The organism is Pseudomonas sp. NFIX10, from assembly GCF_900111955.1.
In the GTDB taxonomy this organism is placed as follows: domain Bacteria; phylum Pseudomonadota; class Gammaproteobacteria; order Pseudomonadales; family Pseudomonadaceae; genus Aquipseudomonas; species Aquipseudomonas fluorescens_AA.
This window is the reverse complement of record NZ_FOKH01000002.1, coordinates 115,343-171,479: the sequence shown is the minus strand read 5'-3', so window position 1 is coordinate 171,479 and position 56,137 is coordinate 115,343. Positions and strand designations below refer to the sequence as shown.

The following is a 56,137-nucleotide window of genomic DNA, read 5'->3' as shown; positions in this document are numbered from 1 at the left end:
GCTGCGCTGGTTCGATGAACGTCGTGGGAAAGGCAAACGTGGCGGGTTGCGAGTCATTTACTATTGGCTCATGAATGATCGTCAGTTCTGGATGTTCGCGATCTATAACAAGGACGAGTTGGAAAACCTGACCTCCGAGCAAGAGAAGATGCTCAAGCGCGCCATAGAAGCAGAGTTGAAAGTGCGAGGGACCTTATGAAAAAACGTGATCTGTTTGCCGAGATGATGCAAGGCGTCGGGGAGATGGCTGCTCAACGGGAGGGTAAGATTACCCTTCGTCAGATATCGATCGAAGACAAACCGGTTCCCGAGGTGTCGGCGCAAGAAATCGTAGCGTTGCGCGACAAGCTCCATATGTCTCAGGCCGTTTTTGCCAAGAGCATCAGGACCAGTCCTGGCACCCTTAGGAATTGGGAGCAGGAGAAGTCCAAACCCAATGCCCAGGCGGCTTTGTTGATCAAACTGGTCGAGAAGTTTCCAGACATGGTCGAGCGGCTCGGCACTGTTTGAGGCATTCATACCCCCCATGAAAAAGCCCCGCCTTCGAGAGAAGCGCGGGGTTTTTTCATGGGGCTTGCGGGCCGTCGATGTTCCTGTGGGAGCGAGCTTGCTCACGATAGCGGTGGCTCGGCCACCGCCAAGCGCGTATCCGACTCGCTCGGCACCGCATGAAGAACTATGTCGGCCATCTGATGGTGTCGCGCTCTGTTGACCCCCTAGCAAGGTGATGCGACTTCCGCCCGCCGACGAGATCGTCATTGTCGCCGGTACATCACCGATCCGCGTGAAGAACGCGCTGGTTCGAGGAAAGACGGTTTCAGGAACGGCTTCTCCTCCATCAGCGATCTCAAACGCCAATTCCGGACGATTGAAAAGAATTAATGGATTTCCAAGCATAGATCGTTTCCACAGGCTTGGTTACCGTATCACTCAATTATGGAGGCGATACAGTGATTAGCATCTCGGTCCATGCCACAGCCGCGCCTGTAGCCGTTCGCTTCGAAGGACGATTGGGCGCTCTGCTTACAATATTTTTGTCTATTTCTGGGCTGTTCTTTCCAATTCCAGCGTCCGCCCAAGACGCTGATGGCGCACGCCTGTTTCAACAACGCTGCGCGACCTGCCACAGCATGGAAGCTGGCCAGAACAAGGCCGGTCCGCATCTGTCAGGCGTCATCGGCCGGACTGCTGGTAACGTCGAAGGCGCCACCTATTCAGATGCGATGCGGGCTTGCGGTATCACCTGGGACAGCCGAACCCTCGATACCTTCCTCACGGCGCCGGCCCGCATGGTTCGCGGCACACGGATGACCGTCGCCATTCCCAACGCAACCCAGCGGGCGGCGATTATCCAGTATCTCGAAGGCCAATCGGCCAATTAAAGATCTAGGAGCAGCACGCATGACAGCCTTCACGATCAACGGGCGCGCGATTGATGTCACCACCGAACCGAATACACCACTTCTTTGGGTGATCCGGGAACATCTGAAGCTCACGGGCACCAAATTCGGTTGCGGGATTGCACAATGCGGAGCCTGCACCGTCCATGTCGACGGTGAGCCGACGCGCTCTTGCCAGACCTTCCTGGAGGATGTCGCCGGCCGGGAGGTGACAACGATCGAAGGCCTGTCGCCGGACGCCAGCCATCCGCTGCAGAGGGCCTGGATCGCTGAGCAGGTGCCGCAATGCGGCTACTGCCAATCCGGCCAGATCATGCAGGCGGCCGCCCTTCTCGCGGCCACGCCTCGTCCGACCCGCGAACAGATCGTCGACCACATGGATGGGAATATCTGCCGTTGCGGGACCTATGTCCGCATCATCAGCGCGATCCAGCGCGCAGCAAGGGAGGGCTGAACCATGATTCCGATCCCACGGCCTGAAAGCCGCGTGCTGTCGCGGCGTAGTTTTCTCGTCACGGCCGGTAGCCTCGGCATCGCTGTCGCGTTCGGGAGCGTGTCCGACCTTGTTTGCGGCGCAGCCATGGCGCCCACCGCCGAGGGCGACTTCCGTCCCAACGCCTGGATCACGATTGGCGCGGATGGCACGGTCAGCATCATTTCGCCGGCCGTCGAAATGGGACAGGGCATCACGACAACGCTGCCTCTGCTCGTTGCTGAGGAACTGGATGCCGATTGGAACCGCGTGCAGGTGGTCCAGGCGCCCTCCGACGCGCAAACCTACGGCAATCCAGGCTTCTACGGGATTCAGCTTACCGGCGGCAGCGAGTCGACGCGCGGGTACAACGCGCTGCTTCGCCTGACCGGTGCCCAGACACGATTAATCCTGCTGGCGGCCGCCGCTGGCCTCCTGAACGTGCCGGTGAGTGAGCTCGAGACCGGGCTCCACAGGGTTCTGCATCCCTCCTCGGGGCGCTCACTCGACTACGGTGAGATCGCTGCCAGGGCGGTGCTTCCCGATCCACTGCCGCAGGCGACAGAGGCCAACCTGAAGCAAAGCCACAGGTGGCGCTATATCGGAAGCAGAGCGATCCAGCGCATCGACGTACCCTCGAAGGTCAATGGAACCGCGGTCTACGGTATCGACGTTCAGCTTCCCGACATGCTCTACGGGGCGGTCCTGCGGGCGCCGGTTCAGGACGAACGGCCAGAAGCCATCGATGACGCCGAAGCGCGGGACGTGCCGGGTGTCACCCATATTGTCCCACTGCCTTATGGGGTCGGCATCGTCGGCGAGACGGTTGAAGCGACCATGCGTGCGAAAGACCTGCTCACCGTCACTTGGAGCGGGACGTCAAGGGTTCGCAACTATTCAAGCCAGCGGCTGCTCGACGAGTATCGAGCCGTCGGTCGTGACCTCGGCAAGCAAGGCGTTCCGGCGCACGTAGCGGGTGACGCCGAGACGGCTATCGCCGGGGCCGCGACGGTCATAGAAGTCGATTACATGAGTGACCATGTCGCCCACGCGACCATGGAGCCGATGAACGCCACCGCGCTGGTGTCCGGCGACAGGGTCGAAATCTGGGCGCCAACCCAGGGACCAACGGGCACCCAAGGCTTCGCAGCGCAAGTGGCGGGCACGACGCCCGACAAGGTGAAGGTCAACACTACCCTGCTTGGCGGAGGCTTTGGACGCAAGGCCGAGGCCGACTTCATCATCGATGCGGTGTCTTTGGCCAAGGCTGTGGAGGGGCGGCCGGTCAAGGTCATCTGGAGCCGCGAGGATGACGTTCGCCACGACACGTTCCGGCCGCTCGAGGCGCAGCACGTCAGGGTTGGGCTGGATGCACAGGGGAACATCGTCGGCTGGCGGCACAGGATCGTGGCGGACTCCATTTTTGCGCGAACTTTGCCGCCGGTGTTCGCGAAGGCAGGTGGTCACGACGACGTCGTGACCGAGGGCGCCAAGTTCAACTACGCTGTGCCAGCCCATCAGATCGAATACCTGCGGCAGGACAATGGCCTCGCCATCGGATTCTGGTTCGCGGTGGGGGTCGGCTATACGAGATTCGCGATCGAATGCGTCGTCGATGAAATTGCTGCGCTCAGAGGTGTCGATCCGGTCGCGTTGCGGCTGGAGCTGCTCAAGGACCAGCCGCGCGCGCGCAAGGTGATCGAGACCGTTGCCCGGATGGCTGAGTGGGGGCAGACGCGGGACGGTCGGGGGCTCGGTTTGGCCTACGCCGACGCTTTCGGTTCGCATTGCGCGCAGGTCGCCGAGGTTTCGCTCAACCGAGACACCGGTGCGATCCGGGTGCACAAGGTCTGGTGCGCGATCGATCCCGGCGTGGCGATCCAGCCCCTCCATATCGAGGCCATGATGATGACCGGCATCACCAACGGTACCGGCCATGCGCTGTTCGAGCAAATCAATGTCATCGACGGTGAGGTGCAGGAGTCGAATTTCGATACGTACCGGGTGATCCGAATGTCCGAGGCGCCTGAGATAGAAGTGGCGGTGGTGCCGACGCCCGGGAGTCCTTTCGGCGGCATTGGTCAGGCAGGCCTTCCCCCCACGGGGCCGGCAATCGCCAACGCTGTCGCGCGGCTCACCGGGGGAGTGCGGCTTCGCCACTACCCGTTCACGCCAGAACGCATGAAGGCAGCTCTGGATAGCTGAACCTTCTGTGGCAACGCAGCCCTCTACAACTGGCTAGGCGAACGACTTTCGATCGGTAGGCAAGTCTCCAGCGACAGAGCTGGTCTCTGGATCCACCTTCAGACGACGCCCGTATTGGCGAGGCGAGCAGCCCATGACGCGTTTGAAGGCCGTGCTGAACGCACTTTCCGATTCATAGCCGAGCGAACCGGCAATCGTCGCCACGGGATCGCCTGAGTTCTCCAGCCTGTCGCAGGCAAGCAGCATCCGCCAGCGCGCCACGTACTGCATCGGCGGCTCGCCGACGCGTTCCTTGAACCTGAGCGCGAATGTCGAGCGCGACATGCCGGCGATCTCACCAAGCTCTTGCAGGGTCCATTGGTACGCTGGTTCGGCATGGATTGCCTTGATCGCGGCACCAAGCTGCTTGTCCGCCAAGGAAAAGAACCAGCCGATACGGGCGCCGCCACTCGTGTCCAGATGCACACGTAGTGCCTGCACCAACATCATATGGGCCAAATGCTGCACTACAAGGGCATTGCCGGGCTGTCCTCCACGCAGCTCCTTCATCATTTGCTCGACAGACCAGCGCAGGGCCACCTGTTCGGGCTGCTCGTGGATGTGCACGATCGGCGGAAGCAGGCCCAGCAGCATATCAGCGTGATTGCCCTTCACGCCGAAGCGGCTTCCAACGAGAAACAAGCCGCCGCCACCGTTGAGCGTGACGACACCACCCCTTCGTGCGATCGGGAATATTTCCCCGGCCCCGATGGCCGGCCCATCAATGTTACTGCCAAGCCGGAAAGGTCGACCAGTCGGCAGCACGAAGCAATCGCCGGCCTCCAAGCGCACTGCGTCGCTGACACCCTCGACGGTGAGCCAGCAGGCACCTGAAACGACCACATAGCATTTGATGAGCTTGTGTTGGTCGCCGAATTGAACAGCCCAGTCGCCACCTGCATCGAAGCCAGACGAGACGTAGGCATGCGGCTTAAGCAGAGAAAGGACGTCTGAAAGTGGATCCATGGTTTATATCGGATGATCGCGAAGATAATACGGATTGTTCAGCATAGACAGTCCTAAAGCAACCGCCTACCTTCAAGCCAGAACATAAATGCTGGCACGGCATGTCTACCTGGCCAGCCGACGGGTGCGGTCGCGCCGCACCGCTTTAGCCGTCAATACCGGAGTAAAACATGATCGTTGTAACCGCCCCCACTGGCGATATTGGCCATCAAGTCGTTCAAAACCTTCTCCAGTCGAGCGCGCAAATCCGGGTGATCGCGCGCGATCCATCACACTTGGTCGAAGAGGTGCGAAACAACGTCGAGATCGTCAAAGGCTCCCATGGGGACGCTGGCGTCGTGAACGAAGCGTTCAGTGGCGCCGACGCGGTATTCTGGCTCACGCCTGCCGATCCGAAGGCCACCTCCGTCACAGAGGCGTATGTCGATTTCACACGGCCAGCAGCGGCTGCACTGAAAGAGCAAGGCGTCAAGCGCGTTGTTTCGATCACGGCACTCGGGCGCGGTTCACCCGTCGCCGACAAGGCGGGCTTTGTCACCGGCTCGTTGGCGATGGACGACTTGATCGCCAGTACGGGGGTCGCATTCCGTGGCCTGGCTATGCCGTCCTTCATGGACAACATCGCCCGCCAGGCAATCGCTATCAGAAATCAGGGCAAGTTCTTCCTGCCTATCGCCAGCGATCTCAAACTTCCGAGCGTTGCGACACGCGATATCGCAGCGGTCGCTGCACGCTGGCTACTTAACGACAGTTGGACAGGCCAGAGCGAGGTACCGGTCCTCGGCCCCGAGGACATTTCGTTCGACGACATGGCCGCAATCATATCTGACGTGCTCGGCAAGGCGGTGACCTACCAGCAGATCAGCCTCGACGCCTACAAAGCTCGCTTCGTGCAAATGGGCATGTCCGACGCCATGGCGCAGGGTATGACGGACATGGCCTGGGCCAAGGATCAGGGCCTCGACCTGGCGGTGTCGAGGACACCTGACAATTCAACGCCAACGAGCTTCCGCCAGTGGTGCGAGGACACGCTCAAGCCCGCCGTGCTCGGCTGAGCAGCATTCCGATCCTCAATAGCAGGAGCATCAAGCCATGCATTTGACTGGCCACACCATTCTCATCACTGGCGGCACGAGCGGCATCGGCCGGGGGCTCGCTGAGGCTTTTTACCAGCTCGGCAACCGGGTCATCATCGCTGGCAAATCTCAACCCGACCCAGGTGCCGGTATCGTCACAGAACAGCTCGGCGGCGATGCTGTGCCTCTGGCTCGGCATTACGATTGGCGCCGTGTCGCACACATGACTGGCACTCTCCCCACAGAGTCCTCGGGTGAGGCTTATTGCTGCGCGATGCTGTAGCCGTCGAAGGCTTTCTGCTGTTGCAACGCAGTGACGATGCCTTTGCGGGTGGCCGGTTGTTCGGTGCCGTCATTGTCCAGGAAGGTTTCGCTTTCCAACTCGGCTTCGTCGCCTTCGCCTATGAAGTTGAAGCCCAGGAACTCGAAGGCTTCGCGGTCGACGTTCGGCTTGGAGCGCGGCGTGCGCAAGGGCAGGGTGACGCTGATGCCGTCCTTGCTGATGACAAACACCTCGGCTTCCTTCTTGGCCCGCGAGGCCTTGCCCTTGCTGCCGCTCGGGTTGCTGATGGCCTGGTGGGTCTGGTTCAGCACTTTCAGGGCCAGGCCGTAGACCAGTTCCTGAAACGACGGGTCGTCCTTGTAGCTGGAGAGGATGCGGCTGATCGGGAAGCGGCTGCTCAGGTCTTCCAGGGCCGCGAAGTCGGCGGCTTCGGCGTCCTTGAGCTGTTTGAGCTGGCCCATCAGTTCGTAGGCCTTGTCGTCGTCGAAGGCATCGTGGGCCTGGCGGATGGCGTTGCGCAGTTCGCGGATCTGGTCGCTTTCGCGGTTCGACTGGAACGCATCGAGGACCATTTCGCTGATGGTTTTGGCCTGGGGCAGATGCTGTGAAAGATTGATGGAGTTTTCGTATTCCGCTTTGGACGACAGGGTGACTACGGATTCAGCGGTGTTGGAATCGGACATTGAAATTTCACTACTTCTGTTAGCGGGATGAGGCGAGAAAGGCATTGAGCTTTTTTCCGGTCGCCTAATCTATTGGACCCGAGCGGTGTTGTCACGGTCGGACCGGCAGCAACTGACCATTTGTTGCCGGTGACGGCTTTGCGTCCTGCATCAGGTCCATCAAGCGCAACGCGTCGGCGGTCGCGGCGCCACTGGCGGTGTTGTCGAAGATGCACCAGGTCGGCGTGTCGGGATCGGCTTGCAAGGTTCGGGCGAGGCCCTCCAGCCAGGCGTCTTCGTAAGCTGAGTAGTAGATCCGTGGCGAACCGTGCAGCCGGTAGTAGCGAATGCCAGGCCAGCCAGCGGGTTGATCGCCGCCGGGCAAGGGTGACGGATCGGCGGCGACGCGGCCGATGCACGCGTCTTGCAGGATCGTCGCGGCCTGGGGTACGAGCCAGCTCGGGTGTCGCGGCTCAAGCACCGCATGACCTTGATAACGGTCCCGCAAGGCCTTGAAGAATACTTCGGCCACGGCAGCCTCGAAGGCCAGCGACGGTGGCAACTGAATCAACAGGCAGCCAAGCTTCTCTCCCAGTTGCGAGCATTGCCCGAGGAATTCATCCACAAGCCCTTCGCAGTCGATCAGCCGCCGTTCATGAGTTATCTGCTTGGGCACCTTGACCGAGAAGCGGAAGTCCCCGGCAACGCTGCTGGCCCACTTCGCGTACGTGGCGGGGCGATGCGGGCGGTAGAACGAGCTGTTGATCTCCACGGCGGGGAACCGGCTGCTGTAGCGCTGCAAATGCGTCCCGTCGACAGTAAAGGCCGGCCAATGCTCCCGGGGCAGCGACCAGCCGGCGCAGCCCAGGTAAAGGCGTGAGGAAGAGGGAAGTCGAGTTGGCAAGGGTGCAGGCCTGATCGCAAGGTATACAGCCTATGACCGCTGCGAACGCCTCATGTCTGCATTCTTTTTTGTGTTTGGCCCGGTGTACCGTTCATTCGCAAATCACATTCTTGCCCGCCATCTTGGAGCGATACAGCGCCTGGTCTGCCCGGTGCAGCAACGCCGAGTGCTGTTCATCCTCCAAGCGCTGCACCACGCCAAAACTCATGGTGATCTGGAAGTCGCCCACCGGCAGCAGGTCGGACAGGCCATGGCGGATGCTTTCCGCCAGCAGGCGGGCATCGGCCAGGGTGGTGTTGGGCAAGATCATGATGAATTCGTCACCGCCCCAGCGCACCAGCAAGTCACTGCCGCGCTCGCAGCGCTTGACGCTCTGCACCACTTGCACCAGCGCTGCGTCACCGAAGGCGTGGCCGTAGCGATCGTTGATGTCCTTGAAGTCATCGACGTCCATGGCGATCAGCGACAACGGCTCGCGGAAACGCTGTGCGCGCTCACAGGCCAGCGGTAGCGCCTGGTCCAGGCGATAACGGTTGGCGACCCGCGTCAGGGCATCGGTTTCGGCAAGCCTGCGGTTCTCGTCGAGTTGGAGTTGCAACTGATGATTGACCCGGGACAGTTCGCGGGTGCGTTCTTCGATGATGGCTTCCAAGGATTTGTTATGCCGTTCCAATTGTTCGAACAGACGCTTCTTGTCGTCGATACTGCGATGGGCGCCGATCATGCGTGCCACCGTGCCGTCCGGGTTGCGGGCGATCACGTAGCCGCGATCCTCGATCCAGATGTAGGACCCGTCGCACGTGCGGCAACGGTACTCGGCCTGGTAGCGGTGGGATCGTTGTTCCAGGTAGTCGTCGAACGACGCCATGACCCGTGGGTAATCCTCCGGGTGGATCACGTTTTCCCAGGTCAGCACGGTGTTATCCAGTGAATGAGGCAGGTAGCCAAGCATCGTGTACCAGCCGGGGTTGCGGTAGACGAAGCCGGTGTTGGCATTCCAGTCCCAGATGCCGTCGCTGACCAGTTCCAGAATGGTGTGCAGTACGCCTTCGTCCAGATCGGACAGGTCGAACCGCAGCATGTCGATGTTCGAGGCGTCTCCCATCGTCGTTTCCTCGTCGGCCCTGATATCAAAATGCTCGTCCAAGAGGAAGAGTAGCTGATGGGTGTGTGGGGAACTAGCGGCGGATGTCCAGACGGGGTTCGCTTTTGTGGCGAGGGGATAAATCCCCTCGCCACAGCATCATTGGGTTGGGAGTTGGGGTTTGCCCCATTTCTCCAGCGCAAACTCGACAAAACTGCGTAGTTTCGGCAAACGGTAGCGATCCTGCGCGTACATCAGGCTCATCGGCCGATGGGGCAATTGGTAGTCCTGCAGCAACGCCACCAAGTGCCCATCCTTCAGATCCTGGGCCACCAGGGCGTCGGGCAGCATCACCACGCCCATCCCGGCCAGGGCGGCGCGATGCAGGCCCGAGGAACTGTTGATCAGCATCGGTCCGTTCACCGGAACCTTGATCTCGCCGTCCGGCCCGTTGATGGGCCAGTGATCCTGGGCGAAGCGCCATTCGTCTGCTGCCGAATAAGCAAACGACAGGCAGTCGTGCCGTTGCAGGTCCGCCGGGTGTTCCGGCGTGCCGCGCCGGGTCAGGTAAGCGGGGGAGGCGCAGATGGTCAGGGTGTAGTCCTGCAACGGACGGGCAATCAGTTTCGGGTCGGGATGGCCGAGGCGGATGGCGACGTCGAAGCCATGGTCGAGCAGGTCCAGGCGCTGGTTGGTCAGCACCACGTCGAGCTTGACCTGGGCGAAGCGCTGGCTGAATTCGGCCAGCGCCGGCGAAAGGCGTTCGGTACCAAAGGTCAGCGGTGCGGTGATGCGCAGGGTGCCGGTGGGCTCGCCTTGGGTCTGTTCGGCCAGGCGTTCGGAGTCGGCCACCAGCCCCAGTACTTCCAGGCAGCGCTGGTAGTAGGCCGAGCCGAATTCTGTCAGGCGCTGGCGCCGCGTCGTACGGTTGATCAGGCGTACGCCGAGGCGTTGCTCCAGGGCACGAAGATGGTTGCCCACCATGGTGGTGGACATTTCGCACGCTTGGGCCGCCGCCGTCAGGCTCCCGGTTTCTACCACCTTCACGTAAACGGTCATCGCCTGGAACAGGTCCATTATCAAGCTCAGCTTTTAAATGATTGAAGTAAAGCAGCGTTTATCCAGCCTTTGTGGCTAACCATACTGGAAAAAACCACCCGATGGAGCTTGATGCCATGACCGCTGCCTGCCTGATGACCACCTACCAACCCCTGGCGCTGAATTTCACCCATGGCTTGGGGACGCGCCTGTGGGACCAGGACGGTCGCGAATACCTCGATGCGGTGGCGGGCGTGGCGGTGACCAATGTCGGCCATTCCCACCCGCGGCTGGTGGCTGCCATCAGCGAGCAGGCCGGCCTGCTGTTGCACACCTCCAACCTGTACAGCATCGATTGGCAGCAACGCCTGGCGCAAAAGCTCACCCAACTGTCGGGGATGGAGCGGGCGTTTTTCAATAACTCAGGCGCCGAGGCCAACGAAACCGCGCTGAAGCTGGCGCGCCTCTACGGCTGGCACAAGGGCATTGAGCAGCCCTTGGTGGTGGTCATGGACAACGCGTTCCATGGGCGCACCCTGGGCACCATGTCCGCCAGTGATGGCCCGTCCGTACGGCTGGGCTACAACCGGTTGCCGGGGGATTTTCTCAAGGTACCGTTCGGCGATCTCGCGGCGCTGGAACAGATTCAACAGGCTCACGCCGAGCGCATCGTCGCGGTGCTGGTGGAGCCGATCCAGGGTGAGAGCGGTGTGCAACTCGCTCCACCGGGGTACCTCAAGGCCTTGCGGCAGTTGTGCAGTCGGCGCGCCTGGCTGTTGATGCTCGACGAGATCCAGACCGGCATCGGGCGCACCGGGCAATGGTTCGCGTTCCAGCACGAGGGCATCGTGCCGGATGTCATGACCCTGGCCAAAGGCCTGGGCAACGGCGTGCCCATCGGTGCCTGCCTGGCACAGGGCAAGGCTGCCGAGCTGTTCACCCCTGGCAGCCATGGCAGTACGTTTGGCGGCAATCCGCTGGCCTGTCGGGTCGGTTGCACAGTGTTGGACATCATCGAGGAACAAGCGCTGGTGGATAACGCCAGGCACCAGGGCGAACAATTGCTGAGCCGGCTGCGGACCGAGCTGGCGGACAACCCGAATGTCTTGGCGATTCGCGGCCAGGGCTTGATGATCGGCATCGAACTCAAGCAACCGGTCCGCGACCTGACCCTTCGCGCCGCCCGGGACCACGGTCTGCTGATCAATGTCACCCGGGGCCAGACCATCCGCCTGCTGCCGCCGCTGACGATCGATGGGCGGGAAGTGGAGATGATCGTCAGGGGCGTGAGTCGCTGTCTGGCGCAGGGCTGAGGCAACCGGCCCAGACGACGGTTTTTTATGACGCAGCCGGGCGAAGCGCAACGCAGCGGGACGGAATTTTTAACGATTGCCGCGTTCCAACGCCTGCCAGAGTCGATTGCCTACGCCCTGGCACCCAGACTGAAAACCAGGAGCATTCCATGTTCACCTCGCGTCGCTTGATCGTTGTCGCTACTGCTGTGGCCTTGTTGTCCGGCTGTGCGTCGCCTAACCCCTATGACAACCAGGGCCAGGCCTCTACCGAATCGTCGGGCATGAGCAAAACCGCCAAGTACGGCGGCCTCGGTGCACTGGCGGGGGCGTTGGCCGGTGCGGCCATCGGTCACGATAACCGGGGCAAGGGTGCGTTGATCGGTGCGGCGGTGGTGGGGGCTTCCGCGGCCGGCTACGGTTACTACGCCGACCAGCAGGAAAAGAAACTGCGCGCCAGCATGGCCAATACCGGCGTCGAAGTGCAGCGCCAGGGCGACCAGATCAAGCTGATCATGCCGGGTAACATCACCTTCTCCACCGATTCGGCGAACATCGCCTCCAGCTTCTACCAGCCGCTGAACAACCTGGCCAACTCCCTCAAGGAGTTCAACCAGAACCAGATCGAGATCGTCGGCTACACCGACAGCACCGGCAGCCGCCAGCACAACATGGACCTGTCCCAGCGCCGTGCCCAGAGCGTGGCAACCTACCTGACGTCCCAAGGCGTGAGCGGTGCCAACCTCTCGGCCCGTGGCGCCGGCCCGGACAACCCGGTGGCCAGCAACGCCGACGTCAATGGCCGCGCGCAAAACCGTCGTGTCGAGGTCAACCTCAAGGCCATTCCTGGCCAGCAATACCAGGAGGCGCCGCAGCAGCAGGGGCAGACTTACCAGCAGTACCCATAACGGCTGGGCGATCAATGAAACGGGGGGCCTGGAAACAGGACCCCCGTTTTTTTTGTGGCTGTCAGTTTCTATCCGCCTAATGCCGCCCCTTGTGGTGAGGAGATTTGTGGGAGCAAAGCTTGCTCGCGAAACAGGCGCCTCGATTTTCTGAAAGACCTCACCGCCTTCATCGCGGGCAAGCCTTGCTCCCACAAATCTCCTCGCCACAAAGGTGTTTACTTGAGTGATGGATGGGGATCAATTCGCCTCTTTCACCGCACTCAAGAACGCACACGTACGTTCCTGCCGCGGGTGCTCGAAGATCTGCGCCGGGGTGCCTTGCTCATGGATCTGTCCCTTGTAGAAAAAGCACACCCGGTCGGCGAATTCCCGGGCGAAGCCCATCTGGTGGGTCACCATCAACATCGTCAGGTTATGTTCAGCCCCCAGTTTGCGGATCACGTTCAGCACCTCGCCGCACAGCTCCGGGTCGAGCGCCGAGGTCACTTCGTCGAACAGCATCACCTTGGGGCGCATCGCCAGCGCCCGGGCAATCGCCACCCGTTGTTGCTGGCCGCCGGACAACTGCGACGGGTAATGGTCGAGCTTGTTGCCCAGCCCCACCAGTTCCAGCAGGTCGGCGGCGCGCTCCCGGGCTTCTTTCGGGTTCATGCCCAGCACCTGCACCGGCGCCTCGATCACGTTCTGCAACGCGGTCATGTGGGGGAACAGGTTGAAGCTCTGGAACACCATGCCGATCTTGCCGCGTACCCGGCGGATGTGCCGGTCGTTGGCCGGCACCAGCACGCCATTGCGGTTGAGCATGTGGGTCAGTGAGTCATCCTCGACGCGGATCTGGCCCTGGTCGATGCCTTCCAGGGTCATCAGCACCCGCAGCAGCGTGGACTTGCCCGAGCCGCTGGGGCCGATGATCGCGACCTTTTCTCCCGGCGCGACATCCAGGTTCAGGTGGTCGAGCACCGTGAAACTGCCATAGCTTTTGGTCACGTCCTGGAAACTCACAATTGGCCGGGACGGTGTGGGATCTTGCATGGCCGGGGCCTCCTGCTGTGACGCCAGCGTGCTGCGCCGGGACAAATCGGTGGGCGTGGACAGAGGTAAAGTCATTAGCGTAGCTCCATGCGCGTTTCAAGGCGCCGTACCAGATAAGCCAAGGCAAGGCTCAGGGCGAGGAAAAACAGGCCGACCATCGTGATTGGCTCCAGGTAACGGAAATTCTCGGAGCCGATGTTCTTGGCCTGCTGCATGATTTCCACCACGGTGATCGCCGACAGCACCGGCGTGTCCTTGAGCATCGCCACCAGGTAGTTGCCCAGGGGCGGCACGATGGGCCGCAGCGCCTGGGGCAGGATGATGTTGCGGTAGGCGTTGTAGGGCGCAATGTTCAACGCCGTCACCGCCTCCCACTGCGCCCGCGGCACCGCGTCGAGACCGCTGCGATAGACCTCGGCGATGTAGCAGGCGTAGTGCAGGCCGATGCCGAGGATGCCGACCTGCATGGCCGTCAGGCTCAAGCCGTAGTTGGGCAGCACGTAGTAGAGGAAATACACCTGGATCAGCAACGGCGTGCTGCGGATGAACTCGATTACCGCGGTGGCCGGCCACGACAGCCAGAATTTGCGGCTGCGCCGACCAATCGCCAGGAACAGTCCCAGGACGATCGCAATCAGGAAACCGATCAGGGTAATGCCCACGGTATTGAGGGAGGCGCGCAGCAGGTCCGGCAGGATGTGTGCGGCGTAGGACCAGTCGAACAGCGTCATGACAGACCTCCACGCATCCGGCCCCGGCTCAGCCGTCGCTCGAGGTGGCGCATGCCGAAGTTGATGGCTTGGGCGAGGATGAAATACAGCACCAGCGCCAGGCTGAAGACCTCCAGGGTCTGGAACGTCGCCTGATCCAACTGGCGCGCCCGGAAGCTCAAGTCGGACAAGGTGATCAGCGACACCAGCGAGGTGTTCTTCAGCAGCTCGATCAACAGGTTGGTGCCCGGTGGAATCGCCGCCAGCAACGCCTGGGGCAGGATGATCCGCTTGAAGCGGGTGAAGGCGCTGAAGTTCAACGCCGTGCAGGCTTCGTATTGGCCCTTGGCGACCGAGCTGATGGCGCCGCGCATCACTTCCGCACCGTAGGCGCCAATGTGCAGGCCCAGGCCGACGATGGCCACGGCGTAAGGGCTCAGCTCAACGTTGAAGGGCGGTAGCGGCAGTACGAAGAACAGCCAGAACAATTGCACCAGCAACGAGGTGCCACGAAACACTTCGATGTAGGTGATGGAAAACCAGCGCAACGCGCGCCACGGCGACAGCCGCCCGAGTGCTGCCAGTACCGCCGCGACAATCGCCAGCAGCGAGCCAAAGAAGGTCACCTGGAGCGTGACCCAGGTCCCTTGTATCAATAACGGAAGTAATTCGCCCATGGTTCGACCCGATATCCGATGAAGCAGGGAACAGGCATCACGCCCCAAGCGTCATGCCCGTTTCGGCACGCCAGTCTTGCCGGCTACTGAGCGCAGAGCTCGGCCGCGGTCTTGCTGGTCACGTTGGATTTGTCGAAACCGAATGGCGCAACCGTCTTGAGATGCTCTTCGGAGCCCAGCCACTTTTTCAGCTCGGCATTGACCGCATCGCGCAGGTCCTTGTCTTCGGGACGGAAGGCCAGGGCGCCGTAGCCGATGTGGGATGGGTCGTCCTTGAATTCGGTCATCGCCTCGACCTTGTCGCCGCCCTTGCTGGCCAGGCCTTTCATGGTCAGTTGCGTGCCAACGGCAGCGTCCGCGCGGCCGGCGCGCACGGCTTGCAGTTGTGCGGTGGTGTCGGGGACCTGGAGGATCTGTTCGTCCTTGACCCCGGAATCGCGGGCATAAGCCAGGTTCACCGTGCCGGCCATGATTGCCAGTTTTACCTCCGGTTGCTTGGCGATGTCTTCATAGCTGTGGAGTTTTTTCGGGTTGCCCTTGGCCACGAGCAACGCGTCGGGCAACTGATACTGCGGGTCGGTGAACAACACCTGTTTGCAGCGCGCCGGGGTAATGTACATGCCGGCGGCAATCACGTCGAAGCGACCTGCCCGCAGGCCCGGGATCAGCGAACCCCATTCGGTGAGCACGCCATTGACCTGCTTGATACCCATCCTGGCGAAAATGATCTTGGCGATCTCGGGCGACTCACCGGTGACGGTGCCGTCGGTTTCGGTGAAGGCGAACGGGGTTTCGTTGGCGTAGCCGATCCGGATGCTGCTGTTGCTTTTGACGGTATCCAGGGTCGCCGCTTGAACGCTGCCGGCCAGGCCCAGTACGGCACAGGTCAACAAGAGCCGACGCAAGGGCGCGCAGGTGCTGGGAAGAAAATTGCTCATCGATAAAATCTCCTGTTTCTTGTGGATCCGTCGTTTGACGGCTCTGTGGTAGGAGGCAGTGTTACAAGAGCAAAGCGTACAGCGGCGGATCCGGGCGTGGCCTGGAATCGGGAACGGCGCCGGTACAGGTCGATCCGGCTTTTTGTCGGGGCACTGAACCCGCCTGGATGACGACCTTGGACCGAGCATACAAAAGCCCCGGCATCGATTGCATTGCACTAGGACAATTGCTTTGCCGCGATGGCCGCGCAATGCTGTGCGCACCCCTACACACGCCGGTTGCAGCTGTCATGGATAAATGGAAGTCAGCCTTGGACCTCGCCCGCAGCGGTGAATCCAAATACAAGATTCTGGTGCAGGCCATTGCCGACGATATCGAGCAGGGCAGCCTGGCCAATGACCAGCGCCTGCCGCCGCAACGGCAGGTGGCCGACGCCATGGGCATCAGCGTGCAGACCGTCACCAACGCTTATAAGGAGCTGGAGCGCCAGGGGCTGGTGCGCTGTGAGGTCGGGCGCGGCAGTTTCGTCTCGCGGCGCATGAGCGACCGGGTGGCCACTTACATTCTCGACAGCCCCGAGCGGGCGCTGGTGGATTTTTCCATCACCCGCATCCTGCACACCCGCGAGCATGACCAGGCCTGGCGGGATACCTGCGCGGCGTTGAGCACTGAAGAAGACCAGCCGTGGATTCACGCTTTTCGCCCCATCGCCGGTTTTGAATCCCATCGCGAAGCGGCGGCGCAGTGGATTGGCCGGCAAGGGCTGAAAGTCGACCGTAACGACGTGCTGATCACCAACGGCGCGGCCCACGGGATTTTCCTGGCCCTCGCGTCCTTGGCGGGGCCCGACGATGTGGTGCTCTGCGAAGGCTTGACCGACCACGGCGTGATCGGCAACTCCCAGGTGCTGGGCTTCACCCTCAAGGGCCTGGAGATGGACCGCTATGGCATCGACCCGGAACATTTCGAAGACATGTGCAGCAACGAGCGCATCACCGCGCTGGTGTGCACGCCGAACCTGAACAATCCCACCACCAGCCTGATGCCCGACGCCCGCCGCCGGGAAATCGCCGAGATCGCCCGGCGTTTTGGCGTGCACATTATCGAGGACGATGTGTACGGTCCGTTGCTGGACGAGCGCCGGGCACCGCCCATCAGTCATTACCTGCCGGAGCTGTCGTTCTATTGCACGAGCATGACCAAGTCGGTACTCACGGGGCTGCGCACCGGCTATCTGGTGGTGCCCAAGCGCCTGGCCTTGCGCACCGAGAGCATCCTGCGGGTCAACAGTTGGATGGCCACGCCCATGGTCTCGGAGATCGCCACCCGCTGGATTCGCGATGGCCGCGCCGAGTCGCTGCTGCAGTTGCAACGCCAACTGCTGGCCGGGCGCCAGGCGATGGTCACCGAGTACATGGGCGAGCATCTGCTGGGCCAGCATCCCCACGCCTTGAATGCCTGGATCGGCATCCCGGCCCATTGGGAGGTGGACAGCCTGGTGCGGGCGCTGCGGCACAAGCACATTGCCGTGACTTCCCCCGACCCGTTCACCGTGCGCGGCACCCCCAGGCCCCGCGCGGTGCGAGTGTGCGTGGGGGCTGAGTGCAGCGATGAAGAAATGCGCCATGCCCTGGCGGGGATGCGGGACATCTTCAACCAGTATCCGCAGATCCATGATTTCTGAAATGCCGGATCTGTAAACGACACATCCCCTTGTGGGAGCGAGCTTGCTCGCGATAGCGGTGTATCAGCCACCAGAGATGTTGAATGTGAGGACCCAATCGCGAGCAAGCTCGCTCCCACAGGGGATTGGCTACTGTTCAAGCAAAGTCATTAAATTGCCCTAGTACATTCATCACCGCAATCCAGCCCTCTTAGACTGCGCCCAACACATCCGCTCGGGACGCAGTCATGACAGGGTTGCAGCTTCAGGATATCTACCTCGCTCGCCAGCGCATCGAGTCGCTGGTGCGGCGTACGCCCATGGAGCATTCCCCGAGTTTGTCGCGGTTGATGGGCGTGGCGGTGTACCTCAAGCTCGAAGCCCTGCAAATCACCGGCAGCTTCAAGCTGCGCGGGGCGAGCAATGCCGTGGCGCAGCTCAGCCCCGAGCAGAAGGCCCGGGGCGTGGTCACGGCTTCGACCGGCAATCACGGTCGGGCGCTCGCTTATGCCGCCTCGCAGCAGGGCGTCAAGGCGATTGTCTGCCTGTCGAACCGGGTACCGGCCAACAAGGTGCAGGCGATTCGCGATTTGGGCGCCCAGGTGTGCATCGTCGGCCAGTCCCAGGACGATGCCCAGCGTGAAGCCGAACGCATCGCCCGGGAGCAGGACGCTACCTTCCTGCCGCCCTTCGATCACCCGGCGATCATCGCCGGCCAGGGCACCCTCGGTCTGGAGATCCTCGAGCAGCAGCCGGAGGTGTCCCAAGTGCTGGTGCCGCTGTCCGGTGGCGGTCTGTTCGCCGGCGTGGCCTTGGCGCTCAAGACTGCCAACCCAGCGATCCAGGTCCACGGCATCAGCATGGCCCGAGGTGCGGCGATGCACGCCAGCCTCGCCGCCGGGCAGCCCGTGGACGTCGAAGAACAGCCGACGCTGGCCGACTCCCTCGGTGGCGGCATCGGCCTGGACAACCGCTACACCTTCGCCATGACCCGGCAGCTGCGCAATGACCTGCACCTGCTTTCGGAAGCCTCCATCGCCAATGCCATCCGCCAAGCTTATCACCACGAACGCCTGGTGCTCGAAGGCGCTGCGGTGGTGGGCATCGCGGCGTTGCTCGATGGCTTGGTCGAGCCGCGCGGCCCCATCGTCCTGGTGGTCAGCGGGCGCAATGTCGACACCGAACAACATGCCCGCGTGATCGCCGGCGCCAACGCTTGATAACCCGTTAACGGAGCCTGTCATGAGTGAAGTCACCCTATTGAGCGAAGCCGACCTGCGCAGCTGCGTGGCCCTCGACCTGGCCAGCATCGACGCCATCGAGCAGGCCTTCGTGCTGTTGGCCACCGTCGCCGTGGCGATGCCGCCGATCCTGCGCTTGGACATTCCCGAGCACAACGGTGAAGTGGATGTGAAGACCGCGTACCTGCCGGGCCTGGAACGCTTCGCCATCAAGGTCAGCCCGGGCTTTTTCGATAACCCCAAGCTCGGCCTGCCCAGCCTCAACGGCATGATGATGCTGCTTTCGGCACGCACCGGCCTGCTGGAAGCCCTGCTGCTGGACAACGGCTACCTCACCGCCGTGCGCACCGCGGCGGCCGGGGCGGTGGCAGCGCGGTGCCTGTCCCGTGAGCAAAGCCGCAGCGTCGCGCTGATCGGTGCTGGCGAACAGGCGGCTCTGCAGCTTCAGGCGCTGCGCCTGGTGCGGCCCATCGACGAGGTGCGGGTCTGGGCGCGGGACATGCAAAAGGCCCGGGCGTTCAGTCAGGCGCTGGCGCGTGACAGCGGACTGGCCGTCACGCCATGCGCTTCCATTGACGATGCCGTGGAAGGCGTGGACATCGCCATCACCTGCACTCCCAGTCGCGAGCCGTTGATCCAGGCTCGTCATCTGCACCCCGGCCTGCACATCACGGCGATGGGCTCGGACGCGGAACACAAGAACGAAATTTCCCCGCAAGCCCTGGCGACCGTCGACTGCTATGTCGCCGACCGCCTGAGCCAGACCCGCGTGCTCGGCGAACTGCACCACGCCCTGGCGGCCGGCACCGTTGGCGATGAGGTCGCGTTGCGGGAGCTGGGCCAGGTGCTGGCAGGGCAGCGGGCCGGGCGTACCGACGAGGCGCAGGTCACCCTGTGCGATCTCACCGGCACCGGCGCCCAGGACACCGCCATCGCCAACCTGGCGTTCGAGCGGGCACGGGCGGCGGGCAAGGGCTTTGCGTTCGGCCGCTAGAGCATTTTTCTCATGAGTCATTCAACAGAGGGCAGGTGGATGTCAGAGATCGTCGTCAATCTTCCGTTCCAGCGGGAGGAATACAGTCAACGCCTGGCGAAGGTTCGTGCGGCCATGCAGGCCCAGGGCCTGGAGCTGCTGGTGGTGACCGACCCGTCGAACATGGCCTGGCTTACCGGCTATGACGGCTGGTCGTTCTATGTGCACCAGTGCGTGCTGGTGGCGCTGGAGGGCGAGCCCGTGTGGTTCGGGCGCGGCCAGGATGCCAACGGTGCCAAGCGCACGGTGTTCATGCAGGCCGACAACATCGTCGGCTACCCGGACATCTACGTGCAGTCCCGCGAGCGCCATCCCATGGACTACCTGTCCCGGGAAGTGATCATCGCCCGTGGCTGGGGCGCGCTGAGCATCGGCGTGGAAATGGACAACTATTACTTCAGCGCCGCGGCGTACCTGTCGCTGCAAAAGCATTTGCCCCAGGCGAAACTGGTGGATGCGGTGGGCCTGGTGAACTGGCAGCGAGCGGTCAAGTCGCCCCAGGAAATCGCCTACATGCGCATTGCCGCGCGCATCGTCGAAAACATGCACAGCCGGATCCTGGAACGGATCGAACCGGGCATGCGCAAGAACGAACTGGTGGCCGAGATCTACAGCAGCGGCATCCTCGGCGTCGATGGCCATGGCGGTGACTACCCGGCCATCGTGCCACTGCTGCCCACCGGCGCCGATGCCAGCGCGCCCCACCTGACCTGGGACGATTCGCCATTCGAGAAGGGCGCCGGCACCTTCTTTGAAATCGCCGGTTGCTACAAGCGTTACCACTGCCCGCTGTCGCGGACCATCTACCTGGGCAAGCCACCGCAGCATTTCCTCGACGGCGAAAAAGCCGTGGTCGAAGGCATCGCCGCCGGCCTCGATGCGGCCAAGCCGGGCAACACCACGGGCGACATCGCCGTGGCGTTTTTCAAAGTGCTGGAGAAGTTCGGCATTCACAAGGACAGCCGTTGCGGCTACCCCATCGGGATCAGTTATCCGCCGGATTGGGGCGAGCGCACCATGAGCCTGCGCCCCGGCGACAACAGCGTGTTGCAGCCGGGCATGACCTTCCACTTCATGCCGGGGCTGTGGATGGACGATTGGGGCCTGGAAATCACCGAAAGCATTCTGATCACCGAGACCGGCGTCGAGACGTTGTGCAACGTGCCTCGTCAACTGTTCGTGAAGGATTGACCCATGCCTGACGTGCCCAACAATCCCATCAGCGCCACGGTCGACTTCAGCCGCGAGGGCGTGCAGCACGGTTTTCTCAAACTGCCGTATTCGCGGGACGATTCGGCCTGGGGCGCGGTGATGATTCCCATCACGCTCATCCAGCGCGGCAGCGGTCCGACGGCGCTGCTCAGCGGTGGCAACCATGGCGATGAATACGAGGGCCCGGTGGCCCTGAGCAAATTGGCCCAGCAACTGACCGCCGACGAGGTCAGTGGGCGGGTGATTATCGTGCCGTTCATGAACACCCCGGCGTTCCATGCCGGGCGCCGCACGTCGCCCATCGACAAGGGCAACCTGAACCGCAGTTTTCCCGGCAGGCCGGACGGCACCGTCACCGAGAAAATCGCCGACTATTTCAATCGCACGTTGTTGCCCTTGGCCGACATTGTCCTCGACATTCATTCCGGTGGCCGGACCCTGGATTTCCTGCCGTTCGCCGCTTGCCACGTGTTGCCGGACAAACAGCAACAGGCGCGCTGCGAGGCCGGGATGCTGGCGTTCAACGCGCCGTATTGCATGCGCATGCTGGAGCTGGACGCCGGGGCGATGTACGACACGGCGGCCGAGTCCCAGGGCAAGGTGTTCGTCACCACCGAGCTGGGCGGCGGCGGTTCGTCGACCGCCCGCAGCGTGGCGATTGCCGAGCGTGGGGTACGCAACCTGCTGATCCACGCAGGCATCCTGCGGGGCACGATCGAGTTGCAGCCGTCGTTGGTGCTCGACATGCCGGACGCCAGTTGTTTCATTGCCAGCGAGCACGACGGTTTGCTGGAAATGTGCCGCGACCTGGGGGAGCACGTGACCCATGGCGAGGTGGTGGCACGGATCTACGACACCACCCGTAGCGGCGTCGCCCCGGTCGAATACCGCGCCGCCCGCAGCGGCCTGCTGGCGGCCCGACACTTTCCCGGATTGGTGCAGTGTGGCGATACGCTGGCGGTGATTGCGGATGTGTTGGCGTGACGACAGCCGGCCACAGATCCCCTGTGGGAGCGAGCTTGCTCGCGATAGCGGAGTGACAGACAACAGATATTTTGAATTTGATGGCCTCATCGCGAGCAAGCTCGCTCCCACACAGGTTTGCGTTGAGTCTGAGTTTTTAACTGTCCGGAGCCCGGCCCATGCACAAGCTCGATCGCTACGACCTCAAGATCCTGCAGATCCTCGCCGAGGATGGGCGCATCACCAAGTCGAGCCTGGCCGAGGCCATCAACCTGTCGGTGACGCCGGCCTGGGAGCGGGTGCGCAAGCTGGAAGCGGCGGGCCTGATCGTCGGCTATCGAGCGCAGATCGATTGGAGCGCGGTGTTCAAGCGTCAGCAGGTGCTGGTGGAAATCACCCTGGCCCGGCACACCGCCCAGGACATGCGCCGTTTCGAACAACGCATGATCGCCGCGTCCGAAGTGGCATTCTGTTACGCCACCGGCGGCGGGGTCGATTACCTGGCGATGATCCAGGCGCCGGACGTCGATGCCTATCAACGCTTCGTCGACCAACTGTTGCTGGAGGACCTCGGCATCGAACGCTATTTCACCTACATCGTCACCAAGACCATCAAGACCGCCGGCGCCTTGCCGGCGGAGCTGGCGCCATCCTCCTGAGCACCACAGAAAACACTTTTGCGCAGGTCGTTTCCAGAAAAAAGCCAAGGTCCGACCCCGCTCAAACAGCCGATAACCCAAGCACCGCTGCCCTAGCATGGATTCACGCACACGCTCTGGAGTGAACGTCATGCCTTACCAACACCCGCTGCTGTTCAAAGCGCTCTGCTACATCGATGGCCATTGGGTCCACAGCGACAGTGGCCACAGCGTGGCCGTCCACAACCCGGCCACCCGCACCGTCATCGGCCATGTGCCGATGCTCGATCAGCCACAGATCGTCGCGGCGGTGGACGCGGCGCATCGCGCATTCCCGGCGTGGCGCGACCAGAGCCTGGAAACTCGCGGCGCGATCCTGCGACGCTGGGCGGCGTTGATCGGCGAACACAGCGAAGACCTCGCGCGCATCCTCAGCCTGGAGCAGGGCAAGCCGCTGGCCGAGTCCCGTGGCGAAATCGCCTATGCCGCCAGCTTCATCCCATGGTTCGCCGAAGAGGCCCGGCGCCTGTACGGTCAGAACATCCCCAGCCATATCCCGAATGCGCACTTGGGTACGATCAAGGAGCCGGTGGGCGTGTGCGCGCTGCTCACACCGTGGAATTTCCCTTCGGCGATGATTACCCGCAAGGCTGCCGCCGCTCTGGCCGCCGGTTGCACGGTGGTGATCAAGCCGGCCCACGAAACACCTTACTCAGCGTTGGCCCTGGCGCAACTGGCCGAGGAAGCCGGCTTTCCCGCCGGGGCCTTCAACGTGGTCTTGGGTGAGCCGCACATGGCCATGGAAACCCTGGTCAAGGACCGTCGCGTACGCTCGGTGAGCTTCACGGGCTCGACCCGGGTCGGCAAGCTGGTGCTGCAGGCGGCGGCCCATGACGTGAAGAAAGTCGCGCTGGAACTGGGCGGCAACGCGCCGTTCATTGTCTGCGCCGATGCCGACCTGGCCTTGGCGGTGAAAGTCGCCGTGGAGGCGAAGTTCCAGACCTCGGGACAGGACTGCTGCGCGGCCAACCGGATCATGGTGCAGCGCCCGCTGTACCCGGCGTTTCTCAGTCGTTTCGCCGCCGCAGTGCGCGCCTTGCGCGTCGGGCCGGCCATGGTCGATCAACAGGAGCAGGACGTGGATGTCGGGCCGTTGATGCACCAGGCGGCGCTCGATGCAACCGCCGACCGTGTCGCCGATGCCCTGGCCTTGGGTGCTCAACGCCTGGTGGGGGGCGAGGCCCATGCCTTGGGCGGGTTGTTCTACCAACCGACCGTGCTGGCCGATGTCACGCCGCAGATGCGCATCTACCGTGAAGAAAACTTTGCGCCTATTGCCGGGGTGATGCCGTTCGACACCCTGGACGAAGCCATTGAAATGGCCAACGACACCGAGTATGGGCTGGCGGCCTATATTTGTTCCAACCGCCTGGACGTCATTTATCCGCTGATCCGCCGTCTCGACCACGCCATGGTCGCGGTCAACGGCGTCAAGTTCACCGGCCACCCGATTCCCTTCGGTGGCATGAAAGCCTCGGGCCTCGGCCGCGAGGGTGGCAGCGAGGGCTTCGAGCCCTTTGTCGAAACCAAATATTTTTGCCTGCACCATCAAGGCCAGTTCCCAGGAGAGTCCGCATGAGCCAAGAACTCAACACGCTGTTCGAACAAGACCGTGCGCATTTCATGCACCCCTCGACCCACGCTCACGACCACGCCAGCGGCGCGCTCAAGGGGCGGATCATCAAGAGTGCGTCAGGCGTTCGCATTCGCGACCATGAAGGCCGTGAGTTCATCGACGCCTTTGCCGGCCTCTATTGCGTGAACATCGGTTACGGGCGTACCGAAGTGGCCGACGCCATCTACAAGCAGGCCAAGGAGCTGGCCTACTACCACACCTACGTCGGCCATTCGAGCGAGGCGATCATCGAGTTGTCCAGCCGCATCATGGACTGGGCGCCGGAGGGCATGAAAAAGGTCTATTACGGCTTGTCCGGTTCCGATGCCAACGAGACCCAGGTCAAGCTGGTGCGCTACTACAACAACGTACTGGGCCGGCCGCTGAAGAAAAAGATCATCTCGCGGGACCGTGGTTACCATGGCTCGGGCATCATGACCGGCAGCCTGACCGGCCTGGCGACCTTCCACCAACATTTCGACCTGCCGGTGGAAGGGGTCAAGCACACGGTGTGTCCTCACTGGTATCGCAAGGCTCCGGCGGGCATGGACGAGGCAGCGTTCGTGGGTTACTGCGCCGACGAGCTGGAAAAAATGATCCTCGCCGAAGGTCCGGACACCGTGGCGGCGTTCATCGGCGAGCCGTTGATGGGCACCGGGGGCATCATCGTTCCTCCCGCCGGTTATTGGGATGCCATCCAGGCCGTGCTGAAAAAATACGACGTGCTGCTGATTGCCGATGAAGTGGTCTGCGCGTTCGGCCGCCTGGGTTCGAAGATGGGCAGCCAGCGCTACGGCATGAAGCCGGACCTGATCACCACCGCCAAAGGCCTGACCAGTGCCTATGCACCGTTGTCGGCGGTGATCATCGGGGAAAAGGTCTGGAGCGTGATTGAAAAAGCCTCCCAGGCCGAAGGTGCCATGGGCCATGGCTGGACCTACTCCGGACACCCGATCTGCGCAGCCGCGGCGTTGGCCAACCTCGACATCCTCGAACGGGAAAACCTTACGGCCAACGCCGAGGACGTTGGCGGTTACCTCAATCGTCGCCTGCGTGAAACGCTTGAGGGGCATCCGCTGGTGGGCGAGGTGCGCGGCGACGGCATGCTGGCGGCGGTGGAGTTCATGGCCGACCGTGAACAGCGTACGGCGTTCGACCCGGCACTCAAAGTCGGCCCGAAGGTCTCGGCCGCCTGCCTGGAACGCGGCATGATCGCCCGCGCCATGCCCCATGGCGACATCCTGGGCTTTGCCCCACCCCTGATCCTGACTCGCGGGGATGCGGACCTGATCGTCGACATCACCAAAAAGGCTATCGATCAGGTGGCGGGCGAGGTGTTGGCCTAAGCCCCTTTATTTAAATGTGGGAGCGAGCTTGCTCGCGATAGCGGTCTGTCTGAACCGGTGATGTGGGATGTGCTGCCGTCATCGCGGGCAGCTCGCTCCCACAGGGGGATTTTCCTGGGCTAAAAAAAGCCCGCCCGATCATGTGATCGGGCGGGCTTTTGGGTGTCGCTCGCAGATTACTTCTTCAAACCGTAATGCTCATCGAGCATGCCGGGCGAATTCGGGGCCTTGGGGGCGTAGTCCCGCGGCGGTTCCTGGATCCCTTTTGGTGGGGTCAGGCGTTCCCGTGGCGTCTGTGCCGCATCGGCTTGCAGGGCGGCCAGCAGGCGCTGGCGAGTCTGCTCGTCCAGGGCCAGGCGATTGGCACCCTCGGACAAATGATCCTGGACATCCTGGTAGCTCTGGGTGAGTTTTTTCACCAGAGAAGCGGTGCTGTTGAAGTGGGTGACCACTTCATTCTGATAACTGTCGAAACGTTCCTGAATGTCGTCCAGCTGACGTTGCGTGCTGTTGGGCACCGCATTGGGCAGCAGTCGGGCAAGCAGGAATCCAATGGCGACACCGGCAACCAGGGCAAGAGTCGGCAACAACCAAACTAAGAGCGAGTGTTCCACGAGTCCTTCCTCTATAAACGGCTTTGCTTTACGTTAACGGCTCGGACCTGCGCTGTATACCGCGAAGAACATCGCAATCATGCCAGGCACAGACTTTAGCTAGACGAGTCGACCCAATTCGGGGTCACGGAGTTCTTTCCCTTGCTTATGCGCGAAACCCCTGTCGTCATCGATGGCCCCGTGGGCCAACTGGAAGCCTTGTACCTGGACAGCGAGGCCCCCCGTGGCCTGGCGCTGATCTGCCACCCGAACCCGGTGCAAGGCGGGACCATGCTCAACAAAGTGGTCTCGACCCTGCAACGCACTGCCCGTGATGCTGGGCTTGTTACGTTGCGTTTCAATTATCGTGGCGTGGGTGCCAGCGCCGGCACCCATGACATGGGCACCGGCGAAGTGGATGACGCCCAGGCTGTTGCCCAATGGCTGCGTGGAAAATACCCGCAATTGCCCCTGACCCTGTTCGGTTTTTCCTTCGGCGGCTTTGTCGCCGCCAGCCTGGGCGGGCGCCTGGAAGCCCAGGGGCAACCGGTCAAGCACCTGTTCATGGTGGCCCCGGCGGTGATGCGCCTGGACGAGCGATCGCCCTTGCCGACCGCTGGCGAGTTGACCGTGATCCAGCCGGAAACCGACGAAGTGGTCGATCCGCAGCTGGTTTACGAATGGTCCGACACGCTCCAACGCCCCCATGAGCTGCTGAAAGTGGCAGAATGCGGACACTTTTTTCATGGCAAGCTGACCGATCTCAAGGATCTGATCCTGCCGCGCCTCTCGAATTGACAGCAGTCTGACAAGCGATAACCCATGACGACGCGTACCCGTATCCTGACCGGCATCACCACCACCGGCACCCCGCACCTGGGCAACTATGCCGGCGCCATCCGTCCGGCGATTCTCGCCAGCCGCGACAGCAACGCCGATTCGTTCTACTTCCTGGCCGACTACCACGCCCTGATCAAGTGCGATGACCCGCTGCGTATCCAGCGTTCGCGCCTGGAGATCGCCGCCACCTGGCTGGCCGGCGGCCTGGACGTGGACCGCGTGACGTTCTATCGCCAGTCCGATATTCCCGAGATCCCGGAACTGACCTGGCTGCTGACCTGCGTCGCGGCCAAGGGCCTGCTCAACCGTGCCCACGCCTACAAGGCCTCGGTGGACAAGAATGTTGAGGCCGGGGAAGACCCGGACGCCGGTGTCACCATGGGTCTCTACAGCTACCCGATCCTCATGGCCGCCGACATCCTGATGTTCAACGCCCACAAGGTCCCGGTCGGTCGCGACCAGATCCAGCACGTGGAAATGGCCCGTGACATCGGCCAGCGCTTCAATCACCTGTTCGGCCAGGGCAAGGAGTTCTTCACCATGCCCGAAGCGCTGATCGAAGAAAGCGTCGCCACGCTGCCGGGCCTCGATGGCCGCAAGATGTCCAAGAGCTACGACAACACCATCCCGTTGTTCAGCAGCGCCAAGGACATGAAGGACGCAATCTCGCGGATCGTCACCGACTCCCGTGCCCCGGGCGAAGCCAAGGATCCGGACAATTCGCACCTGTTCACCCTGTTCCAGGCCTTCGCCACCCCGGCCCAGTCCGCTGAGTTCCGCAGCGAACTGCTGCAAGGCCTGGGTTGGGGCGAAGCCAAGAACCGCCTTTTCCAGTTGCTCGACAGCGAGCTGGGTGAAGCGCGCGAGCGTTATCACCAGTTCATCGAACGTCCGTCGGACCTTGAAGACATCCTGCAACTGGGCGCGAGCAAGGCCCGGGCCGTGGCAACGCCGTTCCTCAACGAACTGCGCGAGGCCGTTGGCCTGCGTTCGTTCGTCAGCCAGGTCCAGGTGGCAACCCAGGCCAAAAAGAAAGCGGCCAAGACGGCACGTTTCGTCAGCTTCCGCGAGGATGACGGCAGTTTCCGTTTCCGCCTGCTTTCTGCCGATGGCGAGCAACTGTTGCTCTCGAACAGTTTTGCCGACGGCAAGACCGCAGGGCAGGTGACCAAGCAATTGCAGTCCGGCCACCCCTTGGACGTACGCAGCGACGACCTGGGTTTCAGCGTCTGGCTCGACGGTGAGTGCGTGGCGAACAGCCCGGCCTTCGCCGACAGCGCCGCCCGGGATGCGGCCATCGATGCGCTGCGCGTTGCCCTGACGCCTGCCCAGGACTGATCGCGGCGCATCACCCGACCATCGGCCCGAATAAGGGCCGATTGCCATTCCTCTGGGCCATCGCTACAGTGACGGCCCGTTTTTGTTGCCTTGCTAACGAATATGACGCCCCTAGAACGATATCAAGCTGATCTGAAACGCCCGGAGTTTTTCCACGACGCAGCCCAGGAAACGGCGGTGCGGCATTTGCAGCGCCTGTACGACGACCTGGTCGCGGCCTCGAACAACAAGCCGGGCCTGTTGGGCAAACTGTTCGGCAAAAAAGACCAGGCGCCGGTCAAGGGCCTGTATTTCTGGGGCGGCGTTGGCCGTGGCAAGACCTACCTGGTGGACACCTTCTTCGAAGCGCTGCCGTTCAAGGAAAAGACACGCACGCACTTCCACCGCTTCATGAAGCGCGTGCACGAGGAAATGAAGACCCTGGGGGGCGAGAAGAACCCGCTGACCATCATCGCGAGGCGTTTTGCCGACGAGACCCGGGTGATCTGCTTCGATGAGTTCTTCGTTTCCGACATCACCGACGCCATGATCCTGGGCACCTTGATGGAGGAGCTGTTCAAGAATGGCGTGACCCTGGTCGCCACCTCGAACATCGTGCCGGACGGCCTGTACAAGGACGGCCTGCAGCGGGCGCGGTTCCTGCCGGCCATCGCGCTGATCAAGGAACACACCGAAATCGTCAACGTCGACAGCGGCGTCGACTACCGCCTGCGTCACCTCGAACAAGCGGAGTTGTTCCACTTTCCGTTGGATGCCGCCGCCGAAGAAAGCCTGCGCAAGAGCTTCCGCGCCCTGACGCCGGAATGCACCCAGGCGGTGGAAAACGATGTGCTGATCATCGAAAACCGCGAGATCCGCGCCATCCGCACCTGTGACGACGTGGCCTGGTTCGACTTCCGCGAACTGTGCGACGGTCCGCGCAGCCAGAACGACTACATCGAACTGGGCAAGATCTTCCACGCCGTGTTGCTTAGCGGCGTCGAGCAGATGAGCGTCACCACCGACGACATCGCCCGTCGCTTCATCAACATGGTCGATGAGTTCTATGACCGTAACGTGAAGCTGATCATTTCGGCCGAAGTCGAACTCAAGGACCTCTACACCGGCGGTCGCCTGACCTTCGAATTCCAGCGGACCTTGAGTCGTTTGCTGGAGATGCAATCTCACGAGTTCCTGTCGCGAGCGCATAAGCCGTAGGGCGATTCGGAAAGCAAAGAAGGCCTGCGTTCGCAGGCCTTTTTTGTATGCTCGAAATCAGTCGTTCACTGCAAAACCCTGTGGGAGCGTGCTTGCTCGCGATGGCGTCTTGTCAGTCAACATCCGTGCTGCTGAACCACCGCCATCGTGAGCAAGCTCGCTCCCACAGTGGATCGTGCCAGGCTCTCGGGCTACGCCGCCTGCTGAAACTGCTGCCGATACTGGTTCGGCGACAGGTCGGTATGTTGCCGGAACAACCGTGCGAAAAAGCTCGCATCGTCGTAGCCGACTTCGTAGCTGATGGTCTTGATGCTCTTGCGGCTGCCGGAGAGCAGGCCCTTGGCGGTTTCGATCCGCAGTCGTTGCAGGTAATGCAGTGGCTTGTCGCCGGTGGCGGTCTGGAAGCGGCGCATGAAATTGCGGATGCTCATGCCATGCTCCCGGGCAACATCCTCGAAGCGGAATTTATCGGCGAAGTGCTCTTCGAGCCATTGCTGGATCTGCAGAATGATCACGTCCTGGTGTAGTTTCTGCCCGCCAAAGCCGATCCGTCCCGGCGAATAGCTGCGTTGCACTTCATACAGGATGTCCCGCGCCACGGCCTGGGCCACGTTGGCGCCGCAGAAGCGTTCAATGAGGTAAATATAGAGGTCGCAGGCCGAGGTCGCGCCGCCGGCGCAAAACAGGTTGTCGGCGTCGGTCAGGTGCTTGTCCTGGTTCAGGTGCACCTGGGGGAAGCGCTCCTTGAAGGCATTGAAGAAGCGCCAGTAGGTGGTCGCTTCCTTGCCGTCGAGCAGACCGGCCTCGGCCAGCCAGAACACCCCGGAGGCTTCGCCGCAGAGTACCGCGCCGCGAGCGTGTTGTTCGCGCAGCCAGGGCAGTATCTGGGGGTAGCGTTGGCAGAGGCTGGCGAAATCATCCCAGAAGGCCGGCAGGATGATGATGTCGGTGTTTTCCAAGCCACCGTCCACCGGCATGATCACATCGCTGAAGCTGTTCACCGGTTTGCCATCGGGGCTGACCAGCCGGGTTTCAAACGCCGGCGTCAGACCGTGGCCCAGTTGTTTGCCATAGCGCAGGCTGGCCAGATGGAAAAAATCCTTGGCTTGCATGAGGGTGAAGGCGAAGACCCGGTCGATTGCCAGGATGCTGACGCGCCGCAAGGGCGTGGAGGTGTGCATAGACATAATTCATCTTTATTTTTATAGGGGGAAGTGGTCACCAGACGGCTGGATCGTCTTATTTTTTGTCGGATGTGTCCAGTGTCCTGTCGTACACCGCAGGCTTAGGCTCTGTTGGATAACCATGTCCGACAATAATCAAAGGTGAGCCATGATCCCAAGAACACTGTTCAGTCCCGAGCACGAATTGTTTCGTGACAGCGTACGAACCTTCCTCGAAAAAGAAGCCGTGCCGTACCACAGCCAGTGGGAAAAACAGGGGCATGTCGATCGTCAGCTCTGGAACAAGGCGGGGGAGGCGGGCATGTTGTGCTCGCACCTTCCAGAAACCTATGGTGGATTGGACGCGGACTTCCTCTACAGCACGGTGGTGATCGAGGAGATCGGTCGCCTGGGGCTGACGGGGATCGGTTTCTCGCTGCATTCCGACATCGTCGCGCCGTACATCCTGCATTACGGCAGTGAGGCGCTGAAACACAAGTACCTGCCGAAACTGGTGTCCGGCGAAATGGTCACGGCCATCGCCATGACCGAGCCGGGCGCCGGTTCCGACCTGCAGGGGGTGAAGACCACGGCGGTGCTGGACGGTGACGAATACGTCATCAACGGCTCCAAGACCTTCATCACCAATGGTTTCCTGGCGGACCTGGTGATTGTGGTCGCCAAGACCGATCCCAAGGCTGGCGCCAAGGGCACCAGCCTGTTCCTGGTGGAGGCGGGCACGCCGGGCTTCGAAAAGGGCAAGCGCCTGGAAAAAGTCGGAATGAAGGCCCAGGACACGTCGGAACTGTTCTTCCAGGATGTCCGCGTGCCGAAGGACAACCTGCTCGGACAGGCCGGAATGGGCTTTGCCTACCTGATGCAAGAGCTCCCCCAGGAGCGCCTGACCGTCGCCATCGGCGGCCTGGCTTCGGCCGAGGCGGCGCTGCAATGGACCCTGGACTACACCCGCGAGCGCAAGGCGTTCGGTAAAACCATCGCCGACTTTCAGAACACCCGTTTCAAGCTCGCGGAAATGGCTACCGAAATCCAGATTGGCCGGGTCTTCGTCGACCGCTGCCTGGAGTTGCACCTGCAAGGCAAGCTGGACGTGCCGACGGCGGCGATGGCCAAGTACTGGGGCACCGACCTGCAATGCAAGGTGCTCGACGAGTGCGTGCAGTTGCATGGCGGCTACGGCTTCATGTGGGAATACCCGATTGCCCGGGCATGGGCGGATGCGCGGGTGCAGCGGATCTATGCCGGAACCAATGAAATCATGAAGGAGATCATTGCGCGGTCGCTTTGATGCGGTGGTGAGCTTGGGTCCGCTATCGCGAGCAAGCTCGCTCCCACATGGGGTTCCTGCGTTACCGCAGAAACCCTGTGGGAGCGAGCTTGCTCGCGATGGGGCCTATGAATCAATCAAGGAGCAGGGTTCGGCTGATCCTTGTGAATCGCCTCGATCCCCGCCAGCACTTCGTCCGACAGCTTCAGCTCGAAGCTTTCGATGTTGCTGTCCAGTTGCTCCAGCGTGGTGGCGCCAATGATGTTGCTGGTCACGAACGGCTGCTGGGTGACGAACGCCAGGGCCATCTGTGCCGGGTCCAGGCCGTGCTCGCGGGCCAATGCGACATAACGGCTGCACGCCGCTTCCGATTGCGGGTTGAAGTAGCGGCTGAAGCGGCTGTAGAGGCTCAGGCGGCCTTTAGGTGGGCGCGCGCCACCTTCGTATTTGCCCGACAGGAAGCCGAACGCCAGAGGCGAATAAGCCAGCAGGCCGCATTGCTCGCGAATGGCGATTTCCGCCAGGCCGACCTCGAAGCTGCGGTTGAGCAGGTTGTACGGGTTCTGGATCGACACCGCCCGCGGCCAGCCACGGGCTTCGGCCAGGGCCAGGAACTTCATGGTGCCCCACGGTGTTTCGTTGGACAGGCCGATGTGGCGGATCTTGCCGGCGCGGACCTGCTCGTCCAGGGCTTCGAGGGTGTCCTCCAGCGGTGTGAACGTTTCGTCGGCCTTGTGCTGGTAGCCCAGTTGACCGAAGAAGTTGGTGCTGCGTTCTGGCCAGTGCAGCTGGTAAAGATCGATCCAGTCGGTCTGCAGGCGCTTGAGGCTGGCGTCCACGGCCTGGACGATGTGCTGGCGGTTGTGCTTGAGGTGCTTGTCGCGGATGTAGTCGATGGTGTTGCCGGGACCGGCGATCTTGCTCGCCAGGATCCAGTCGGCACGGTCGCCGCGGCTTTTGAAGTAATTGCCGATGTAGCGCTCGGTGGTGGCGTAGGTCTCGGCCTTGGGAGGCACCGGGTACATCTCGGCGGTGTCCATGAAATTGATGCCGGCACCCTTGGCGCGTTCGATCTGGGCGAAGGCCTCGGCCTCGCTGTTCTGCTCACCCCAGGTCATGGTGCCGAGGCACAGGGCACTCACGTTCAGATCGGTACGGCCTAGCTGGCGATAGTCCATCGGGAACTCCTTGGGCAAAACAATCATAAAAGCAGGTTGAAATATTTTTCGCAATCTGCATAATTGCGCACCTCTTTCTGCAGTGGAAGTGATGCGCCGCCGCCGAAGAATCTTGCCGTTGAACGGACGCGCCGACCCGAGCCCCCGAAAGCGTCTGTATCCGGCTGCCTTTGACTTGTCAAAGTACGCACTATTCAGTAAGATCCGCCGTCTAATTTACAGGGCGGCCCCTGAGGCTATAAAGAATGAAAACTTTTACTGCTAAACCGGAAACAGTAAAGCGCGACTGGTTTGTCGTCGACGCTGCTGGTCAGACCCTGGGTCGTCTGGCCACCGAAATCGCGAGCCGTCTGCGTGGCAAGCACAAGCCTGAGTACACCCCTCACGTTGACACCGGTGACTACATCGTCGTGATCAACGCTGAGCAAGTACGTGTTACTGGCGCTAAAACCACTGACAAAATGTACTACTCCCACTCCGGTTTTCCTGGCGGCATCAAGTCGATCAACTTTGAAAAGCTGATCGCCAAAGCCCCTGAGCGCGTGATCGAGACCGCGGTTAAAGGCATGCTGCCTAAGAACCCACTGGGTCGCGACATGTATCGTAAGCTGAAGGTTTATGCGGGCGCTGCTCACCCTCATACTGCTCAGCAGCCCCAAGAACTGAAGTTTTAACGGAATAGTTCATTATGTCGGCGACTCAAAATTACGGCACTGGCCGTCGCAAGACTGCAACCGCACGCGTTTTCCTGCGTCCGGGCACTGGTAACATCTCCATCAACAACCGCTCCCTGGATAACTTCTTCGGCCGCGAAACTGCCCGCATGGTAGTTCGTCAGCCGCTGGAACTGACCGAGACCGTCGAAAAATTCGACATCTACGTCACTGTTATCGGTGGTGGTGTAAGTGGTCAAGCTGGCGCAATCCGCCACGGCATCACTCGCGCCCTGATGGATTACGACGAGACTCTGCGTGGTGCTCTGCGCAAAGCCGGCTTCGTAACTCGCGATGCTCGCGAAGTTGAACGTAAGAAAGTCGGTCTGCGTAAAGCGCGTAAGCGTCCGCAGTACTCGAAGCGTTAATTCCGCTTCCGCTTTCAAAAGGCGCCCAGTTCCTCACGGAGCTGGGCGTTTTTTTATGGGCAAAAGAATTGCTCTGTGACAACTTGCCACATTCGTAGAGCCCCTATACTACAAGGCTTGGCGGTTTGGCCGCTTGGTAATTACCTTGTCAGAATTGGGGCTTTTCATTACCATTCGGCAAAATTTTTATAAGTTCAGATTTTTACTTAGTAGACGCCTGATCTAACAGGCCACAAAGCTGATGGGAGAGGACTGAATGAGCAATGACGGCGTGAATGCAGGCCGGCGTCGCTTCCTGGTAGCAGCCACATCCGTGGTGGGTGCTGCAGGAGCGGTGGGGGCTGCGGTCCCGTTCGTGGGGTCATGGTTTCCCAGCGCCAAGGCGAAAGCCGCAGGTGCACCGGTGAAAGTGAATGTCAGCAAGATCGAGCCAGGCCAGCAGATGATTGCTGAGTGGCGCGGCCAGCCGGTGTTCATCGTCCGCCGTACAGAGGAAATCCTGGGGAATCTGAAAAAGATAGAGGGTCAGTTGTCCGACCCGTCCTCCAAGAACTCCACGCAACCGACTTATGTCGACCCGCAGACGCGTTCGATCAAGCCAGAGGTCCTGCTGCTGATCGGGATCTGTACGCACCTGGGTTGCTCGCCAACGTTCCGTCCCGAAGTAGCGCCTGCCGACCTGGGCAAGGACTGGGTCGGTGGTTATTTCTGCCCTTGCCACGGCTCCCACTACGACCTGGCCGGTCGCGTCTACAAGTCGCAGCCTGCACCTCTGAACCTGCCAGTTCCCCCGCATTCCTATGAGACCGATGACATCATTGTCGTTGGCGTCGATACGGAGAAAGCGTGATGAGCAAATTCATGGATTGGGTTGATGCGCGCTTTCCCGCGACCAAAATGTGGGAAGACCATCTCAGCAAATATTACGCTCCGAAAAACTTCAACTTCTTCTACTTCTTTGGTTCCCTGGCATTGCTCGTTCTGGTCAACCAGATCGTCACCGGTGTCTGGCTGACCATGAGCTACACCCCGTCGGCGGAAGAAGCGTTTGCCTCCGTCGAATACATCATGCGCGACGTCGAGTACGGCTCGATCCTGCGTCTGCTGCACTCAACCGGCGCTTCGGCGTTCTTCATCGTGGTCTACCTGCACATGTTCCGTGGTCTGCTCTACGGTTCGTACCAGAAGCCTCGCGAGCTGGTGTGGGTCTTCGGCATGCTGATCTACCTGGCGCTGATGGCCGAGGCCTTCATGGGCTACCTGCTGCCGTGGGGCCAGATGTCCTACTGGGGTGCCCAGGTGATCATCTCGCTGTTCGGTGCGATCCCGGTCATCGGTGACGACCTGACCCAGTGGATCCGTGGTGACTACCTGATCTCGGGCATCACCCTGAACCGCTTCTTCGCCCTGCACGTGGTCGCCCTGCCAATCGTGATCCTCGGCCTGGTGGTGCTGCACATCCTCGCGCTGCACGAAGTCGGCTCGAACAACCCGGATGGCGTGGACATCAAGAAACACAAGGACGAGAACGGCGTACCGCTGGATGGCATCGCCTTCCACCCGTACTACACCGTGAAAGATATCGTCGGCGTGGTGGTCTTCCTGTTCATCTTCTGCTCCATCGTGTTCTTCTTCCCTGAAATGGGCGGTTACTTCCTCGAGAAGCCGAACTTCGAGCAGGCGAACGCGTTCAAGACTCCTGAGCACATTGCCCCGGTCTGGTACTTCACGCCGTTCTACGCGATCCTGCGGGCGATCCCGGACAAGCTGTTGGGCGTTATTGCCATGGGCGCGGCCATCGCCGTGCTGTTCGTCCTGCCATGGCTGGACCGCAGCCCCGTCAAGTCGATGCGCTACAAAGGCTGGCTGAGCAAGATCTGGCTCGTGGTGTTCTGCATCTCGTTCGTGATCCTGGGCGTGCTGGGCGTACTGGCTCCGACACCGGAACGCACGCTGCTGTCGCAGGTTTGCACCTTCCTGTACTTCGCCTACTTCATTCTGATGCCGTTCTACACCAGGCTCGAGAAGACCAAACCGGTTCCGGAAAGGGTGACTGGCTGATGAAAAAGCTATTTGCTGTACTGATTCTTGCTGCTATGCCTGTACTGTCCTTCGCGGCTGAACACGGTGGTCCGGAGCTGGAAAAAGTCGACATCGACGTTTCCGACAAAGCGGCCATGCAGGACGGCGCACGTACGTTCGCCAACTACTGCATGGGTTGCCACAGTGCCAAGTTCCAGCGCTATGAACGCGTTGCCGATGACCTGGGCATCCCCCATGAGCTGATGCTCGAGAAGCTTGTGTTCACCGGTGCCAAACTGGGCGATCACATGACCATCGGCATGCAGCCTGCGGACGCCAAGACCTGGTTCGGCGCCGCGCCGCCGGACCTGACCCTGGTGGCCCGTGTGCGTGGCACCGACTGGCTTTACGGTTACCTGCGCTCGTTCTACGAAGACCCTGCACGTCCTTGGGGCGTGAACAACAAGGTCTTCCCGAACGTCGGGATGCCTAACGTTCTGGTCGGCCTCCAGGGTCGCCAGGTGGTAGGCTGCAAACAGGTTCAGATCGTTGAAGACGGCAAAAAGCAATTCGATCCGCTGACAGGCTCCGCTTTGACCCATGAAGCCTGCGACCAACTGACCGTATTGCCGAACACCGGCACCCTGACCCCGGAGCAGTTCGATGAGAAGGTCAAGAACCTGGTGACCTTCCTGGCCTACTCGGCCAACCCGGTGAAGCTGGAGCATCAGCGCATCGGTACCTATGTATTGCTGTACCTGGCGTTCTTCTTCGTATTCGCTTACCTGCTCAAGCGTGAATACTGGAAAGACGTGCATTGATAAAGCTGTAAGCCATTGCTGTTAATCGTGCGCGCCCAAGGGCGTCTCTAGACATGTAACGAGCCTGGCCCGCCAGGCGTTACGGGAGACGCCCTCTGGGCGCGCTCGTTTTTCCGTTTTTCGATAATTTCAACAAGCGAGGAGGATCGCCATGGGCGTGACCAATCGGTTGGCCTGTTACTCCGACCCCGCCGACCACTATTCCCACCGGGTACGCATCGTACTGGCAGAGAAGGGTGTCAGCGCCGAGATCATTTACGTCGAAGCGGGTCGTCAGCCGCCGAAGCTGATCGAAGTGAACCCTTACGGCAGCCTGCCCACATTGGTCGATCGTGACCTGGCGTTGTGGGAGTCGACCGTGGTGATGGAATACCTGGATGAGCGTTATCCGCATCCACCCTTGCTGCCGGTTTATCCTGTAGCGCGTGCCAACAGCCGTTTGCTGATCCATCGCATCCAGCGTGACTGGTGCGGGTTGGTGGATCTGATCCTGGATTCCCGAACCAAGGAGCCGGCGCGAGTCGTGGCGCGCAAGGAATTGCGTGAAAGCCTGACGGGCGTATCGCCGCTGTTCGTCGACAAGCCGTTTTTCCTCAGTGAGGAACAAAGTCTGGTGGATTGCTGCCTATTGCCCATACTCTGGCGTTTGCCGATTCTGGGTATCGAACTGCCGCGGCCTGCCAAGCCGCTGCTTGATTATATGGAGCGCCAATTTGCGCGTGAGGCATTCCAGGCGAGTCTGTCTGGTGTCGAACGCGACATGCGCTAAGGCTTAAGGAGCCGCTATGAACTCCAGTCGACCTTATCTGGTCCGCGCGCTCTACGAGTGGATTGTGGACAATGATTGCACCCCGCACATGCTCGTCAATGCCGAGTTTCCGTCGGTGCAGGTGCCGCAGGGTTTTGCCAACGATGGGCAGATTGTCCTCAACGTGTCGCCAGCCGCTGTGCGTCACCTGCACATGGATAATGATGCCGTCAGCTTTGAAGGGCGCTTCGGTGGTGTGCCGCACACCTTGTACGTGCCTGTTGCTGCGATTCTGGGGATTTATGCCCGGGAGAATGGCCAAGGCATGGTGTTTGAGCTGGAAGCGCCGCTGGACGGTGAAGAAGAGTTCGAGCCGGATGATGACCTGCCACCACCGGATGACGAGCCGCCGCGGCCTAGTGGTCGGCCTAGTCTCAAGGTGGTGAAGTAGCGAAGCAGGTAATCTGTTCGCTGTTCGCCAAGGAAAATGCCCGTGTCGTGAGATGCGGGCATTTTTTTTGGCTGTATTCGCGGCTACCTCGGCATCCATGCCGAGGTGCCCACTGCGCAATGCCTGCGTTCGGCCAGCGTGGTTAACGGGGCGCCCAGATCAAAAGCAAAGCAAAAGCGAGGCGGCCTTACAGCCGACCTGTCTCCTCCGGCTGTACCCGATCCCATTGTGGGAGCGAGCTTGCTCGCGATGGCGTCAGGTCAGCAGCATCGGTGTTGGCTGGCACACCGCAATCGCGAGCAAGCTCGCTCCCACAGTTTGGATTGAGGGGCTGTGAGGCCGCCTTGTTTTGGCTTTTGATCTTGATCTGGGCGCCCCCAACCAAACAAAAAAACGGTGCTCCCCTGTATGAGTGAGCACCGTTTTTCCAGCCGCATGCAGCCTCAAGAGCCGCGAGTCGCCTCAGTCAATATACTCAAACAACTTGACGATCTTCTGTACCCCGGACACACCCTGCACCAAGTTGGTCGCCTGGGCGGCCTCCTGCTTGGTCAGCAGGCCCAGCAGGTAGACGATGCCATTCTCGGTCACAACCTTGATGCGCGAGCCAGGAATGCTGGCGTCGGTGAGCATCTGGGTCTTGATCTTGGTGGTCAGCCAGGCGTCATTCTGACGCGCCAGCAGGGAGGAGGGTTGCAGGACCTGCAGTTCGTTATGCACGGTCTTGACCCGCTGCACGGCGCTGGCTTCCTGTTCGGCCTTAGCCTTGAGGTCGGCGCGTGGGGTCTGGCCGGCCAGCAGTACGACACCGTTGAAGCTGGTGACGACGATGTGCGAGTTGTTGTCCAGGTCCGGGTCGGCCTTGGCGATGTTCACGCCGACCTTGGTTTCAATCAGGGAGTCGTCGATCTTGCTGCCGAAGGTGCGGGTGCCGCGGTCGTCTTCAATCGGCTTTTCCCGGCTGGCGTTAACCACCGATGTGCAGCCGCTGATGCCGAGGCACAGGGTCAAGGCCAGAAGGCCTAGGCGATTAGGGGTCATTCTTCACTCCCGAACAGTTGGCTGTCGATCAAGTCGCAAAGGCAGTGGATCGCCAGCAGGTGGACTTCCTGGATACGTGCGGTGACATTGGCCGGTACGCGGATCTCGACGTCTTCGGGCAATAGCAGCGATGCCATGCCACCGCCGTCACGACCGGTCAATGCTACGACAATCATTTCGCGATCATGTGCGGCCTGGATCGCTTGAATAATATTGGCCGAGTTGCCGCTGGTGGAAATCGCCAGCAGCACATCGCCAGGTTGGCCCAGGGCGCGGATCTGTTTGGAGAAGACTTCGTTGTAGCTGTAGTCGTTGGCGATCGAGGTGATCGTCGAGCTGTCGGTGGTCAGGGCAATCGCCGGCAGGCTCGGGCGCTCGCGCTCGAAGCGGTTGAGCAGCTCCGACGAGAAATGCTGGGCGTCGCCGGCCGAGCCGCCATTGCCGCACGAAAGCATTTTGCCCTCGTTGAGCAAGGCGTTGACCATCACTTGGCTGGCTTGCTCGATGTGCGGTGCAAGTACGTCCATCGCCTGTTGCTTGGTGTCGATACTGGCCTGAAAAAGCTGGCGAATTCGCGATTGCATGTCCATCTGTGTGACCTTAAGTAGCGCGGCTTATGGGCACAAACATGTGCGGCGCGCAAAGCAAAGAGCAAAAAAGTTAGGTGAAGGTGTCCGGCTCGGCATGGGCGCTCAACTGTCGAAGGCGTTCTGCAGCCAGTTCAACTGGGCGGCGTTGCTGTCGATGGCAACCACGTCGAAGCGGCAGGGATAATCGGCCCAGCGAGACTCGCGTTGCAGGAAATACTGCGCCGCGAACACCAGTTTCTGGCGCTTGCGCTCGTCAATGCTGTCGAGCGCGCCACCCCATTGGGTATTTTTTCTGTAGCGGACTTCGACGAATACTACTGTATCGCCGTCAAGCATGACCAGATCAAGCTCGCCGCGTTTGCACAACCAGTTCTGCGCCACCAGCCGCAGGCCGTGTTGCTGGAGATGCGCGAGGGCCTGGCCCTCGGCATCCCGTCCGCTTTGCTGGCGTGATCGGTCAGGCATCAGCGCTGGGTGTCCGGCAGGCGCTGCACCTGGCCGTTGACGAACTCGGCCCAAGGCAATTGACGCTGTACGCGCTGGGTGGGCGACACGGCCAGGCTGCCCGACAAACCTTCGAGGCGGCTGTCCGGCAACGTCTTGAGCTGGCCCAGGCGCGGTGCCAGGCGATAGGCATCCGCGCCCATCGCGTACAACCGACCCAGGCTGCCACCCGCCTGGGGCCACTGCGCGGTGACCTGCTTGCGCAGCGGGTCATTGGCGTCGAGCAGCCACGGGGTTTCGCAGAAGCGGATGCCGCTCATGTCGTTGTACTGGTTCTGGTCGCCGCTGGCGCTGAACACCGAAGACGTCGCGTAGACCGGCACGTCGCCGGCGTATTGGAAGTTCAGGGTTGGCTTGATCTGCTGGGCCTGCTGCGGTGTCGAGGCCAGGAAGATGAACTCGATGTCCTGGCGACGGGACGGCTGGGCCGCGACCGTGGTGCCCACGGTGCTTTGCAGGCTCTTGGCGCGACCTTCGCTCTGGCGCAACTGGAACATGTCGGCGATCTGCTGGGCCAGTTGGACCGGCTGGTCGACCCGTTCGATCGCGACGATGGTGCCGCCGTTGGCCTGCCAGTCCTGGCTGAAGGCTTTGAGTACGCGATCGCCCCATTCGCCCTTCGGTACCATGGCGGCGGCGCGGTGCAGGCCATCGGCGCGGGCGCGACGGGACACTTCGCGAGCTTCATCCTCGGGGGCCAGGCCGAACTGGAACAGTTGCGGTGGCCCTTGCTCGCCTTCGCTGTAGTTCAACGCCAGGGTAGTGATCGGCAATTGCGGACGGGTGCTGATCTGCTTGACCAGGGGTTTTTCCAGCGGGCCGATGACCAGTTGCACGCCGTCGGCCTGGGCCTTGCGGTAGAACTCGTCCATGGAGGTCAGGCTGGCGCTGTCATAGAACTGGATGCTGGGCGGCGTTTGCCCGGCCTGCTGAGCCTGGTAGTGCGCGGCCATGAAACCCTCGCGCAAGGCCTTGGCAACCGCTGCCAGCTGGCCACTTTGTGGCAGCAGCAGGGCGATCTTGCTCAGTGGCTGGCTGGCCAGTTCCTTGAGCTTGACCAGGGGCGTCGGCAGTTGCAGGGCGGCGGGGTGCTTTGGGTTCTGTTCGCGCCAGTGGTCGATGGCTGCCTGCTGCTGTTCCAGGGTGCCGGCGGTCTTGACGGCCTGGGCCAGGCTCAACCAGCCGCCGAGGTCGTCGTTGGAGGCGGGCTGCAACTGGTCGGTGGGCAGCGAGGCGATCAGCGACCAGATGGCTTCGTGGTTTTTCGCCGCGGCATCGTCCTTCAGCAAGGGTGCGATGAAGATGCGCTCCTTGGCGGCAGCCAGGGTCTGGCCGTCGGCTTCGAGGGCGCGGGCGCGGACGGTTCCGGTGCGGGCCTGCTGCTCCACGGGCATTTCGCTCAGGTGTTGCAGGCTTGGGTGGCTCAGGGCGGTGAGCGCTGCCTTGGGCTGGTTGCGGGTCATCGCCAGTTCCGCCGACAGTGTGCTGGCGAAAATCTGCTGGCCGGGCTTGAGTTGTTCCATCGGCACTTGTTGCAGGATCTGTGCGGACTGGCCGGCATTGCCCTGGCGGTAGGCCAGGTCTGCGGCGCTCAGGCGCAGCAGGGCGGCTTTTTCCGGGGTTTTGCTTTGGGTGGCCTGTTCGAGCAACTGCTCGATACTGGCATCCGGGGTCCGTGGAAGTTCGCCAAGGCTGGACGAGGGCGAGCTGGCGCAGGCCGCCAGGAGGGCAGCGAGGCAGAGGGCGGAGAGCAGCCGCAGGCAAGCGATCATGTAAGTGTTCCCGATACGAGATCAAATTAGCGTCGAATTGTACCCAAGCACTGGCCGGGGCGCGATGTTACTGGTGTGAATCGATCAATTTAGGTATTTCAAAGAGTGCGGCGCGCCACAAAAGACAGGGTATTGCCTCTGTGGTGAACAGCTGGGATGGCTGGCACACGCTACAATGGCGGTTTTTACGATCATGAGGTGCGCGTTTTGACTGCTCCAGGTGCTTTGAATTCCGCTGCCGGCTCGCTTTATGTGGTGGCGACGCCCATCGGCAACCTGGACGATATCAGTGCCCGGGCGCTGAAAATCCTGCAGGAGGTTGCGCTGATCGCGGCTGAAGACACCCGTCACTCCCAGCGCCTGCTGCAACATTTCGGCATTTCCACGCCGTTGGCAGCCTGTCATGAACACAATGAGCGGGACGAAGGCAGTCGTTTCATTACCCGGCTGTTGGCAGGCGATAACATCGCGCTGATTTCCGATGCCGGTACGCCGTTGATTTCCGACCCTGGCTATCATCTGGTGCGCCAGGCCCGGGCGGCGGGTATCAGCGTGGTGCCGGTGCCGGGGGCTTGCGCGTTGATCGCGGCGCTGTCGGCGGCAGGCCTGCCGTCGGACCGTTTCATCTTCGAAGGTTTCCTGCCGGCCAAGGCGGTGGGGCGGCGGGCACGCCTGGAAGCTATAAAGGAAGAGCCGCGTACGCTGATCTTCTATGAGGCGCCGCACCGCATTCTGGAATGCCTGCAGGACATGGAACTGGTGTTCGGTGCCGAACGCCAGGCGCTGCTGGCCCGGGAGTTGACCAAGACCTTTGAAACCCTCAAGGGACTGCCGTTGAACGAGTTGCGCGCCTTTGTCGAAAGCGACAGCAACCAGCAACGCGGCGAGTGCGTCGTGCTGGTGGCGGGTTGGACGCCGCCGCAAAGCGAGGATGCCGTCAGCGGCGAGGCGATGCGCGTCCTGAACCTGCTGCTCGAGGAAATGCCCCTCAAGCGCGCCGCGGCCCTTGCGGCGCAGATCACAGGCGAGCGCAAGAATGTGCTGTATCAGGTCGCACTGGAAAAACAGAAAGACCAGTGAAACCGGGACACGGTGCTGGCCCGGGGCTTTTAGCGCTTGTTCTTCAAGCGCTCTACCGTTAACCTTCGCGGCGGAGAGTCGATCGGACAGTCGCTGCCCTCTATGAGAATTAGGGGGGGGAGGAAAGTCCGGGCTCCATAGGGCGAAGTGCCAGGTAATGCCTGGGAGGCGTGAGCCTACGGAAAGTGCCACAGAAAATAACCGCCTAAGCGTTTCGGCGCCGGTAAGGGTGAAAAGGTGCGGTAAGAGCGCACCGCACGGCTGGCAACAGTTCGTGGCTAGGTAAACCCCACTTGGAGCAAGACCAAATAGGGTCCCAAGGCGTGGCCCGCGCTGGGACCGGGTAGGTTGCTAAAGATGTCCAGTGATGGCCATCGTAGACGAATGACTGTTCAAGACAGAACCCGGCTTACAGATCGACTCTCCACCTTTTCCCTTCCTGCCGAAATCACTGGCAGACGCAGTTCCTAATACCAAAAAAATCTTACTCTTAACAAATCACTTTAACTTGTGCGCGCAGTCCCCTGTGCTGCTTCAGGTTGGAGCGAATTTTCCTACGTCAGATTCTTGTTACCCCTCCTGAAACGCTCCTAAATCTCCGATCTATAAGGCTTTTCCTTCATTACGCGCCTTGACGGTGCGGTGGGCGCATTCCTATAGTGTGCGCAAGTGGCGGAAAGTGGCATGAAGTGGGTTTTTTTGAAGGTAAAACGCCAAAAAGTGGAGAAACGCTGACGTGTTTCGCGGAGCTAACGCTATCAGTCTCGATGCAAAAGGCCGGCTCGCCATGCCCAGCCGGTATCGTGACGAGCTCGTTTCGCGAAGTTCGGGGCAGTTAATCGTCACGATCGACGCCGTTGACCCATGTTTGTGTGTTTACCCCCTGGATGAGTGGGAAATCATCGAAACCAAACTGCGCGCACTGCCTTCGCTGCGCGAAGAAAACCGCCGTCTGCAACGCTTGCTGATCGGTAATGCCGTCGACCTCGAGCTCGATGGCAGTGGTCGTTTCCTGGTGCCCCCGCGCCTGCGCGAGTACGCCAAGCTGGACAAGCGCGCGATGCTGGTGGGCCAACTAAACAAGTTCCAACTGTGGGACGAAGATGCCTGGAATGCGGTTTCTGCCGCTGACCTCGCTGCTATTCAACAACCGGGCGCCATGCCTGACGAACTGCGTGATTTGATCCTGTGACTATTGATAGCGGCTTTAACCACATCACCGTACTGCTTGACGAGGCCGTCGAGGCGCTCGCCGTACGTCCTGATGGCTGCTATCTGGACGGCACGTTCGGGCGTGGTGGGCACAGCCGGTTGATCCTCAGCCAGCTGGGGCCGGACGGCCGGTTGCTGGGGTTCGACAAGGATCCTCAAGCGATTGCCACCGGGCAAGCGCTGGCGGCCGAAGACGGCCGCTTTGTCGTTGTGCAGCGCAGCTTCGCCGAGCTGGGCGCGGAAGTCGCCGAGCGCGGCCTGGCCGGCAAGGTCAATGGCGTGCTGCTCGACCTGGGCGTGTCGTCGCCACAGCTGGACGACCCGGAGCGCGGCTTCAGCTTCCTCAATGACGGCCCGCTGGACATGCGCATGGACCCATCCCGTGGGATCAGCGCCGCCGAATTCGTCAACACCGCCCCGGTGGAAGAAATCGCCCGTGTCTTCAAGGAATACGGTGAAGAGCGTTTCTCCGGCCGCATGGCCCGTGCCGTGGTCGAGCGCCGCGACATCAAGCTTTTCGAGCGCACCGGCGACCTGGCCGAGGTGCTGAAAGTGGCCAACCCGGCCTGGGAAAAGGGCAAGAACCCGGCGACCCGGGCTTTCCAGGGCTTGCGCATCCACGTCAATAACGAACTGGGCGATCTGCAGGTGGGTCTCGAAGCGGCGATCGAGGCGCTGGAGATCGGCGGTCGCCTGGTGGTGATCAGCTTCCACTCCCTGGAAGACCGCATCGTCAAGCTGTTCATGCGCAAGCTCACCAAGGGGGAAGCCGATAACCTGCCGCGCAACCTGCCGGTGCGTTTCGAAGCCTTCGTGCCGAAGATCAAGATCCATGGCAAGGCGCAGTTCGCTTCCGAAGCCGAACTCAAGGCCAACCCGCGCGCCCGTAGCGCCGTCATGCGCGTCGCGGAGAAGTTGCGGTGAGCAAGCTCTTCGCCAAGCCCCTGCCCGGCGGCAGCTTTTTCATGCTGCTGCTGTTCATCGGCGTGCTCGTGTCGGCCATCGCCGTGTCCTATAGCGCGCACTGGAACCGGCAGTTGCTCAATACCCTTTATAACGAACTCAGCGTGCGCGACAAGGCGCAGGCCGAGTGGGGGCGGTTGATCCTGGAACAGAGCACCTGGACCGCCCACAGCCGTATCGAAGTCCTGGCCACCGAACAGTTGAAAATGCGCATTCCCGGCGCCGCCGAAGTGCAGATGGTGGCGCCATGATGAAACTCGAAGGGGCGCTGTTCCCGTGGCGGTTTCGTCTGGTCCTGGGCTTGCTCGGGATCATGGTGGCGGCGATTTCGTGGCGCATCATCGACCTGCAGGTCGTCGACCGTGACTTCCTCAAGGGGCAGGGCGATGCCCGCAGTGTGCGGCATATTCCGATCCCGGCTCACCGTGGCCTGATCACCGACCGCAATGGCGAACCCCTGGCCGTGAGTACCCCGGTGACCACCTTGTGGGCCAACGCCAAGGAAATGCAGCTGGCCAAGGAAAAATGGCCGGCCTTGGCCGCCGCACTCGGGCAGGACCCCAAGGCCCTGGCCGAGCGCCTCGAAGCCCAGGCCAACAAGGAATTCATTTATCTGGTGCGCGGCTTGACGCCCGAGCAGGGCCAGAGCGTGCTCGACTTGAAAGTACCCGGTGTCTACGGCATTGAAGAGTTCCGGCGTTTCTACCCGGCCGGTGAAGTCACGGCCCACATGGTCGGGTTTACCGACATCGATGACCGGGGCCGGGAAGGTGTCGAACTGGCCTATGACGAATGGCTCGCCGGAGTCGCCGGCAAGCGACAGGTCATCAAGGACCGGCGCGGCCGGCTGATCAAGGATGTCCAAGTCACCAAAAACGCCAAGGCCGGCAAGCCCTTGGCGTTGTCCATTGACTTGCGCCTGCAATATCTGGCCAACCGCGAGCTGCGCAATGCCATCGTCGAGAACGGTGCCAAGGCTGGCAGCCTGGTGATCATGGACGTGAAGACCGGCGAGATCCTGGCGATGGTCAACCAGCCGACCTACAACCCGAACAACCGTCGCAACCTGCAGCCGGCGATGATGCGCAACCGCGCGATGATCGACGTGTTCGAGCCGGGTTCGACCATGAAGGCCGTGTCCATGGCCGCCGCCCTGGAAACCGGGCGCTGGAAGCCGAGCGACACCGTCGAGGTGTACCCGGGCACCCTGCAGATCGGCAAGTACACCATCCGCGACGTGTCCAAGACCGAAGGTCCGGTGCTCGACCTGACCGGCATCCTGATCAACTCCAGTAACGTTGGCATGAGCAAGATCGCCTTCGATATCGGTGGCGAAACGATCTATCGCCTGGCCCAGAAAATCGGCCTCGGCCAGGACACCGGCCTGGGCTTCCCGGGCGAGCGTGTCGGCAACCTGCCGAACTACCGTGACTGGCGCAAGGCTGAAACCGCCACGTTGTCCTATGGCTACGGTGTTTCCGTGACCGCGATCCAGCTGGTCCATGCGTTTTCCGCGCTGGCGAACAACGGGCGCATGGCACCGCTGACCCTGATCAAGACCGACAAGGCGCCGCAGACCACCCAGGTGATCCCGGAAAATGTCGCCAAGACCATGCAGGGCATGCTGCAGCAGGTGATCGAGGCGCCGCGTGGTGTCTATCGCGCCCAGGTGCCGGCCTACCACGTTGCAGGTAAATCGGGTACGGCCCGTAAAACCTCCGTGGGCACCAAAGGCTACGCCGAGAATTCCTACCGTTCGCTGTTTGCCGGCTTCGGCCCGATGAGCGACCCGCGCTACGCCATCGTCGTGGTCATCGACGAACCGAGCAAGGCGGGCTACTTCGGCGGCCTGGTCTCGGCGCCGGTGTTCAGCAAAGTGATGTCCGGCACCCTGCGCCTGATGAACATTACCCCGGATAACCTGCCGCCGACCCAGCAGGCCAATACCGCACCGGTCGTTCCCTTGAAAGCCGAAGGAGGGCGTGGCTGATGTCCCTGAGCCTGAACAAGATTTTCGCCCACGCCGGTCACGATCTGCTGATTCGTGAATTGGCCCTGGACAGCCGCAATGTACGCGCCGGGGACTTGTTCCTGGCGGTGCCGGGTGCTCGGGTCGATGGCCGCGACCATATCGCCGACGCCCTGAAGCGTGGCGCGGCTGCCGTGGCTTATGAAGTGCGAGGTGCCACCGTGCTGCCGATCACTGACGTGCCCTTGATTCCGGTCAAGGACCTGGCAGCGCAGCTGTCGGACATCGCCGGGCGTTTTTATGGCGACCCGAGCCGTCACCTGAACCTGGTGGGCGTGACGGGTACCAACGGCAAGACCAGCGTGACCCAACTGGTGGCCCAGGCGTTGGACCTGCTCGGCCAGCATTGCGGCATCGTCGGCACCTTGGGCAACGGTTTTCATGGCGCACTGGAGAGCGGCCTGCACACCACGCCGAACCCGATTGCCGTGCAAGCGACCCTGGCGGACCTGAAGAAGGCCGGTGCCAAGGCTGTCGCGATGGAAGTCTCGTCCCATGGCCTGGATCAGGGCCGGGTGACGGCGCTGGCATTCGATGTGGCGGTGTTGACCAACCTGTCCCGGGACCACCTGGATTACCACGGCACCATGCAGGCCTACGGTGAAGCCAAGGCCAAGCTGTTTGCCTGGAATGATTTGAAATGCAGGGTCATCAACCTCGATGACGAGTTCGGTCGGCAACTGGCCGCCGACAAGCGCGAGTCCCGGTTGATCACCTATAGCCTGGAAGATACCAGCGCCTACCTTTATATACGTCAGGCCCAGTTCAACGACGAAGGCGTACGCGCCACGCTGGTCACGCCCCAGGGCGAGCACCACTTGCGCAGCACTTTGCTCGGCCGCTTCAACCTGAGCAACGTATTGGCGGCCATCGGCGCCTTGCTCGGCCTGGACTACGCGCTGGACGAAATTCTCAAGGTGTTGCCAAAGCTGGAAGGGCCCGCCGGGCGCATGCAGCGGCTGGGCGGTGGGGCGCAACCGTTGGTGGTGATCGATTACGCCCATACCCCCGACGCGTTGGAAAAAGTCCTCACGGCCCTGCGTCCTCACGCCAGGAGCAAGTTGCTGTGCCTGTTTGGCTGCGGTGGTGATCGCGATCGCGGCAAGCGCCCGTTGATGGCCGAAGTCGTGGAGCGGCTGGCAGATGGCGTGCTGGTCACCGACGACAATCCGCGCAGCGAAGACCCGCTGCGGATTTTCGACGACATCCGCGCCGGTTTTACCGCTGTGGATAACGTCACCTTCGTCGCCGGTCGCGGCCAGGCCATCGCCCAGTTGATCGCCAGCGCTTCGGCGGACGATGTCATCGTCCTGGCCGGCAAGGGCCACGAGGACTATCAGGAAATCAACGGCGAACGCCATGCGTTCTCCGATCTGGTGGAAGCCGATCACGCCCTGACCGCGTGGGAGGTGGCCCATGCTTAAGGCCCTGAAACTCAGCGAACTGACCAACGCCCTGAATGCGCGCCTCATCGCCGCGGACGCCAGTTTCGACGGCGTCAGCATCGACAGCCGGGCGATCGCACCGGGGCAATTGTTCGTCGCCCTGGCCGGGCCGCGTTTCGATGGCCACGATTACTTGAACGAGGTCGCGGGCAAAGGTGCGGTCGCGGCCCTGGTCGAGCGGGAAGTGAACAACAGCACGTTGCCGCAATTGCTCGTCAACGACACCCGCCAGGCCCTGGGCCAGCTCGGTGCGCTGAATCGTGCGGCGTATGGCAACCCGGTCGCCGCCATCACCGGCTCCAGCGGCAAGACCACGGTCAAGGAAATGCTCGCCAGCATCCTGCGCACTCGCGGTCCGGTGCTGGCGACCCGGGGCAACCTGAACAACGACCTCGGCGTGCCGCTGACCCTGCTGGAACTGGCGCCGGAACATAGTGCTGCCGTCATCGAGCTGGGGGCTTCGCGGCTCGGCGAGATTGCCTACACCGTGGCCATGACCAAGCCTCACGTGGCGGTGCTCAACAACGCCGGTACCGCCCACGTCGGCGAGTTCGGCGGCCCGGAAAAAATCGTCGAGGCCAAGGGCGAGATCATCGAAGGGCTGGATGCCAATGGCATCGCCGTGCTGAATCTCGATGACAAGGCTTTTGAAATCTGGAAGACCCGTGCGGGCGAGCGCAAGGTGCTGACCTTCGCCCTGAGCAACCTCGCCGCGAATTTCTACGCCAGTGACCTGGACCGTGATGCCCGTGGTTGCCCGGCCTTCAACCTGCACAGCCCCGACGGCGCCGAGCGGGTCCAGTTGAACCTGCTGGGCACCCATAACGTTGCCAACGCCCTGGCCGCGGCGGCTGCCGCCCATGCCCTGGGCGTGTCGCTGCCGGGCATCGTCGCCGGGCTGAACGCCGTGCAGCCGGTCAAGGGGCGCTCCGTCGCGCAACTGGCCACTAACGGCATGCGCGTGATCGACGACACCTACAACGCCAACCCGTCGTCCATGTGCGCGGCCGTGGACATCCTCGCCGGTTTCTCCGGCCGTACCGTGCTGGTGCTGGGGGATATCGGTGAACTGGGCGAATGGGCGCAACAGGGCCATCACGACGTTGGTGCCTATGCACGCGGCAAGGTCGATGCGCTGTATGCGGTCGGTCCGATGATGGCCCATGCGGTCGCCGCGTTTGGCGAACACGCGCGGCATTTCACCACTCAAGCCGAACTGATCCAGGCCCTGGGCGCCGAGCAGGACCCGAACACCACCTTATTGATCAAGGGCTCACGCAGCGCAGCGATGGAAAACATCGTCGCGGCACTGTGCGGCGCCTCCACGGAGAAACATTAATGCTGCTGCTGCTAGCGGAGTACCTGCAACAGTTCCACAAAGGCTTCGCGGTCTTCCAGTACCTGACCCTGCGCGGGATCCTGGGTGTGCTGACCGCGTTGTCGTTGTCGCTGTTCCTGGGCCCGTGGATGATCCGCACTCTGCAGAACCTGCAGATCGGCCAGTCGGTCCGTAACGACGGTCCGCAATCGCACCTGTCAAAATCCGGCACCCCGACCATGGGTGGCGCGTTGATCCTGTCGTCCATCGGTATCAGCACCTTGCTCTGGGCCGACCTGGCGAACCGCTACGTCTGGGTCGTGCTGCTGGTGACCCTGTTCTTCGGCGCCATCGGCTGGGTCGACGACTACCGCAAGGTGATCGAGAAGAACTCCCGCGGGCTGCCAAGTCGCTGGAAATATTTCTGGCAGTCGGTGTTCGGCCTCGGCGCGGCGATCTTCCTTTATATGACCGCCGCCTCGCCGGTGGAAACCACCCTGATCCTGCCGATGCTCAAGGACTACAGCATTCCGTTGGGTGCAGGTTTCATCGTGCTGACCTACCTGGTCATCGTCGGTTCGAGCAACGCGGTCAACCTCACCGACGGCCTCGACGGCCTGGCGATCATGCCGACGGTCATGGTCGGCGGCGCGCTGGGGATCTTCTGCTACCTGTCGGGTAACGTGAAATTCGCTGAATACCTGCTGATCCCTTATGTCCCGGGGGCAGGTGAGCTGATCGTGTTCTGCGGCGCGCTGATCGGTGCCGGCCTGGGGTTCCTGTGGTTCAACACCTACCCGGCGCAAGTCTTCATGGGCGACGTCGGCGCGCTGGCGCTGGGCGCGGCCCTGGGCACCATCGCTGTCATCGTTCGCCAGGAAATCGTCCTGTTCATCATGGGCGGCGTGTTCGTGATGGAGACCCTGTCAGTCGTCATTCAGGTTGCTTCCTTTAAATTGACCGGCCGCCGCGTATTCCGCATGGCGCCGATCCACCACCACTTTGAACTCAAGGGCTGGCCCGAGCCGCGTGTGATCGTCCGTTTCTGGATCATCACCGTGATCCTGGTGCTGATCGGCCTTGCCACCCTGAAGCTGAGGTAGAACGAGTGTCCCTGATCGCTTCTGACCACTTCCGCATCGTTGTCGGCCTCGGCAAGAGCGGCATGTCCCTGGTTCGCTTCCTGGCGAACCGGGGCGTGTCGTTTGCCGTGGCCGACACGCGGGAAAATCCGCCTGAGCTGGCCACGCTGCGCCGTGACTATCCCCAGGTGGACGTGCGTTGTGGCGAACTGGATGTCGAGTTCCTGTGCCGCGCCGATGAGCTCTACGTGAGTCCCGGCCTGGCCCTGGCGACCCCGGCCCTGCAGGCGGCCGCGGCCCGTGGCGTGAAACTGTCCGGCGATATCGAGTTGTTCGCCCGTAACGCCAAGGCGCCGATCATTGCCATCAGTGGTTCGAACGCCAAGAGCACCGTCACCACCCTGGTGGGCGAGATGGCCGCGGCGGCCGGCAAGCGCGTCGCCGTGGGCGGCAACCTCGGCACCCCGGCCCTGGACCTGCTCAGCGACGACGTCGAGTTGTACGTGATGGAGCTGTCGAGCTTCCAGCTGGAAACCACCGACCACCTGGGCGCCGAAGTGGCCACTGTGCTCAACGTCAGCGAAGACCACATGGACCGCTACAGCGGCCTGCCGGCCTATCACCTGGCCAAGCACCGGATCTTCCGTGGGGCCCGGCAGGTGGTGTTCAACCGCCAGGATGCCTTGACCCGCCCGTTGCTGGGCGAGGGCATGCCGTGCTGGTCCTTCGGCCTGGGCGTTCCGGATTTCAAAGGCTTCGGCTTGCGCGAAGAGAATGGCGAGAAATACCTGGCCTTCGAATTCCAGAACCTGATGCCGGTGCGCGAACTGAAGATTCGTGGCGCCCATAACCAGGCCAATGCCCTGGCCGCGTTGGCCCTGGGACATGCGGTCGGCCTGCGGTTCGACGCCATGCTGTCGGCCCTGCGCACGTTTGCCGGTCTCGAACACCGCTGCCAGTGGGTGCGCGACCTCGATGGCGTGGCCTGGTACAACGACTCCAAGGCCACCAACGTCGGTGCCGCGCTGGCGGCCATCGAAGGGCTGGGGGCGGACATCGAAGGCAAGCTCGTGCTGATCGCCGGCGGCGATGGCAAGGGCGCCGACTTCAAGGACCTGCGCGACCCCGTGGCAGCCAACTGCCGTGCCGTGGTGCTGATGGGCCGCGACCGCGAATTGATCGCCCAGGCCCTCGGCGAAGCCGTGCCGCTGGTTCGCGTCGGTTCGCTGGACGAGGCGGTGCAGCAATGCCGCGCGCTCGCGCACCCGGGCGACGCGGTGCTGCTGTCACCGGCCTGCGCCAGTTTCGACATGTTCAAGAACTATGAAGAGCGCGGGCAACTGTTCGCCCGGGCCGCGGAGGACTTGGCATGAGCCTGATGAACATCATCAAGCCGTACCCGTCGCCGTTGATCACCGGACGTGGCATCGACCTGGATTTCCCGATGCTCGCCGGTTGCCTGGCCTTGCTGGGCCTGGGCCTGGTAATGATCACCTCCGCGTCGTCGGAAGTGGCTGCCGTGCAGTCGGGCAACACCCTTTATCACATGATCCGCCACCTGGTTTACCTGGTGATAGGCCTGGGCGCGTGCGTCGTCACCATGATGGTGCCGATCGCCACCTGGCAGCGCCTGGGCTGGATGATGCTGCTCGGGGCCTTCGGCCTGTTGGTGATGGTGCTGGTGCCGGGGATCGGCCGCGAGGTCAACGGCTCGATGCGCTGGATCGGCTTCAGCTTCTTCAACGTGCAGCCCTCGGAGATCGCCAAGGTCTTCGTGGTGATTTTCCTGGCCGGTTATCTGGTGCGTCGCCAGAAAGAAGTGCGCGAGAGCTGGATGGGGTTCTTCAAGCCGTTCATCGTCTTGCTGCCCATGGCGGGCTTGCTGCTGATGGAGCCGGACTTCGGCGCCACGGTGGTGATGATGGGCGCCGCGGCGGCGATGCTGTTCCTCGGTGGGGTCGGGCTGTTTCGCTTCATCCTGATGGTGGCGTTGGCGGTGGCGGCCGTGACCGTGCTGGTTCAGGCGCAACCGTACCGGATGGCGCGCCTGATCACCTTTACCGATCCGTGGGCCGACCAGTTCGGTTCCGGTTATCAATTGACCCAGGCCTTGATTGCCTTCGGTCGCGGCGAATGGTTGGGCGTGGGCCTGGGCAACAGCGTGCAGAAGCAGTTCTACCTGCCGGAAGCCCACACCGACTTCGTGTTCTCGGTACTGGCCGAAGAACTTGGGGTGGTGGGTTCCCTGTGCACCGTCGCCCTGTTCGTGTTCGTCTGTGTGCGCGGCATGTACATCGGCTTGTGGGCCGAGAAGGCCAAGCAGTTTTTCGCCGCGTACGTCGCGTATGGCTTGTCGTTCCTGTGGATCGGCCAGTTCCTGATCAACATCGGCGTGAACGTCGGCCTCTTGCCGACCAAGGGCCTGACGCTGCCGTTCCTCAGCTATGGCGGCAGTTCCCTGGTGATCTGCTGTGCCTGTCTTGGCCTGTTGCTGCGCATCGAATGGGAGAGTCGAACCCACCTGGGCAGCGAAGAGATGGAATTCCAGGAGAGCGACTTCGCCGAGGAGCCGACTCATGGGCGCTAACGTGCTGATCATGGCGGGCGGTACCGGCGGGCACGTGTTCCCGGCGCTGGCCTGTGCCCGGGAGTTCCAGGCACGGGGCTACACCGTGCACTGGCTGGGTACGCCGCGGGGGATCGAGAACGAACTGGTGCCTGGCGCCGGCCTCGAACTGCACCGGATCGACGCCAGCGGCCTGCGGGGCAAGGGTAAGTTGTCGTTGCTCAAGGCGCCGCTGATGCTGCTCAAGTCGATCTGGCAGGCGCGAGCGATCATTCGTCGGTTGCGCCCAGTGTGCGTGGTTGGGTTCGGTGGTTATGTGACCGGCCCTGGTGGCGTTGCGGCAAAACTGGCCGGTGTGCCGGTGATCGTCCACGAGCAGAACGCCGTGGCCGGTACCGCCAATCGGTTACTGGTGCCGTTGGCCGCCCGGGTCTGTGAAGCTTTTCCCGACACCTTTACCCTGTCGGGCAGCCGCCGCACCACGGGTAATCCGGTGCGTACCGAGCTGTTCCTGGAGACACCGCGCCCGGCCCTGGCTGGACGCAAGGCGCGTTTGCTGATCCTGGGTGGAAGCCTGGGGGCGGAACCATTGAACAAATTGCTGCCCGAAGCCTTGTCGCTGGTCGCTCCCGACCTGCGGCCGGACGTGTTCCATCAGGCTGGCAAACATCACGATGAAGTGACCGCCGAGCGCTACCGCGCCGCCGGCGTCGAGGCGCAAGTGCAGCCTTTCATCAAAGACATGGCCCAAGCCTACGGCTGGGCCGACCTGGTGGTCTGCCGCGCAGGCGCGCTGACCATCAGTGAACTGGCTGCCGCCGGTCTGCCCTCGATGCTGGTGCCTTTGCCCCACGCCATCGACGATCACCAGACCCGTAACGCCGATTATTTGGCCCGTGAAGGCGCTGCCTTCCTGATGCCGCAAAGAACGACTGGCGCCGCGGATCTTGCCGCCCGCCTGACAGAGGTTTTGATGCAGCCGCAACGACTTGAAGACATGGCCCGCGCCGCCCGCCGCCTGGCCAAACCCGACGCCACGGCCCAAGTGGTCGATACCTGCCTGGAGGTGGCCCATGGTTGAGAATCGCAAAGCCATGCCGCAACCGGAAATGCGCCGTATCCGCCGCATCCACTTCGTCGGTATCGGCGGCGTGGGCATGTGCGGGATCGCCGAGGTATTGCTGAACCTGGGTTACCAGGTCTCGGGTTCCGACCTGAAAGCTTCCCCGGTCACCGAGCGCCTGGAGTCCTTCGGCGCGCAGATCTTTATCGGTCACCGCGCCGAGAACGCCGCCAATGCTGACGTGCTGGTGGTTTCCAGCGCCGTGAACACCTCCAACCCGGAAGTCGCCACCGCCCTGGAACGCCGCATTCCCGTGGTGCCACGGGCTGAGATGCTCGCCGAGCTGATGCGCTATCGCCATGGCATCGCCGTCGCCGGTACCCACGGTAAAACCACCACCACCAGCCTGATCGCCTCGGTGTTCGCGGCCGGTGGCCTGGACCCGACGTTCGTGATCGGTGGTCGTCTGAATGCCGCGGGCACCAATGCCCAGCTGGGCACCAGCCGCTACCTGATCGCCGAAGCCGACGAGAGCGATGCGAGCTTCCTGCACCTGCAACCGCTGGTGGCCGTGGTGACCAACATCGACGCCGACCACATGGCGACCTACGACGGTGACTTCAACAAATTGAAGAAAACCTTCGTCGAGTTCCTCCACAACCTGCCGTTCTACGGTCTGGCGGTGGTGTGCCTGGACGACCCGGTGGTGCGTGAAATCCTGCCGCTGATCAAGCGTCCGACCGTGACCTACGGCTTTGGCGAAGACGCCGACGTGCGCGCCATCAACGTGCGCCAGCAAGGCATGCAGACGTTCTTCACCGTCTTGCGCCCTGATCGCGAGCCGTTGGACGTGTCGGTGAACATGCCCGGCAACCACAACGTGCTCAATTCCCTGGCCACCATCTGCATCGCCACCGACGAAGGCGTCAGCGATGAAGCCATCGTCCAGGGCCTGTCCGGCTTCCAGGGCGTGGGCCGGCGCTTCCAGGTCTACGGCGAACTGCCGGTGGAAGGCGGCAACGTGATGCTGGTGGACGACTACGGCCACCACCCGACCGAAGTCGCGGCGGTGATCAAGGCCGTGCGCGGTGGCTGGCCGGAGCGGCGCCTGGTGATGGTCTACCAGCCGCACCGCTATAGCCGCACCCGCGACCTGTATGACGATTTCGTCCAGGTGCTGGCCGACGCCAACGTACTGCTGTTGATGGAAGTCTACCCGGCCGGTGAAGAACCGATCCCTGGGGCCGACAGCCGCCAGCTGTGCCACAGCATTCGTCAACGCGGCCAGTTGGACCCG

Annotated in this window: 56 protein-coding genes and 1 other RNA gene (2 of these 57 cut by a window edge); 41 read left to right on the top strand and 16 right to left on the bottom strand. The window is 62.0% G+C overall.

Annotated elements, in window-relative coordinates; all coding sequences use genetic code 11:
- From BM321_RS02655 to BM321_RS02630, 5 genes are all read left to right on the top strand, one after another.
- A protein-coding gene (locus tag BM321_RS02655) for a toxin (protein WP_092166164.1) crosses the window boundary here: on the top strand, positions 1–199 show its 3' portion. Its footprint begins 146 nt before the window's first position; 199 of the gene's 345 nt are visible here — the last part of the coding sequence; the start codon falls outside the window, past its left edge; its stop codon occupies positions 197–199.
- Complete coding sequence (locus BM321_RS02650; protein WP_092166166.1) at positions 196–510, top strand: helix-turn-helix domain-containing protein; 315 nt, start codon at positions 196–198, stop codon at positions 508–510. The genes BM321_RS02655 and BM321_RS02650 overlap by 4 nt, the downstream gene beginning before the upstream one ends.
- Positions 511–950: 440 nt before the next feature.
- Entirely contained in the window at positions 951–1,382 is a 432-nt protein-coding gene (locus BM321_RS02640) for a c-type cytochrome (protein ID WP_092441424.1), read from the top strand.
- Positions 1,383–1,401: 19 nt separating this feature from the next.
- Positions 1,402–1,854, top strand: a complete 453-nt coding sequence (locus BM321_RS02635) for a (2Fe-2S)-binding protein (RefSeq protein WP_092441423.1) — start codon at positions 1,402–1,404, stop codon at positions 1,852–1,854.
- A 3-nt stretch (positions 1,855–1,857) separates the two neighbouring features.
- On the top strand, positions 1,858–4,077 hold the full coding sequence (locus BM321_RS02630; protein ID WP_092441422.1) for a xanthine dehydrogenase family protein molybdopterin-binding subunit: 2,220 nt from the start codon (positions 1,858–1,860) through the stop codon (positions 4,075–4,077).
- Between the two features lie 33 nt (positions 4,078–4,110).
- Here the strand turns inward: BM321_RS02630 and BM321_RS02625 are convergent, their stop codons facing one another.
- Positions 4,111–5,082, bottom strand: a complete 972-nt coding sequence (locus tag BM321_RS02625; protein ID WP_092441421.1) for an AraC family transcriptional regulator — start codon at positions 5,080–5,082, stop codon at positions 4,111–4,113.
- Between the two features lie 170 nt (positions 5,083–5,252).
- Here BM321_RS02625 and BM321_RS02620 point away from each other — a divergent pair, with 170 nt between their 5' ends.
- On the top strand, positions 5,253–6,137 hold the full coding sequence (locus BM321_RS02620) for an NmrA family NAD(P)-binding protein (protein ID WP_092441420.1): 885 nt from the start codon (positions 5,253–5,255) through the stop codon (positions 6,135–6,137).
- 37 nt (positions 6,138–6,174) lie between these two features.
- Positions 6,175–6,441: an SDR family NAD(P)-dependent oxidoreductase gene (locus tag BM321_RS30645; protein WP_092441419.1), complete on the top strand. Its 267-nt coding sequence runs from the start codon at positions 6,175–6,177 to the stop codon at positions 6,439–6,441.
- On the opposite strand, the gene BM321_RS02610 is transcribed toward BM321_RS30645, so the two are convergent.
- From BM321_RS02610 to BM321_RS02595, 4 genes are all read right to left on the bottom strand, one after another.
- Entirely contained in the window at positions 6,420–7,124 is a 705-nt protein-coding gene (locus tag BM321_RS02610; protein ID WP_092166168.1) for a hypothetical protein, read from the bottom strand. The genes BM321_RS30645 and BM321_RS02610 overlap by 22 nt on opposite strands.
- 91 nt (positions 7,125–7,215) lie before the next feature.
- Entirely contained in the window at positions 7,216–8,007 is a 792-nt protein-coding gene (locus BM321_RS02605; RefSeq protein WP_092441418.1) for a DUF72 domain-containing protein, read from the bottom strand.
- A 91-nt stretch (positions 8,008–8,098) separates the two neighbouring features.
- Positions 8,099–9,112: a sensor domain-containing diguanylate cyclase gene (locus tag BM321_RS02600; RefSeq protein ID WP_092441417.1), complete on the bottom strand. Its 1,014-nt coding sequence runs from the start codon at positions 9,110–9,112 to the stop codon at positions 8,099–8,101.
- Positions 9,113–9,250: 138 nt separating this feature from the next.
- Positions 9,251–10,168: a LysR family transcriptional regulator gene (locus BM321_RS02595; RefSeq protein ID WP_092329501.1), complete on the bottom strand. Its 918-nt coding sequence runs from the start codon at positions 10,166–10,168 to the stop codon at positions 9,251–9,253.
- Between the two features lie 98 nt (positions 10,169–10,266).
- Here BM321_RS02595 and BM321_RS02590 point away from each other — a divergent pair, with 98 nt between their 5' ends.
- Both BM321_RS02590 and BM321_RS02585 read left to right on the top strand, forming a co-directional pair.
- Positions 10,267–11,442, top strand: coding sequence for an aspartate aminotransferase family protein (locus BM321_RS02590; protein ID WP_092329504.1), 1,176 nt, complete (start codon positions 10,267–10,269; stop codon positions 11,440–11,442).
- A gap of 149 nt (positions 11,443–11,591) precedes the next feature.
- Positions 11,592–12,329: a YiaD family glycine zipper/OmpA-like lipoprotein gene (locus BM321_RS02585; protein ID WP_092441416.1), complete on the top strand. Its 738-nt coding sequence runs from the start codon at positions 11,592–11,594 to the stop codon at positions 12,327–12,329.
- Between the two features lie 237 nt (positions 12,330–12,566).
- On the opposite strand, the gene ehuA is transcribed toward BM321_RS02585, so the two are convergent.
- The 4 genes from ehuA to ehuB all read right to left on the bottom strand — a co-directional run bounded on the left by ehuA (position 12,567) and on the right by ehuB (position 15,686).
- Positions 12,567–13,436 (bottom strand): ectoine/hydroxyectoine ABC transporter ATP-binding protein EhuA, encoded by an 870-nt coding sequence (gene ehuA, locus BM321_RS02580; protein ID WP_371856604.1) that lies wholly within the window; start codon positions 13,434–13,436, stop codon positions 12,567–12,569.
- Positions 13,436–14,092: an ectoine/hydroxyectoine ABC transporter permease subunit EhuD gene (gene ehuD / locus BM321_RS02575; protein WP_092441415.1), complete on the bottom strand. Its 657-nt coding sequence runs from the start codon at positions 14,090–14,092 to the stop codon at positions 13,436–13,438. The genes ehuA and ehuD overlap by 1 nt, the downstream gene beginning before the upstream one ends.
- Positions 14,089–14,748 (bottom strand): ectoine/hydroxyectoine ABC transporter permease subunit EhuC, encoded by a 660-nt coding sequence (gene ehuC / locus BM321_RS02570; RefSeq protein WP_092441414.1) that lies wholly within the window; start codon positions 14,746–14,748, stop codon positions 14,089–14,091. Before ehuC ends, ehuD begins: the two co-directional genes overlap by 4 nt.
- An 83-nt stretch (positions 14,749–14,831) precedes the next feature.
- Positions 14,832–15,686: an ectoine/hydroxyectoine ABC transporter substrate-binding protein EhuB gene (ehuB, locus tag BM321_RS02565; RefSeq protein ID WP_092329517.1), complete on the bottom strand. Its 855-nt coding sequence runs from the start codon at positions 15,684–15,686 to the stop codon at positions 14,832–14,834.
- A gap of 290 nt (positions 15,687–15,976) precedes the next feature.
- Between ehuB and BM321_RS02560 the strand changes: the two genes are divergently transcribed.
- The 8 genes from BM321_RS02560 (at position 15,977) to BM321_RS02525 (ending at position 25,458) form a co-directional block, all read left to right on the top strand.
- Complete coding sequence (locus tag BM321_RS02560) at positions 15,977–17,371, top strand: MocR-like ectoine utilization transcription factor EhuR (RefSeq protein ID WP_092441413.1); 1,395 nt, start codon at positions 15,977–15,979, stop codon at positions 17,369–17,371.
- A 227-nt stretch (positions 17,372–17,598) separates the two neighbouring features.
- Positions 17,599–18,570: a hydroxyectoine utilization dehydratase EutB gene (gene eutB, locus BM321_RS02555; RefSeq protein WP_092441412.1), complete on the top strand. Its 972-nt coding sequence runs from the start codon at positions 17,599–17,601 to the stop codon at positions 18,568–18,570.
- A gap of 22 nt (positions 18,571–18,592) precedes the next feature.
- On the top strand, positions 18,593–19,585 hold the full coding sequence (locus BM321_RS02550; protein WP_092441411.1) for a cyclodeaminase: 993 nt from the start codon (positions 18,593–18,595) through the stop codon (positions 19,583–19,585).
- A gap of 39 nt (positions 19,586–19,624) precedes the next feature.
- On the top strand, positions 19,625–20,815 hold the full coding sequence (doeA, locus tag BM321_RS02545) for an ectoine hydrolase DoeA (protein ID WP_092441410.1): 1,191 nt from the start codon (positions 19,625–19,627) through the stop codon (positions 20,813–20,815).
- Positions 20,816–20,818: 3 nt separating this feature from the next.
- A complete protein-coding gene (gene doeB / locus BM321_RS02540) occupies positions 20,819–21,820 on the top strand; it encodes a N(2)-acetyl-L-2,4-diaminobutanoate deacetylase DoeB (protein WP_092441409.1) in 1,002 nt (333 codons plus the stop codon).
- Between the two features lie 158 nt (positions 21,821–21,978).
- Complete coding sequence (locus BM321_RS02535; protein WP_092441408.1) at positions 21,979–22,458, top strand: Lrp/AsnC family transcriptional regulator; 480 nt, start codon at positions 21,979–21,981, stop codon at positions 22,456–22,458.
- Positions 22,459–22,588: 130 nt separating this feature from the next.
- Positions 22,589–24,076 carry an NAD-dependent succinate-semialdehyde dehydrogenase gene (locus BM321_RS02530; RefSeq protein ID WP_092441407.1) on the top strand — a complete coding sequence of 496 codons (1,488 nt, stop codon included), beginning with the start codon at positions 22,589–22,591 and terminating at the stop codon, positions 24,074–24,076.
- Positions 24,073–25,458, top strand: a complete 1,386-nt coding sequence (locus tag BM321_RS02525; protein ID WP_092441406.1) for an aspartate aminotransferase family protein — start codon at positions 24,073–24,075, stop codon at positions 25,456–25,458. The genes BM321_RS02530 and BM321_RS02525 overlap by 4 nt, the downstream gene beginning before the upstream one ends.
- A 176-nt stretch (positions 25,459–25,634) precedes the next feature.
- On the opposite strand, the gene BM321_RS02520 is transcribed toward BM321_RS02525, so the two are convergent.
- Complete coding sequence (locus tag BM321_RS02520; RefSeq protein WP_003205372.1) at positions 25,635–26,072, bottom strand: Z-ring associated ZapG family protein; 438 nt, start codon at positions 26,070–26,072, stop codon at positions 25,635–25,637.
- Positions 26,073–26,219: 147 nt separating this feature from the next.
- Here BM321_RS02520 and BM321_RS02515 point away from each other — a divergent pair, with 147 nt between their 5' ends.
- The 3 genes from BM321_RS02515 (at position 26,220) to zapE (ending at position 29,426) form a co-directional block, all read left to right on the top strand.
- Entirely contained in the window at positions 26,220–26,849 is a 630-nt protein-coding gene (locus BM321_RS02515) for an alpha/beta hydrolase (protein WP_092441405.1), read from the top strand.
- A gap of 24 nt (positions 26,850–26,873) precedes the next feature.
- Positions 26,874–28,229 carry a tryptophan--tRNA ligase gene (locus BM321_RS02510; RefSeq protein ID WP_092441404.1) on the top strand — a complete coding sequence of 452 codons (1,356 nt, stop codon included), beginning with the start codon at positions 26,874–26,876 and terminating at the stop codon, positions 28,227–28,229.
- 102 nt (positions 28,230–28,331) lie between these two features.
- On the top strand, positions 28,332–29,426 hold the full coding sequence (gene zapE / locus BM321_RS02505) for a cell division protein ZapE (protein ID WP_092334216.1): 1,095 nt from the start codon (positions 28,332–28,334) through the stop codon (positions 29,424–29,426).
- A gap of 191 nt (positions 29,427–29,617) precedes the next feature.
- Here zapE and BM321_RS02500 read toward each other — a convergent pair whose 3' ends face one another.
- Positions 29,618–30,514, bottom strand: a complete 897-nt coding sequence (locus BM321_RS02500; RefSeq protein WP_175534890.1) for a GlxA family transcriptional regulator — start codon at positions 30,512–30,514, stop codon at positions 29,618–29,620.
- 244 nt (positions 30,515–30,758) lie between these two features.
- On the opposite strand from BM321_RS02500, the gene BM321_RS02495 reads away from it, so the two are divergent.
- On the top strand, positions 30,759–31,895 hold the full coding sequence (locus tag BM321_RS02495; protein ID WP_092166184.1) for an acyl-CoA dehydrogenase family protein: 1,137 nt from the start codon (positions 30,759–30,761) through the stop codon (positions 31,893–31,895).
- 116 nt (positions 31,896–32,011) lie between these two features.
- Here BM321_RS02495 and BM321_RS02490 read toward each other — a convergent pair whose 3' ends face one another.
- On the bottom strand, positions 32,012–33,052 hold the full coding sequence (locus tag BM321_RS02490; protein WP_092441402.1) for an NADP(H)-dependent aldo-keto reductase: 1,041 nt from the start codon (positions 33,050–33,052) through the stop codon (positions 32,012–32,014).
- 245 nt (positions 33,053–33,297) lie between these two features.
- Here BM321_RS02490 and rplM point away from each other — a divergent pair, with 245 nt between their 5' ends.
- The 7 genes from rplM (at position 33,298) to BM321_RS02455 (ending at position 38,175) form a co-directional block, all read left to right on the top strand.
- Entirely contained in the window at positions 33,298–33,726 is a 429-nt protein-coding gene (gene rplM / locus BM321_RS02485; protein WP_003205365.1) for a 50S ribosomal protein L13, read from the top strand.
- Between the two features lie 14 nt (positions 33,727–33,740).
- The gene (gene rpsI, locus BM321_RS02480; protein ID WP_003205364.1) at positions 33,741–34,133 is read left to right on the top strand and encodes a 30S ribosomal protein S9; all 393 of its coding nucleotides are present in this window, start codon (positions 33,741–33,743) and stop codon (positions 34,131–34,133) included.
- A gap of 256 nt (positions 34,134–34,389) precedes the next feature.
- Complete coding sequence (petA, locus tag BM321_RS02475) at positions 34,390–34,983, top strand: ubiquinol-cytochrome c reductase iron-sulfur subunit (protein WP_060740746.1); 594 nt, start codon at positions 34,390–34,392, stop codon at positions 34,981–34,983.
- Positions 34,983–36,194: a cytochrome b gene (locus tag BM321_RS02470; protein ID WP_092204149.1), complete on the top strand. Its 1,212-nt coding sequence runs from the start codon at positions 34,983–34,985 to the stop codon at positions 36,192–36,194. Before petA ends, BM321_RS02470 begins: the two co-directional genes overlap by 1 nt.
- Entirely contained in the window at positions 36,194–36,976 is a 783-nt protein-coding gene (locus tag BM321_RS02465) for a cytochrome c1 (RefSeq protein WP_092334220.1), read from the top strand. Before BM321_RS02470 ends, BM321_RS02465 begins: the two co-directional genes overlap by 1 nt.
- 151 nt (positions 36,977–37,127) lie before the next feature.
- Positions 37,128–37,745 carry a glutathione S-transferase N-terminal domain-containing protein gene (locus tag BM321_RS02460; RefSeq protein ID WP_003178195.1) on the top strand — a complete coding sequence of 206 codons (618 nt, stop codon included), beginning with the start codon at positions 37,128–37,130 and terminating at the stop codon, positions 37,743–37,745.
- Between the two features lie 16 nt (positions 37,746–37,761).
- Positions 37,762–38,175 carry a ClpXP protease specificity-enhancing factor gene (locus tag BM321_RS02455; RefSeq protein WP_053124982.1) on the top strand — a complete coding sequence of 138 codons (414 nt, stop codon included), beginning with the start codon at positions 37,762–37,764 and terminating at the stop codon, positions 38,173–38,175.
- Between the two features lie 462 nt (positions 38,176–38,637).
- Here the strand turns inward: BM321_RS02455 and BM321_RS02445 are convergent, their stop codons facing one another.
- The 4 genes from BM321_RS02445 to BM321_RS02430 all read right to left on the bottom strand — a co-directional run bounded on the left by BM321_RS02445 (position 38,638) and on the right by BM321_RS02430 (position 42,082).
- Complete coding sequence (locus BM321_RS02445) at positions 38,638–39,216, bottom strand: BON domain-containing protein (protein ID WP_030139689.1); 579 nt, start codon at positions 39,214–39,216, stop codon at positions 38,638–38,640.
- A complete protein-coding gene (locus tag BM321_RS02440; protein WP_007928463.1) occupies positions 39,213–39,806 on the bottom strand; it encodes a phosphoheptose isomerase in 594 nt (197 codons plus the stop codon). The genes BM321_RS02445 and BM321_RS02440 overlap by 4 nt, the downstream gene beginning before the upstream one ends.
- 102 nt (positions 39,807–39,908) lie before the next feature.
- Positions 39,909–40,271, bottom strand: coding sequence for a YraN family protein (locus tag BM321_RS02435; protein WP_060740748.1), 363 nt, complete (start codon positions 40,269–40,271; stop codon positions 39,909–39,911).
- On the bottom strand, positions 40,271–42,082 hold the full coding sequence (locus tag BM321_RS02430; RefSeq protein WP_092441400.1) for a penicillin-binding protein activator: 1,812 nt from the start codon (positions 42,080–42,082) through the stop codon (positions 40,271–40,273). The genes BM321_RS02435 and BM321_RS02430 overlap by 1 nt, the downstream gene beginning before the upstream one ends.
- Before the next feature lie 207 nt (positions 42,083–42,289).
- On the opposite strand from BM321_RS02430, the gene rsmI reads away from it, so the two are divergent.
- From rsmI to murC, 13 genes are all read left to right on the top strand, one after another.
- The gene (gene rsmI / locus BM321_RS02425; protein ID WP_092441518.1) at positions 42,290–43,162 is read left to right on the top strand and encodes a 16S rRNA (cytidine(1402)-2'-O)-methyltransferase; all 873 of its coding nucleotides are present in this window, start codon (positions 42,290–42,292) and stop codon (positions 43,160–43,162) included.
- A gap of 74 nt (positions 43,163–43,236) precedes the next feature.
- Positions 43,237–43,590: RNase P RNA component class A (rnpB, locus tag BM321_RS02420), an RNA gene on the top strand.
- Between the two features lie 308 nt (positions 43,591–43,898).
- Complete coding sequence (gene mraZ / locus BM321_RS02415; protein WP_003205355.1) at positions 43,899–44,354, top strand: division/cell wall cluster transcriptional repressor MraZ; 456 nt, start codon at positions 43,899–43,901, stop codon at positions 44,352–44,354.
- A complete protein-coding gene (gene rsmH / locus BM321_RS02410) occupies positions 44,351–45,298 on the top strand; it encodes a 16S rRNA (cytosine(1402)-N(4))-methyltransferase RsmH (protein WP_092441399.1) in 948 nt (315 codons plus the stop codon). Before mraZ ends, rsmH begins: the two co-directional genes overlap by 4 nt.
- Positions 45,295–45,588 (top strand): cell division protein FtsL, encoded by a 294-nt coding sequence (gene ftsL / locus BM321_RS02405; RefSeq protein ID WP_003178214.1) that lies wholly within the window; start codon positions 45,295–45,297, stop codon positions 45,586–45,588. The genes rsmH and ftsL overlap by 4 nt, the downstream gene beginning before the upstream one ends.
- On the top strand, positions 45,588–47,327 hold the full coding sequence (locus tag BM321_RS02400; protein WP_170842280.1) for a peptidoglycan D,D-transpeptidase FtsI family protein: 1,740 nt from the start codon (positions 45,588–45,590) through the stop codon (positions 47,325–47,327). The genes ftsL and BM321_RS02400 overlap by 1 nt, the downstream gene beginning before the upstream one ends.
- Positions 47,327–48,790, top strand: a complete 1,464-nt coding sequence (locus BM321_RS02395; RefSeq protein WP_092441398.1) for a UDP-N-acetylmuramoyl-L-alanyl-D-glutamate--2,6-diaminopimelate ligase — start codon at positions 47,327–47,329, stop codon at positions 48,788–48,790. Before BM321_RS02400 ends, BM321_RS02395 begins: the two co-directional genes overlap by 1 nt.
- Positions 48,783–50,150: a UDP-N-acetylmuramoyl-tripeptide--D-alanyl-D-alanine ligase gene (gene murF, locus BM321_RS02390; RefSeq protein WP_092441397.1), complete on the top strand. Its 1,368-nt coding sequence runs from the start codon at positions 48,783–48,785 to the stop codon at positions 50,148–50,150. Before BM321_RS02395 ends, murF begins: the two co-directional genes overlap by 8 nt.
- Positions 50,150–51,232 carry a phospho-N-acetylmuramoyl-pentapeptide-transferase gene (gene mraY, locus BM321_RS02385; protein WP_053124966.1) on the top strand — a complete coding sequence of 361 codons (1,083 nt, stop codon included), beginning with the start codon at positions 50,150–50,152 and terminating at the stop codon, positions 51,230–51,232. The genes murF and mraY overlap by 1 nt, the downstream gene beginning before the upstream one ends.
- Before the next feature lie 5 nt (positions 51,233–51,237).
- Positions 51,238–52,584, top strand: a complete 1,347-nt coding sequence (gene murD / locus BM321_RS02380; protein ID WP_092441396.1) for a UDP-N-acetylmuramoyl-L-alanine--D-glutamate ligase — start codon at positions 51,238–51,240, stop codon at positions 52,582–52,584.
- Positions 52,581–53,798, top strand: coding sequence for a putative lipid II flippase FtsW (gene ftsW, locus BM321_RS02375; protein ID WP_092204140.1), 1,218 nt, complete (start codon positions 52,581–52,583; stop codon positions 53,796–53,798). Before murD ends, ftsW begins: the two co-directional genes overlap by 4 nt.
- Positions 53,788–54,858, top strand: a complete 1,071-nt coding sequence (murG, locus tag BM321_RS02370) for an undecaprenyldiphospho-muramoylpentapeptide beta-N-acetylglucosaminyltransferase (protein ID WP_092331862.1) — start codon at positions 53,788–53,790, stop codon at positions 54,856–54,858. Before ftsW ends, murG begins: the two co-directional genes overlap by 11 nt.
- Positions 54,851–56,137: the 5' portion of a UDP-N-acetylmuramate--L-alanine ligase gene (gene murC / locus BM321_RS02365; RefSeq protein ID WP_092204138.1), read on the top strand. It continues 174 nt past the right edge of the window; the window shows 1,287 of its 1,461 coding nt (coding positions 1–1,287); the start codon lies at positions 54,851–54,853; its stop codon lies beyond the right edge, outside the window. Before murG ends, murC begins: the two co-directional genes overlap by 8 nt.

Bases quoted from the DNA above. Each gene is read 5' to 3' on its own strand.
- BM321_RS02650 (WP_092166166.1), top strand. From the start codon at position 196: ATGAAAAAACGTGATCTGTTTGCCGAGATGATGCAAGGCGTCGGGGAG.
- BM321_RS02635 (WP_092441423.1), top strand. From the start codon at position 1,402: ATGACAGCCTTCACGATCAACGGGCGCGCGATTGATGTCACCACCGAA.
- BM321_RS02630 (WP_092441422.1), top strand. From the start codon at position 1,858: ATGATTCCGATCCCACGGCCTGAAAGCCGCGTGCTGTCGCGGCGTAGT.
- BM321_RS02625 (WP_092441421.1), bottom strand. From the start codon at position 5,082: ATGGATCCACTTTCAGACGTCCTTTCTCTGCTTAAGCCGCATGCCTAC.
- BM321_RS02620 (WP_092441420.1), top strand. From the start codon at position 5,253: ATGATCGTTGTAACCGCCCCCACTGGCGATATTGGCCATCAAGTCGTT.
- BM321_RS30645 (WP_092441419.1), top strand. From the start codon at position 6,175: ATGCATTTGACTGGCCACACCATTCTCATCACTGGCGGCACGAGCGGC.
- BM321_RS02610 (WP_092166168.1), bottom strand. From the start codon at position 7,124: ATGTCCGATTCCAACACCGCTGAATCCGTAGTCACCCTGTCGTCCAAA.
- BM321_RS02600 (WP_092441417.1), bottom strand. From the start codon at position 9,112: ATGGGAGACGCCTCGAACATCGACATGCTGCGGTTCGACCTGTCCGAT.
- BM321_RS02595 (WP_092329501.1), bottom strand. From the start codon at position 10,168: ATGGACCTGTTCCAGGCGATGACCGTTTACGTGAAGGTGGTAGAAACC.
- BM321_RS02590 (WP_092329504.1), top strand. From the start codon at position 10,267: ATGACCGCTGCCTGCCTGATGACCACCTACCAACCCCTGGCGCTGAAT.
- BM321_RS02585 (WP_092441416.1), top strand. From the start codon at position 11,592: ATGTTCACCTCGCGTCGCTTGATCGTTGTCGCTACTGCTGTGGCCTTG.
- ehuA (WP_371856604.1), bottom strand. From the start codon at position 13,436: ATGACTTTACCTCTGTCCACGCCCACCGATTTGTCCCGGCGCAGCACG.
- ehuD (WP_092441415.1), bottom strand. From the start codon at position 14,092: ATGACGCTGTTCGACTGGTCCTACGCCGCACACATCCTGCCGGACCTG.
- ehuC (WP_092441414.1), bottom strand. From the start codon at position 14,748: ATGGGCGAATTACTTCCGTTATTGATACAAGGGACCTGGGTCACGCTC.
- ehuB (WP_092329517.1), bottom strand. From the start codon at position 15,686: ATGAGCAATTTTCTTCCCAGCACCTGCGCGCCCTTGCGTCGGCTCTTG.
- BM321_RS02560 (WP_092441413.1), top strand. From the start codon at position 15,977: ATGGATAAATGGAAGTCAGCCTTGGACCTCGCCCGCAGCGGTGAATCC.
- eutB (WP_092441412.1), top strand. From the start codon at position 17,599: ATGACAGGGTTGCAGCTTCAGGATATCTACCTCGCTCGCCAGCGCATC.
- BM321_RS02550 (WP_092441411.1), top strand. From the start codon at position 18,593: ATGAGTGAAGTCACCCTATTGAGCGAAGCCGACCTGCGCAGCTGCGTG.
- doeA (WP_092441410.1), top strand. From the start codon at position 19,625: ATGTCAGAGATCGTCGTCAATCTTCCGTTCCAGCGGGAGGAATACAGT.
- doeB (WP_092441409.1), top strand. From the start codon at position 20,819: ATGCCTGACGTGCCCAACAATCCCATCAGCGCCACGGTCGACTTCAGC.
- BM321_RS02535 (WP_092441408.1), top strand. From the start codon at position 21,979: ATGCACAAGCTCGATCGCTACGACCTCAAGATCCTGCAGATCCTCGCC.
- BM321_RS02530 (WP_092441407.1), top strand. From the start codon at position 22,589: ATGCCTTACCAACACCCGCTGCTGTTCAAAGCGCTCTGCTACATCGAT.
- BM321_RS02525 (WP_092441406.1), top strand. From the start codon at position 24,073: ATGAGCCAAGAACTCAACACGCTGTTCGAACAAGACCGTGCGCATTTC.
- BM321_RS02515 (WP_092441405.1), top strand. From the start codon at position 26,220: ATGCGCGAAACCCCTGTCGTCATCGATGGCCCCGTGGGCCAACTGGAA.
- BM321_RS02510 (WP_092441404.1), top strand. From the start codon at position 26,874: ATGACGACGCGTACCCGTATCCTGACCGGCATCACCACCACCGGCACC.
- zapE (WP_092334216.1), top strand. From the start codon at position 28,332: ATGACGCCCCTAGAACGATATCAAGCTGATCTGAAACGCCCGGAGTTT.
- BM321_RS02495 (WP_092166184.1), top strand. From the start codon at position 30,759: ATGATCCCAAGAACACTGTTCAGTCCCGAGCACGAATTGTTTCGTGAC.
- BM321_RS02490 (WP_092441402.1), bottom strand. From the start codon at position 33,052: ATGGACTATCGCCAGCTAGGCCGTACCGATCTGAACGTGAGTGCCCTG.
- rplM (WP_003205365.1), top strand. From the start codon at position 33,298: ATGAAAACTTTTACTGCTAAACCGGAAACAGTAAAGCGCGACTGGTTT.
- rpsI (WP_003205364.1), top strand. From the start codon at position 33,741: ATGTCGGCGACTCAAAATTACGGCACTGGCCGTCGCAAGACTGCAACC.
- petA (WP_060740746.1), top strand. From the start codon at position 34,390: ATGAGCAATGACGGCGTGAATGCAGGCCGGCGTCGCTTCCTGGTAGCA.
- BM321_RS02470 (WP_092204149.1), top strand. From the start codon at position 34,983: ATGAGCAAATTCATGGATTGGGTTGATGCGCGCTTTCCCGCGACCAAA.
- BM321_RS02465 (WP_092334220.1), top strand. From the start codon at position 36,194: ATGAAAAAGCTATTTGCTGTACTGATTCTTGCTGCTATGCCTGTACTG.
- BM321_RS02460 (WP_003178195.1), top strand. From the start codon at position 37,128: ATGGGCGTGACCAATCGGTTGGCCTGTTACTCCGACCCCGCCGACCAC.
- BM321_RS02455 (WP_053124982.1), top strand. From the start codon at position 37,762: ATGAACTCCAGTCGACCTTATCTGGTCCGCGCGCTCTACGAGTGGATT.
- BM321_RS02445 (WP_030139689.1), bottom strand. From the start codon at position 39,216: ATGACCCCTAATCGCCTAGGCCTTCTGGCCTTGACCCTGTGCCTCGGC.
- BM321_RS02440 (WP_007928463.1), bottom strand. From the start codon at position 39,806: ATGGACATGCAATCGCGAATTCGCCAGCTTTTTCAGGCCAGTATCGAC.
- BM321_RS02435 (WP_060740748.1), bottom strand. From the start codon at position 40,271: ATGCCTGACCGATCACGCCAGCAAAGCGGACGGGATGCCGAGGGCCAG.
- BM321_RS02430 (WP_092441400.1), bottom strand. From the start codon at position 42,082: ATGATCGCTTGCCTGCGGCTGCTCTCCGCCCTCTGCCTCGCTGCCCTC.
- BM321_RS02400 (WP_170842280.1), top strand. From the start codon at position 45,588: ATGAAACTCGAAGGGGCGCTGTTCCCGTGGCGGTTTCGTCTGGTCCTG.
- BM321_RS02395 (WP_092441398.1), top strand. From the start codon at position 47,327: ATGTCCCTGAGCCTGAACAAGATTTTCGCCCACGCCGGTCACGATCTG.
- murF (WP_092441397.1), top strand. From the start codon at position 48,783: ATGCTTAAGGCCCTGAAACTCAGCGAACTGACCAACGCCCTGAATGCG.
- mraY (WP_053124966.1), top strand. From the start codon at position 50,150: ATGCTGCTGCTGCTAGCGGAGTACCTGCAACAGTTCCACAAAGGCTTC.
- ftsW (WP_092204140.1), top strand. From the start codon at position 52,581: ATGAGCCTGATGAACATCATCAAGCCGTACCCGTCGCCGTTGATCACC.
- murG (WP_092331862.1), top strand. From the start codon at position 53,788: ATGGGCGCTAACGTGCTGATCATGGCGGGCGGTACCGGCGGGCACGTG.